The following is a 57671-nucleotide window of genomic DNA, read 5'->3' on the forward strand; positions in this document are numbered from 1 at the left end:
TCCTTATTGGGTTTGGTTCGATTCAGAAACATTTCCTTGGTTAGGTTTACCAGATGCTTCAGATTTACAAACCCCTGCAGAATATCAAATAGAGTATATTAGAGTTTGGCAAAAAAAACCAGATGAAATTACTATAAAAGGAACTGCAGATGCTATAGAAGGAACTAAAGATGGTGTTTTTACAATTGCGTTATCTAATGGAGAAGTTGCAACAGAAAATATTAATGTAACTTATACTGTTGGCGGAACTGCTACTGAAGGTACAGATTATACTACTATACAAAGAACAGCCACAATTGCTAGCGGAACAAATTCTGTGCAAATAACTATTGATGCTACAGAAGACAATGTAGATGAAAACTCAGAAACAGTTATCATTACCTTGCAATCATCTAGCACTAAAACAATAAATACAACTCCAGCAAGCATTAATATATCAGATGTTATTGAATCTACAACTTTAATAGCAGGAGACATTGCCATTCTTGGTTGGAGAGCAAATAGAGGTAAGTTAGCATTTATGTTGTTAAAAGATATTACAGCAGCAACTCAAATTTCAATTTCTAATAGAACCTGGAATAATTCTCTAAATACTTTTACAGGAGATTATACTGTAGATGATATATGGACTTGGACAGCTGGTGCAGCTTTTAGTACTGGAGACATATTAATATTAGATACAGATGGAAAAGTAAAAAAAGTTGAAGGAGATGCAACTGTTGTTGTTGGTACTACTTCTCATGATTATACAGGAAAAGTATCTCAAACAAGTGATGGTGATTTTGATATTTCAACCAATGGAGAAGGTATTTTAATATTTCAATCAACTAGTCCTTTTCAGTTGCCAACAAATGCAAATTCTACCTCTTGGATAACAGGTTTAAATACTGCTTTAGGATGGGGTTCAGGTGGAGGTAATTCTGCATGTGCATTACCAACAGCTTTAACTAATGGTGTAAATGCTAATGATGTTGGTGAAAAACATGATTTTGGAGTTTATAAAGGAGCTTTATCTGGTACACCAGCTCAATTAAGGGCAAGTATTAACAATACTAATAATTGGGTTTTTTCTGAAGATACAGAATATAATTTATGGAGTTTTAATGAAACATATTCAGGTATTTCTGGAGACATTGGTGTTTCTGGTACTTTAAATGTTTCTAATCAAACTTCCTTAAAATTTAACGTTTTTCCAAATCCAGTAAAAGACTACTTTTCGCTTAATTTTGGAGATTTTAAAAACAAAATAGAAATAGATGTTTTTTCTTCTACAGGACAATTAATTAAAACCGTAGAAACCAAAAACACAAACACTAAAATTAATGTATCTAATTTACCATCAGGTATATATGTATTAAAAATAAAATCAGATAAAGATTTTACAATGAAAAAAATTATCAAGTTATAAAACGTAACTTTTTTAAATAAGAATTAAAACTCGCAACAACTGTTGCGAGTTTTTTTGTTAAATAAAATAATCTATATCTAGAGTTAATTTAGAAAAGAATAAAGGTAAAATAGTGTTAATTAGAGGTAAAGTTCTTAAAAATATAAGGCTCTTTTTGCTGAATTTTGAAGTGTGAATTCATTTTTTATCGAATTCATAATTTTTAATAATTAATTAAACCCAATAATTATGAGTAAAAAACTATTTTTTAATAGTAGTTCTTATTTATCCTTAATTAAAAAAAATAGGATTTTAGGACTATTACTAATTTGTTTAATCGCCTTTCCAATGTTTGCAAATGCAAATTCATTAGATAATAGCGATAATAATGAAACTTTATTTCAGCAAACTATTTCTGGAACAGTTTCAGACGAAGGTGGCCCTATACCAGGGGTAAGTGTTCAGGTAAAAGGAAGCACAACAGGAACAGTTACAGATTTTGATGGTAAATATTCTTTATCAACAAAAGATGCTAATGCTATTTTAATATTTTCATATATAGGTTATAAAACTAAAGAAGTTCCAGCTAATGGAAAGACAACTTTAGATGTTACTTTAGTAGCAGATGTTGCAAGTTTAGACGAGGTAGTTATTGTAGGATATACTTCTAAAAAACGTGGTGAAACTACAGGTTCTGTAAGTACTTTAAAAGCAGAAGAAATAGAAAACACTTCTAATAGAGAAGTTGCTAAATCACTTTCAGGAAGAGTTACAGGTTTAATTGTTTCAGATAGAGGTGGTTATCCTGGTTCTAATAACGATGTTACCTTATTAATTAGAGGTCAATCTACTTTAAACAATAATGCTCCTTTAATTTTAATTGATGGAGTACAAACAGGTATTGGTACTTTTAACCAATTAGCGCCACAAGACATTGCAAATTTAAGTATTCTTAAAGATGGAGCTGCTGCTGTTTATGGTAATAGAGCTGCAAATGGTGTAATTATAGTTACAACAAAAAGAGGTAAAACAGGTAAAGCAAAAATTAATGTTTCTTCTTCTTACAGTATTTCTTCATTTTCTGCAACTCCTAAACTTATGAATTCAGAACAATTTTCTATTTACGAAAATGAAATATTGTTAAGAAACGGAGGGTCTACTTCAGATGTAGCTTACCATACTCCAGATGAAATTAGTAAGTATACAACTACAGATTGGTCTGCATTAACATTCGCAAAAACAGCTCCAGAATCTAGAAATTCTATTTCAATTTCTGGTGGAACTGATAAAACAAAATACTTTGTTAGTGGAGATATGATGGACAGAAAAGGAATGTTCGCATCAGGAGATTTAGGTTTTAAACAAAGTCAAATAAGATCTAATTTAGATGTTAAAATTACTGACGATGTAAAATTAAGTATAGATTTATCTGGAAGATTTGCAGAAAACAAAGAACCAGGTGTTAATGCTAATTTTATTTATAAGCACATTTATACAAATTTACCAACAGAAGTAGGTTTACACCCAAATGGTTTACCTGCTTGGGGTGGAGAAAATGGAGCAAATCCTTATATAATGTCTAGTAATGATTCTGGTTTTAATGAAGTTACTACAAATGATTTAAGAGGTAGATTTGCAATAGACTGGAAATTAGATAAAGTTCTTAAAGGATTAAGTTTTAATAGTTATTTAGGTATTAGAAGAATGAATAACAATCAAAAATCTTTTTATACTCCTTGGACTTATTATAATTATGATGAAACTACCAAAGAATATAGTCCTCAAACAGGATTCTCTCAAAGTGGACAAGAAAATATTTTAAGAGAAACTTTTTGGAGATTTGACGAAGCATTAGTAAACGCTTCTTTTAGATATAACAATACATTTAATGATGTACATTCTATTAGTGCTTTAGCTGCTATTGAGCAACAAACAACTACAACAAGTACTTTTTATGCTCAAGCAACTAGTTTACCTTCTACAGATTTACCATATTTATTTGCAGGTGACCCAGAAACAGCTACTAATGCAGGTACAGCAGGAGAAGATGCACTTTTAAGTTATTTTGGTACTTTATCTTATGATTACAATAAAAAATACTTTGTAGATCTTACTTTACGTAGAGATGGATCTAGTAGATTTGGTCCAGGAAAACAGTTTGGTAATTTTTATAGTGTTGGTGGTAACTGGGCAATTGGTAAAGAAAGTTTCTTAGAAGATGTTTCTTGGTTAGATGCTCTTACAATTAGAGGTTCTCATGCAGTTATGGGTAATGATAGAATACCAGGTTTTCAACACTTAGCACAATTTTCTTACGGAAATACAAATCCAAATAATGCTAGACCAAATTATTATGTATTTGGTGAGTCTGGTGCAGTTTTTAACGGTTATAGAACAGGTGTTGCTCCAAACCCTAATGTAACTTGGGAAACAGCTACAATGCAAAACGTTGCAGTAGCTTTTGAAATGTTTGATAGAAGATTTACTGGTGAGGTAAACTTTTACAAACAAAAAAGAGAAGATATCTTAGTAGATAATAGTGGTGTTGTTCCAGATTTTACAGGAGTAGTTTTACCAGATGAAAACTTAGGAAGAGTAGATAGTCATGGTGTAGAAATTACATTAGGATGGGCAGATCAAATTGGTGAAGTTTCTTATAACCTTGGGTTTAACTTAACTCAAGCAAAAAACGAAGTAATATACTTACCACAACCAGCTAATACTCCAGTTGCATTAAGACAAGAAGGTTCACAAATTGGATCAATTGTAGTTGCACCAACAGATGGTATTTTTAGAGATCAAGCACAGGTAGATGCAACTGCTGTTAAATTAGCAGGTACTGTAGAGGGAGAGCCTATTTATAGAGATACAAATGGAGATTTAAAAATAGATGATAAAGATTTTATAAGAATTAATTCTTCTAATATACCAGAAATACAATATGGTTTTACAGGAGGATTAAATTATAAAAACTTCAATTTTAATTTCTTATTACAAGGTCAAGCTAAAGCAGATATGTTAGTGTTTTTTGATCAAAATGGAGCAAAACCAGAACACGTATTTACACAAAGATGGACACCAGAAAATAGAAATTCTAGATACCCAAGAGCATTTGGGTTAAATGATAGTTACAGTGGAATTCAAAACGGAGACCCTGATAATTTTGTAGGAGCAGATTTATGGTTACATGATGCATCTTTCTTAAGATTAAAAGAAATTGAAGTTGGATATACTTTATCTAAAGAGAAAACAACATTTGCAGACATTAAGTTTTTTGCAAGAGGGTTTAACTTGTTAACAATGTTTTCAGATATTCAAAAGTTAGGTTTAGATCCAGAAGCAACTGGTTATAATAACTTTAGAGGAGCAACATATCCATCTTTAAAGATGTATACGTTTGGTTTAAACTTTACTTTTTAATAAAAAAATATAGAAATAATGAAAAAAATAAAACAGATATATTTAATAATAGCCATTGGTTTTTTAACCATGACTAGTTGTGAAGATGTGTTGGATACTACCAATTTAGGTGCATATCCAGAAGATATTGTATTCAGTGATCCTGATCAGTTAGAAAGAGTAGTGTTTTCAGCATATAACAGTACAGAAGGTTGGGCACTTAACAAAACAATATGGTGGGCAAGAAGATTTAACGTAGAAGTAGGTTCTTTTGAAGCTAAATTTAATTTTAGAGACCTAGATAGAATGCGTTTAAGAGGTAATGGTTGGAACGCCTTAAATATGGGAGATTTTAGAAATAAATGGAGAGATTATTTCAGATTTGTTAATGAAATTAACCAATTTTTAGACAAAGTAGATACTAGTGAAGCAATGAATGTAGATGCTGATAAAGTGAATAGCTTAAAAGCAGAAATGAAGTTCTTACGTGCTAATATCTACACAAAGCTAATTAAAATGCATGGAGGTGTACCTATTTTTAATACTGCTTTTGGTTTAGACTCAGAGTTTAATCTTCCAAGAAATTCTTACGAAGAATGTGTTGCTTTTATTGTAAAAGATTTAGATGAAGCTGCTGCTGTATTACCTGTAACAAGACCAGCTGCAGAATTTGGTAGAGCAACAAAATTAGCTGCTTTAGCTGTAAAATCTAGAACATTATTGTTTGCTGCTAGTAAATTACACGATCCTGCAACTGCTCCAAATGGACCAATGTATGATTATAATGTAGCTACAAAGTGGCAAGATGCTGCAGATGCTGCAAAAGCTGTAATAGATTTAGTAGGCGCTAGAGATTTAATTGCTACTCCAGATGCAGAAGCATATCAAAAATTATTTTTATCAGCAAATCAAGATATCCTTTTTGCTAGACCTTATGGAAGTGATTTATATGAATTTGGTTTAGATGTAAATTCATTACCAGATCAAACACAATCACCTAGTGGTTATGGTGGTTGGGCTTTATCATCTCCAACTCATAATTTTGCTTTAGAATTCAATATGGCAGATGGAACAACAACATCAGGAGCAACTTTTGATGCTGCAAATCCAAATGCAAATAGAGAAATGAGATATTATGCAGACTTAAATTTTCAAGGTGCTAATTTTAGAGGTCGTCTTGTAGATTATGCATTAGCTACAGATCCTTCTCAAACAGATGGTTTTGATTCACCAAATGGATCAAAAGTAGGAGGTTCAGGAAATGATTTACACTCTTCTAAAACAGGGTATAATATTAGAAAATTTCAAAATGAAAACCTTGCTACTTTAACAGAAACTACACAAGGGCGTCCATATATTTTATATCGTTTAGCAGAAATTTATTTAAACTATGCAGAAGCTTTATATAACGTTGGTGGTAAAGAAACAGAAGCAAAACTTTACTTAAATAAAGTTTCTACAAGAGCTTTACAACCTGCTATTACTTTAAGTGGTAGTGCGTTATTAGAAGCAATTAAAAGAGAAAGACGTATAGAATTAGCTTTTGAAGGTCATAACTTTTGGGATGAAAGAAGATGGATGAATCCAGCTAATTTAGGATTTGATGTAAAAGGTTTAAAATGGGAAAAAGGTGCTGGTGGAGTATTATCTAATACAGAGTATACAGTTGTAACTAGACCTTGGTTTGATAAACATTATTATTTACCAATTCCTGATCAAGAAATACAAAAAGCTCCAGCATTAATTCAGAATGATGGATATTAAGATATATTTATTTTCAAAGTAAGTTGTTTGTATTTGAATTTTAAAAAATGCTGGAGATATTTCTTCAGCATTTTTGTGTTAAATAATTAAAAGTTAGAAAAAAACTACCCAAATAATGAAAACCACAAAAAAAAGATATAACATACTTGCCTTAATTTTTGGTACAGTAGTTATCAATTATTTAGACAGAACAAACATTTCTGTAGCTGCTGCTGCTATTAGTGAATCTTTAGAATTAACAACAGTACAAATGGGACTCATTTTTTCTGTATTTGGTATTGCTTATGCAGCATTACAAATACCAGGAGGAATTATTGTAGATAAAGTGAGACTTCGTTTTCTATATGCATTTATGTTGTTAATGTGGTCTGTAGCCACATTATTTCAAGGATTTGTAAACTCATTCAAATTATTATTAGGTTTAAGAGCAAGTATTGGTGCTTTTGAAGCGCCTTCTTATCCAGCCAATAACGCAATAGTTACAAAATGGTTTCCAGAAACAGAAAGAGCATCTGCTATTGCAATTTATACTTCAGGGCAGTTTATAGGTTTAGCATTTTTATTTCCAGTATTAACATTAATTCAAGATAGTGTTGGTTGGAGAGGTTTGTTAATCATTTCTGGAGTTATCGGAATAGTTTGGGCTGGAGTTTGGTATATTTTTTATAGAGATCCAGATCAACATAAAACAGTTAGTGAATCTGAATTAAAATTGATTCAAGATGGAGGTGGTTTTTCTAAGAAAACAGAAAAAAAAGCAAAAGAAAAATTTAATTGGAACGATTTCTTTGAAGCTTTTAAACATAAAAAATTATGGGGAATTTACATTGGTCAGTTTTGTATGGGATCAATGTCAATATTCTTTTTAACTTGGTTTCCAACGTATTTGGTAGAATACAGAGGGTTAGATTTTATCAAATCAGGGTTTTTAGCATCCATTCCTTTTTTAGCTGCTTTTTGTGGAGTTTTGTTGGCAGGTTTCTCTTCAGATTATTTTGTAAAAAAAGGGAAATCTCCAGAATTTGCAAGAAAAATCCCAGTTTTGGTAGGTTTATCCTTATCAACTTTAATTATTGGTGCAAACTTTACAGACAGTACTTTTTTCATCATCTTATTTTTAACAATCGCTTTTTTTGGCAATGGATTAGCGTCTATAACTTGGGTATTTGTATCTTTAATTGCACCTAAAAGAATTATAGGTTTGGTAGGTGGTGTGTTTAATTTAATTGGAGGTTTATCTGCAGTAATTGTACCATCAGCAATCGGGTTTTTAGTGCAAGATGGAGATTTTAGTCCAGCTTTATTTTTTATTGGTGGATTAACGTTAGTTGGGTTTTTATCCTTCTTATTTGTTGTAGGAAAAGTAAAAAGAATTGAATTAGACGAACCAGAAATAATTGAATAATGAAAATAACAGCAATCAAAACATATCCTGTAAATATTGCAGGCAGAAGTCAGTTAAATGTAAAAGTAGAAACTGAATCTGGAATTTATGGATGGGGAGCCTCAGGATTAACAGGTAGAGAATTAGCAGTTATTGGTGCTTTAGATCATTTTAGACCTTTGTTAATAGGTAAAGATGCTAGAAATATTGGTGCCATTTGGCAAGATTTGTATAGAGGTCAATATTTTGAAGGTGGTAGAGTGTTAACAGCAGCTATTTCTGCCATAGATATGGCTTTGTATGACATTAAAGGTAAAGCATTAGGCGTTCCAGTTTATGAATTGTTAGGAGGTAAACAACGCGACTATGTTGAGTGTTTTGCATCTTTAAGATTCAGTAGCAAAGAAGAATTAATCAACAGAGCAAAAATCCTAATAAAAGAAGGATGGAAAATGTTACGTTTGGCACCTGCAGAATATGAGGAAGGCAAATATGCATCTACTTTTGAACCAAGAGACTCTATTGCAATTATTGCAGAATGGTTAACAGATTTAAGAAAAGAAGTAGGTACAAAACCAGTAATTGGTATAGACTATCATCATAGATTAACAGTTGCAGAAACCATTTCTTTTTTACAAAGAATGCCTGTGGGAACAATAGATTTTATTGAAGAACCAATTCGTGATGAAACTCCAGAAACCTATGAAACATTGCGTAAAATGACAAACGTTCCGTTTGCAATTGGAGAAGAATTTGCAAGTAAATGGCAATTTTTGCCTTACATAGAAAGAGGAATTACACAATTTGCAAGAATTGATGTTTGTAATGTTGGCGGAATCACAGAAGCAATGAAAGTAGCTTCTATGGCAGAAGCACATTATATAGATTTAATGCCACACAATCCTATAGGGCCCATTTGTACAGCAGCAACTTTGCACGTAGCAGCAGCAAGCCCTAATTTTAGTTGGTTAGAAGAGATGAATACACACGTTGAAAATCCAGGATTAGATGATGCAAATTATTATCCTATTCAACCACAAATTGATGGAACTCGTTACAAATTATCTGATACTCCAGGTTTAGGAGTTGATTTTAATGAGGAATTAGCATTAAAAGAAGGTTTTAAAATGGTTGAAGCACCTCGTTTGAAAAAAGAGGATGGTTCATTTACAAATTGGTAGATGTCTATTAAGAATTCAAAATTTTTGTAGATGTTAAATTCCTTTCAAGTGGCATAGTGATATTTTATTGTAAAAATTGAAGTGAAGTTTACGAAAAATTTCAGACTGTTTGAGCGAAAGCGAGTTTCTGAAATTTAGTTAACGAACAAAAATTTTAAATAAAATATCATAAGCCTAGACTTTTTTGTTTCTTTTTTGGTCAATGCAAAAAAGAAAAGATAAAACATTAAAAACGAGTCATAATGATTAGAAATTTTTTTTTAGTAGTATTTATAACCAGTCTATTTTCTATCAATAAAACCACAGCCCAAAAACAACCAAACATCATTATTATGATGAGTGATGATCAAGGTTATGGAGATATTGGCGCTCATGGAAATCCGTATTTAAAGACCCCAAATATGGAAAAGATTGGTGATCAGGGAATAGAAATGACGCATTTTTTCAGTTATCCAAACTGTTCTGCTTCTAGAGCAGCATTATTAACAGGAAGATATCCTTATAGAACAGGAGTTACAGCAGTTACACAAGTAGATCATTTTATGCATACAGATGAAACTACAATTGCTGAAGTCTTATCAAAAAATGGGTACAAAACAGGAATTTTTGGTAAATGGCATTTAGGTGATAATGCACCTATGAGACCTACAGATCAAGGTTTTCAAGAAGCTCTAGTGCATAAAGGTGGTGGAATTGGGCAGGCTGCAGGACCTGCAGGAAACACTTATTTTGATCCAGTTTTAGAGCACAATAATGTATCAAAAAAATATAAAGGTTACTGTGATGATATCTTTACAGACGCAGCTTTAAACTTTATGAGTAAAAAAGATGGAAAACCATTTTTTACTTATTTAGCTACAAATTTGCCTCACTTTCCTTTACAAGTTCCAGATAAAAGAGCTGAACGTTTTCGTAAAATGGGTTTACACGAAGACAATGCTTTAACTTATGGAATGATTGACAATATAGACTATAATGTGGGTAGAGTTTTAAATAAATTAAAAGAATTAGGGATTGCAGATAATACGATTGTTATCTTTTTATCAGACAATGGACCAAGAACCAGAAGAACCAAAAACGATCATTATCCTGGTAGATGGGTTGCCAATTTAAGGGGAACAAAAACAAGTGTGTATGATGCAGGAATTCGTGTGCCTTTTTATGTAAAATGGCCAAAGAAGATCAAACCCCAAAATGCAACAGCAACCATGGGTACAATTATAGATTTGTTTCCAACTTTGTTGGATGCTGCTAAAGTTCCATCTCCAAAAAATATTAAAATTGATGGCACCTCTTTGTTATCACTTTGGACAAAGAATAAATCAGACAATTTAATAGAACGAGACTATTTTGTGCAAATGCATTATGGGCCAACACCTTTTAAATATATGCATTTTGGTTTAAGAACGCCAAAATATAAATTGGTAAGTCCTCATAATTTTCCTCACGGAATTGTACATCAACCTACAGATTTTGAACTGAAAAATGTAGTTAAAAACTTAGAATTATATGATGTAGTGAATGACCCAAGTGAACGCATCAATATTGCAAAAAAACATCCAGAAATTGTAAATGCAATGTTAGAACGTTATGAAAATTGGTTTGATGAGGTTACAGAAGAACGTGATGCAAGAGGAATACAGCGTATTTATTTAGGTACTAAAATGCAACCTCATGTGAACTTATCGCGATTTGATTGGGGAGGTCCAAGAGTAATTTCTCGTTTCGATTATGGAGGTCCAAGAGTAATTGAAGACAATCAATTAGGATATTGGCAAGTGGTAACAGAAAAAGGAACTTATGATGTTTCTTATGATTTACCAGAATTAGAAAATGGAGGAATTGCACATTTAAAATATGGAGATGTTCATTTGACAATAAATTTAGAGAAAAATCAAAAAAAGGTATTGTTTAAAAATGTAAAATTACCAGCAGGAAAAGGAAATTTTCATGCTTATATTAAAGCAGATAGATTGCCTGTTGGTCCTCATTTTGTAGATGTTTATAGAGTAGATTAAGAAATATCTATTTTTTTATAATATTCTGTAAGGTAAAATAGGTTTAAGAGTTGGTAAATTTAATCAACAGAATAATTCTAAATTACACTTACTTTGTTTGCCAACAAATTTATAGTCTATATTAACTAATAGATAATAAAAGAAAAGGTGTTAATAATTAACTAAAATAGTATAACTAAAATATTATGAGTTCATATAAAAAGAATGCGTTTAAATACTCAATTATTGTTGCTTTAGGTAGTTTTGTATTTGGTTTAGATGCTGTGTTAATTTCTGGAGGTTTTAAATTTATTACTCAAGAATTTAATTTAACAGCTTCACAAGTTGGTCTTATTGGTTCAGCACCAGGTATTGGAGTGTTAATTGCTTTACCGCTAACAGCATTTTCTGCAAATAAATTTGGTAGAAAACTAACTTTACAAATCATAGCTACTTTTTATGTTGTATCTGCAATTGGTTCTGCTTTAGCTCCTTCATTTTTATCGCTATTTTGGTTTCGATTTTTAGGAGGTTTAGCTTTTAGCTCAGTTACTTTAGCATCAATGTATATTGGTGAAATTGCTCCAGTAGAACAAAGAGGTAAATTAGTTTCTATGTTGCAAATAAATATGGGAGTTGGTTTTACAGCTGCTTATTTAATTAATTATTGGATATTACAACAAATGGGATCTGATGCTCAATGGGTTCAAGATATTAATCTTGCAGATACAGGATGGCGTTGGATGTTGGGTATTGAGATAATTCCTGCTTTAATATGGTTATTATTACTATTTATTATTCCTAAAAGTCCTGCTTGGTTAATTTATAAAGGTAGAATTGAGGAAGCTAAAAAATCGTTATCTACAGTATATCCAGAAAATGAAGTTGAAGGTCAAATTCAACAAATGGTAGAAAGTGTAGAGGATGCAGAAGGTACAAGATCTACTTTAGGTCAGTTAAAAGAGATTTTTAGTAGTAAAATGAGAATTGTTTTAATTTTAGCTTTAACATTAGCTGTAGTACAACAATTTACAGGTATGAATGCAGTAATGATATATGCACCAACTATGTTTGAACAACTAGGTTTAGGAACAGATGCTGCATTTTCTAGTACAATTTGGATTGGTGTAATTGGTTTAATATCAACTTTAATATCATTATCTCTAATAGATAAATTTGGACGTAGACCTTTAGTTATTGGAGGTTTAATTTTAATTATTATTAGTATATCAACAGTGTCTTATGGGTTTAAACAAGCTACTTATACAGTAACACAAGATGCTATTGTTAAAATGAATGACATACCTGAGATTGAAAAATTAAATGTAATTGTTGGTAAAGAATTTACAAGTGATATTGAGTTTAAAAATTCTTTAAGTGAAATTCTTGGAGTTGAATCTGCACGTGACAACTCTGGATTAATTTTTAAAGAAACTGCTCATATGAATTCAATATTAATTCTATTAAGTATTTTAACATTTATAGCAGCATTTAACTTTTCAATTGGGCCAATAATGTGGGTGTTACTTTCAGAGATATTTCCAATTTCTAATCGTGGAGTGGCTATACCTTTATTTGCTTTAATTTCAAGTTCAGTAAGTGCATTAGTTCAATATTTATTCCCTCTAGAAATGGAAAGTTTCGGAGCTGCAACTACATTTATAATTTACGCAGGTATTGTTCTTGTAGGTCTTATAATTTTGTATAAATATCTTTTAGAAACTAAAGGACTTTCTTTAGAAGAAATACAAACAAAATTGCAAAGAAAATAATAGAAAATCGATTAAAAATTTTATAAAAAACAAAATGAAAAAAATAATTATTTTACTTGTTTTAAGCTTTTCTTTAACAAGTTGCGCTCAAAAAAAACCTAATATTATTTTCTTGTTTTCTGATGATGCAGGATATGAAGATTTTGGTTTTCAGGGTAGTGATATAATGATTACACCTAATTTAGATAAACTAGCAAAAGACGGAATTAAATTTACACAAGGTTATGTAACAGACGCTACTTGTGGTCCTTCTAGAGCAGGTTTAATTACAGGAAAATATCAACAAAAATTTGGATATCAAGAAATTAATGTTCCTAATTATATGAGTAAAAACTCTAAATTTTTAGGAGATGATATGGGGTTGCCTACAGATCAAAAAACAATTGCAGATTATCTTAAAAAATTAGGATATAAAAGTGCTGTTTATGGAAAATGGCATTTAGGTAATGCAGATCGTTTTCATCCATTAAAAAGAGGTTTTGATGAGTTTTATGGTTTTAGAGGAGGAGCAAGAAGTTATTTCCCTTACAAAAACTTTAAAGGAATACACCATGATAATAAAATGGAAAGAAACTTTGGAAACTTTGAAGAGCCTAATGGATATGTAACTGATGTTTTAGCTGATGAAGCAATTTCTTTTATCGAAAAAAATAAAAAGAATCCTTTCTTTATTTACTTAGCATTTAACGCAGTTCACACTCCTATGCATGCAACTAAAGAAGATTTAGCAAAATTTCCTAATCTTACAGGAAAAAGACAACAAGTTGCTGCTATGACTTTAGCTTTAGATAGAGCTTGTGGTAAAGTTTTAGACAAACTAAAAGAGTTAGGTTTAGATGAAAATACAATAATTGTTTTTTCTAATGATAATGGAGGACCAACAGATAAAAATGCTTCAGTAAATTTACCATTAAGTGGTACAAAATCTAATCACTTAGAAGGAGGAATTAGAGTACCGTATTTAATAAAATGGCCTAAGAAATTTAAAGCAGGTCAAGAATACAATTACCCTGTAAGTACTTTTGATTTGTTGCCAACTTTTTATGCTGCTGGAGGAGGAGATGTAAAAGACTTAGATAAGGTAGATGGTGTAAACTTAATTCCTTTTGTTGATGGATCTAACAAAGCAAGACCACATAAATATTTATTTTGGAAAAAAGAAGCACGTGCAGTTTGTAGAGATAACGATTGGAAATTAATTCGTTTTGCAGATAGACCAGCAGAATTATACGATTTATCTAAAGATATTACAGAACAAAACAATTTAGCATCTAAAGAACCAGAACGTTTAAAAACGATGTTTAAAAAATTGTTTGAATGGGAACTAACTCAAGAACGCCCATTATGGATGTTACAACAACGTTTTGAAAAATATGACATTAATAGAATGGATCGTTATAGAACACCAGAGTTGGTTAAAAAAGAAATGAAAAAATACAATAAAAAGAAGTAATAAATTCTTCATTTTAATTTACCTAAAAATAAACGAACACAACAACAATTAAAAACCAACACATTGAAAATAATTTATAAAATATTAATTGTAATAATTTTCTTCTTAGGATATAGTTGTACAAATTCTACATCACAAAATAAAGAAGAAAGTAAAATTGAAATACCTGTTTCTAAATTTTATCCAGCATCAGACTTAGAAAATAAAGAAGGTTGGGTATTAAATGAAGAGGTTTCTGATGAATTTGAAGGAACAGAAATAGACAAAGAAAAATGGTTTGTAGAAGGTCAAGATGGAGATTATTATATCTGGAAAGGTAGAGCTCCTTCTCAATATGCACCACATAATGTTGTTGTAAAAGATGGTAAATTAATTTTAAAAACCCAATGGGAGCCAGATTTTGCGTTTGCAAAAGAAGCATATGCAGATGGTGCAAATAAAGACACTTATGGTGTTCATGAAGGGAAACCTTTACCTGTTACTACTGCAGCAATTGTTAGTAAAAAACGATTTTTAAATGGATATATGGAAATCAAATCTAAGTCTCCACATGCAGCAATGACAGCAGCTTTTTGGGCAATAGGTTTTGAGCAAGAATTAGACATGTATGAGCAAATGGGGGTTCCAAAAATTGCTAAAGAAGGTTCTATAGATAAATATACAAACAGAACAGCAGTGCACGATTGGAGTCCACCATCTACAAGACCAACTAAAGCATTTGGGTATGATGAAATATTACCATATGTTACTTCAGAAGAATTTCATGTTTATGGTGTAGAATGGGGAGAAGATTATTTAAAAATTTTTAGAGATGGTAAATTTGTACACGGATTTACGCAAGATGAGTTAGGTATAGATTGGGTATTAAACAACCCAATGGAAATTTGGGTAGACTCAGAAATATTTAAATGGATAGGAGTTCCTCATAAGGAAGAATTGCCAGCAACTTTTGAGGCAGAATATGTAAGAGTATGGCAAAAACCTTCTGATAATTTATTGGTAAAAGATAGAGCTTTTTATGGTTTTGAAGGACCAATTTTATTTGAAGAAAACCCTAGACCTTTAAAAATGGTACCAGAAGATGCAGTAGCTAACGATTATCAAAAGTTTTGGTTGTTTAGTGAAGGATCTGAAAAATATTTAAAAATTACTGAAGGTCATTATAATAGTGGTGTAGAAGCTTTACAGTTTTTTGGATATGGCAAAAATGAGCACTTAGAAGTAGATAAAGTACAAGCAAAAACACCAGAAGGTTCTTTAAATCTTCCTGCAGGAGAATATAATTTATCAATGAAACTTTGGTTAGACCAAGGAAGAACTACAGATTCTATACATGTTACTTTAATGAACCCTAAAACAGAATTAGTATTATCTGGATTAAAAAAATTACCTAGAAAAGAATGGGTAACTATTAAAACAAAAGTTTCAAGAAAAGAAGCATCAGCAGTTAATGATGGTATGATTATAGAAATAAGAAAAGAAGATTTACCAGAAACAAAAGCGGTAAAATTGTTTATAGACGATATCGTTATCAAGAAGAATTAAATAAATACAACAGTAAGAAAACTTACTTTTAAAAAAATAGAATATTTTATGAGTACTAATACAAACATTCATAATAAAGCAATTACAAACACTTCAGAAAGTCCGTTTGTAAAGTTAAAAAGCATCAATTTTGGTGACTGTAAATGGAATTCTGGTTTTTGGTCAGAAAAAGTAAAAAATGCAGAAGAAAAAATGCTTCCTTATATGGGAGATGTTTTATGTGGAGATATTGGTCATGGACTTAATAACTTTAAAATTGCTGCAGGTTTAAAAGAAGGTGAACACAAAGGATTTTACTGGCATGATGGTGATTTCTTTAAGTTTATGGAAGCCAAAATGTACATTTATGCCCAAACTAAAGATGAATCTTTACTAAAAGAATTAGATGAATATATAGATATAATTGGGCAAGCTCAAGAAGAAGATGGTTATATTCATACTCATGTACAAATTACAGAAGGTGCAGAACGCTTTTCGAACAGAAAGTACCATGAAATGTATAATTATGGGCATTTATTTATTGCAGCCTCAGTTCACTTTAAACTAACTGGTCAACGTAACTTTTTAGACATTGCAATAAAACAAGCAGACTTATTGTATGTTTATTTTATGCCAGATACAACACACTATCAGCGTTTTGGATTTAATCAAACTCAAATTATGGGATTGGTTGAATTGTATAGAACAGTTGGAGATAAAAAATACTTAAAACTTGCTGAAAAGTTTATAAATAGAAGAGGTACTTTTAAAATAGAACACCATTCTACTACAGAAGGTTATCCTATTGGAGATATGGTGCAAGAAAGAACACCTTTTAGAGAATCTAAAGAAGCAGTTGGTCATGCAGTATTAGCATTATATTATTATGCAGGGGCTGCAGATGTTTATGCAGAAACAGGAGAAAAAGCCTTAATAGATACTTTAGATATCTTATGGGAAAATGTTACAGACAAAAAAATGTATGTAACAGGTGCTGTTGGTCAAGCTCATTATGGTGCTTCTACAAGTTTAGATATGATTGAAGAAGGTTTTATTGATGCTTATATGATGCCAAATATGACAGCATACAATGAAACTTGTGCAAACCTTTGTAATGCTATGTTTAGTAGTAGAATGATGGGTATAAAAGAAGAATCTAGATATGCAGACATTATAGAGTTAGTTTTATACAATAGTGGTTTGTCAGGAATTAGTATAGAAGGAAAAGATTATTTCTATTCTAATCCATTAAGAATGGTAAACAATTCTAGAGATTATGATTCTCATGCAGATGTTACAGAAAGCCCTGTAAGACAACCGTATTTAGAATGTTTCTGTTGTCCTCCAAACTTAGTAAGAACAATTTGTAAAACTTCTGGATGGGCATATAATTTATCAGAAAATGGTGTTGCTGTTGTATTATTTGGAGGTAACAATTTAGACACTACTATGTTAGATGGTTCTCCTTTAAAATTATCTCAAGATTCAGATTATCCTTGGAAAGGTTTAGTAAAAATTACAGTAGATGAATGTAAAGATTCAGCTTTCGATATAAAACTTAGAATTCCAAAATGGGCTGTAGGAAGTACAATTAAAGTTAATGGAGAAGAAGTTGATGTTGCTGTTAATCCTGGAAACTTTGCAACAATAAACAGAAACTGGAAAGCAGGAGATGTTATTGTTTTAGATATGCCAATGGAGGTTACTCTTGTAGAAGGTCATAATAGAATAGAAGAAGTTAGAAACCAAATTGCAGTAAAAAGAGGGCCAATTGTTTATACAATTGAAACTCCAGATTTACCAGAAAACACATCAATATTAGATGTATATATTAAAGGTGATGCACCTTTTAAAGCTGTACATAAACCAGATTTCTTAGGAGGTGTTACTGTTATTGAAACAGAACTTTTATTAAGAGAAGGTAAAACTGATGATATGTACCAAACAGTTACAAAACCAGTATTTAGTACTTATAAAACACAATTAGTACCATATTTTGCATGGAGCAATAGAGGTCAAGCAGAAATGACGGTGTTTTTACCAGTTGTTTGGTAACTAAAAATGTATGTTATTTTAAAAAGTTCAATTATTAGAAATAGTAATTGGACTTTTTTATTTAAAAAAGGTAGCACAATAAAACTTAATAAAAACTCATAAAATTATAGGTTTATAATAACAAAACCAGTAAAAGTGTTAAATTATGAAAAATTAAAATTTAGTTATGGTTGTTAATTTATTTCTACTACTTGTTTTTCTGTTGGTTCTAATTTTATGTATCTCTAAATGGAAAATTCATCCATTTATAGCGTTAATTATAACAGCAATTGCTTTAGGTGTAACTCTAGGTTTAGGTGGAGAAAATACAATTTCAGTTGTTTTAGAAGGATTTAGTAAAACTTTAAAATGGATTGCAGTAATAATTATTATTGGAGCATTTATTGGTGAAGTATTAAGAGAAACTGGAGGTGCTTTTCGTATTTCAGATCGTATTGTAAAGTGGGTGGGTCAAAAGAAATTACCTTGGGCTATGGGTTTTACAGGTTATATAGTTTCTATACCTGTTTTTGTAGACGTTGCTTACATTTTATTACAACCAGTTGTAGAATCTTTGTCATATAAAAGTAAAAAACCAGTCCTATATTTAGGTCTTTCGTTAGCTGCAGGTTTAACAGTTGCACACACATTAATACCACCAACTCCAGGGCCTTTAGCAGTGGCATCATTACTAGGTGTAGAAATGGGTAGGCTTTTAATGATTAATCTTATAGTTGCTTCATTTGCAATGGTTGGCGGTATTTTGTGGGTTGTACTTTTCTTAAAAAAAGCGTGGTTAGAATATGATAAAAAACTTACTAAAACGTACCAAGAAAAATCTACTGAAACAAAAAATAATATTCAAAAAGGGAATTGGATTTTAGATGTTTTACCAATAATTGTACCTATTGTATTAATATCTATAGGTTCTTTTGAGTTTGAAAGTTTAACAGGTTATACTGCCGATATTATCAATTTTATTTCTATTCCTTTAGTTGCTGTATTTATAGGCGCTTTTATAGCAGTTTTTCAGATACCAAAAAAAAATAAAAAAAGAACAATTAATAAATTAGTAGAACAAGCAATTGTAAAATCTGCATTAGTTATTATGATTACTGGAGCAGGAGGCGCTTTAGGTTTTGTAATTAAAGAAACTGGAGTTCAAAATGAAATTGTTCAAATTTTTAGTGATTTTCCTTTTTTAGGTATGTTACTACCATTTTTAGTAGCAGCAATGTTAACAACAGCAACAGGTTCTATAACTGTTTCTTTAGTTGGTACTGCTTCTATGTTGGGGCCTATAATTAATACATTTCCAATGTCTCCAGAAATAGTTGCTGCATTAATTGGTTGTGGATCTTTTTGTGTTTTTCATGTAAATTCTAGCTTTTTTTGGTTGTTAAATAGATTGCATGAAGCACCACCTAAAGTATTGTATAAAACTTTTACAGTTCAATCTTTAATAATGGGATTATCGGGTTTGGTAGGTGTTTTAATTTTACTTGCATTAGGGTTTTAACTAATTTCCCAAAATACTATCTATCTAAGGTAAGATAAGGTAAATAACAGTTAATATTTACACACAAACAAATTTTAAATTTATTTTTCTTTGTATAGTTCTTTTATTGTATTTAATACAATTTGATAACATTTATTATTAAACCTCATAAAATTATTTTAATGAAAAATCATAAGATTAATTTCATATTTACTATTTGTTTTATTTTTTGCATAGCGCCTTCAATCAATTCACAAACAATTTTTAAAGAAGTTTTTAAAGAATTTCCAAGACAAGAAAAAAATCTAAGAAAATGGGATGCTCCTGTTGTGGCAGATTTAGATAAAGATGGTTATCCAGATTTATTAATAAATGATCACGGATTTGGAATTCAAGTTCAGTGGAATAACAAAGGAAAATTTGCAAAACCTTTTGATATTATTATGGGTGATTTACACGGACTTTCTGTGGGAGATTTTGATAATGATGGTCATTTAGAAGTAATAATGTCTAGAGGTGGAGGTTCTGGTAGTAATGCTAGAAATTCTAAAATCTATAAAGTTAAAGGGCGTAAATTTATTCCAATGGCAGATTTTAAAGACCCATTAGCATTAATGCGTGGTAGAACTGTAAAATTTGTAGACTTAGATAATGATGGAGATTTAGATTTATTAAATTTTGCATTTCCTGATGGAGCAAAAAAAGGAGCAAGTGAAAACTACATTTATGAAAATAATGGAGCAGGAGAGTTAATTTTACATGGAACAATTCCTGCAAGTAGAGTTAATGGTCAAAAAGTTTTAAACACAGATATTAATAATGACAATATTATTGATATGATTGTTTATGGTTATGGAAACGTAATTGTTTACAAAGGAAATGGAGATTTAACTTTTACAGATATTACCAAAAAAGTTTTTCCTTATGATATTGATGAAGTAACAGGAATTGCAGAAATAGATTATGATAATGATGGTGATATGGACTTGTTTTTTACAAGAGGTCAAGAATTTAAAAAAGGAGAAACATTCTATAATAAAGAAACTAAAGATTTAGGTTTTTTCTCAAAAAGAGGCGTTTTAGAATTGGATGATTTTGTTTCTGGAGAAATCTTAGAGTTAGAAAACTTCCAATCTCAATGGCCAAATAACGATACCTATTTTATTGGTGAAGCTTCTTATGACTATACTTTTGATGGTGAAACGCATTCTGGAAAAGACATCAGTTTAAATATGAGTGATGCTTTAGGCTTTCCAGATAATCCAGATTATAAAGCTAAAAAAGGATGGTATATTGGTTATGTTGGAAATCAAAAATGGAGAATTTCTGGTTTTCTTTGGGCTCCAGTTACAGGAGTTATTCATAACGTAAAAAATTATAAAGAGTCTGCACATCCAAAAGCTAAAAATGATATCCTATTAGAAAATAAAGGTTCTAAATTTATTGATGTTACTAAAAAAGCTAATGTGTTTTCAGAAGGTCATAATATGGCAGTAACAGTAGCAGATTACGATAATAATGGATACAAAGATTTATTAGTAGTTAGAAGAGGAAAGTTAGTGTATGAAAATGAATCTATTCTGTATTTAAATAATGGTAAATCTTCATTTAAAGCACAAGAAGGTCATAATATTATTACTAAAGATTTAGGCGGAATTGGTATGGCTGTAGAAAGTATCGATTACAATAAAGACGGAAAAGTAGATGTTGTTATTGGTGATGAAAGAGCAAAATGGCATTTGTTTAAAAATGGATTAACAAACAATAACAAGTCTTTAACTGTAGAAGTTAAAAACTCTAAAAAAGGAAATATAAATCCTTTGGGAGCTTTAGTAACTATTAAATATTGTGGTACTACACAAATTCAAAGAGTAGGAACTTCTGCATCACAATACTCCTTAAATCACAATACTTTTGTGCACTTTGGTTTAGGTAATTGCAGTAAAACAATTAAAGTAAAAGTTACGTATTCTAATGGAGAAGTAATTGAAAAATCAGTAAAAAGTACTGCAAAAACAATAACAATAGGTAAGTAGTATTAAAAAAACAATTAACTAAAAATCTTATAAAATGATTCAAAAAAAGAAGTTTAATCTTGTAAAAAGCCTACTTTTTGTTTTTACAATTGTGTTTTTTATGTCTTGTGGTGAAGAAAATCCGCTTACAGCTGAAGCATTAAATAAAATAGACAAACTAGAAAGTTTAATGGATAAAGCTCAGTCTAATTCTATTGATGTAACTAGAGAAGAAACCACACTTTGGTTTGCTAAAGAGTTTTTAAAATTTGCAGATTATGATGAAGCTCACAAAGAAGATGTAGAAAAATTATTTGGTTATTATGCTCCATTATCGGCAGATAAAAAGAAAACCGCAGAAGAATTACCAGATTTTGAAAGAGGAAAAGTCATTGAGATTTTAGATAAATCTATCAACGATTTAGAACAATTAATTGCTGGTAAAAGAACAAGAAGACCTGTTTCTAAAGTAGATTGGGAAAACATCGAAGTTGCAAAAGACATGTTTTTAAGTCATGGTAAACCTGTTTTCTTATACGATTATTTTTCTAAAACTGTAGGTAAACAACTTACAAACAAGAGCGTTTATAACGATCATTTGGGTAATATTTATCATGGAGGTCAAAGACTGTATGATACAAATATGGATAGAGCAATCAATCCATATATTTTAAATGAAGATGGTACTTTTAATGAAAAAATAGACCTTATTACTGAGATTCCAGATACTAATGTTGGTTTTTTAATTCTTTGGAATATGGGTATGCCAGATTGGGTACACAAACAAGATCCAGACATTGCAAAAGGACGTTCTTTGTTTACAGGTTTTGATATTGATAATCCTTTAGCCAGAAAAGTTTGGAGTGATGTTATTCAAAAAGCTGGAGCGCTTACAAAAGGTAAAAAAGTAACACAAATGGGGTATATTCTATCAAACGAACCTCACTGGTATTCAGAAAAAAATCATTGGACAGCTCGTTTTCATGAAATGACACAGCTTTCTTCTCATACCATTAACAAATTAAAAAAATGGTTAGAAGTTAAATATAATGGAAACATTAATAGCCTAAATAAAAACTGGAATACCTCTTTTAAAGATTTTGCTTCGGTAGAAATTGAAGTGCCAATTGATAGAGCAAAAAGAGGAACACCAATTTGGTATGACTGGTGTAGATATAACATGGACAGAAGTATAGATTGGTTTACATATTTACAAGGAGAATTGCATAAAACCAATCCAGATGCAGATACAAGTATCAAAATTATGCCAAATATGTTTACAGAAAATGCACGTTCTCATGGTATAGATACAGAAGCGTTAACGGATTTAACATCTATGATTGGTAATGATGCAAAAATGAGAGAGCGTGATATTAGAAGTAAAAAACCAGAAGAATGGGAAGAAAGATATTCTTATTTCTGGGAAGAAATGAGTGTTGCTTATGATTTTATGGAATCTGTTTCTCCAGAAAAGATTCATTTTAATTCAGAATCACACTTTTTATCTGCTTCTTGGTGGCGTAAATTAGATACCTCTGCAGATTATGTAAGAAGCACAACTTGGTTGGCAACTTTACATGGTATGGATGCACAATTAGCATGGTTTTGGGCTAGAGATCCAGATGGTTCTCCAGAAGATAGATTAGAAGGAGAATTAAATTTTTTCGATCCTGCATTAGCGGGTTCTATAGCTGGTTCTGTAAATCAACAGCCACAAGTTGCTAATGAATATACGCAGGTTATGATGGATTTAAATTCATATTCTGAAGAAATTTTTGCGTTAAGAAAACAAAGAAGACCTATAAGATTATTCCACTCAGAAGCTTCAGCAATTAATAAGAAATTCCATATGAAACAACAATTTCATATGTATGAATCTTTATATTTTGAAGGATTTCCTGTAGGTTATGCAACTGAAAACATCATCAAAAAACAAGACAATTCATCTTGGGATGCTATTGTAGTTTACAAAACACCTTATGTAACTGAAGGAGAGTTTAACGCTTTACAAAGTTATTTAAACCAAGGAGGAACTGTAATTGTAGATAATAAAAACAGTTTGTCTTTAAATGAATATGGTCAAAAAAGAAGAGCATCTTTATCTAAAGGAAAAGGTAACTTAATTATTATTGGAGGAAAAGCATCTGTTGAAGACATTCAAAAAATAGCTTTAGAAAATATTAAAGAACATTTACCTGCAATTGCTTTAAAAGAAGATAATGGAACACATCATAAAGGTTGTGTTTGGAGGGTAGCAAAAAACCCTAAAGGAGGTTACGTTGTAAACATTTTAAATGTTGGAAAAAACAATGCTAAATTAAACCTAACTCTTAAAAATGGTGAAAAAGCAACTGTTACTAATATGATGAATGGTCAGAATTTAGGAAATGATTTTGAGCTGAAATCTAATGGTGTAATTTTAGTGGAAGTAAAATAAGAATAAAAAAATGAAGAATTTAAAAGTATTGAAATATCTGTTAGTATTTATTGCTGTTTTTGTATTTGACTCATGCAAAAAAGTTAATCCTTTAGAAGAGGTTGCTTTAACTAAAATAAGCAAATTAGAGAGTTTAATGGAAACAGCAAAATCTAAATCCATTGACGTAACTAGAGAAGAAACCACACTTTGGTTTGCAAATGAGTTTATAAAATTTGCAAATTGGGATGAAGCGCATAAAGAAGATATTGAAAGGTTATTTAGTTATTATTGGATTTATAAAAAAGACAAAAAAAAGTTAGCTGAAGAACTTCCAGATTTTGAAAGAAACAAAGTCATCGAAATCTTAGATAAATCTATAAACGATTTAGAACAATTAATTGCAGGTAACATAAAAAGAAGACCTGTTAATAAAGTAGATTGGGAAAATATTGAGGTGGTAAAAAACCAGTTTCTTAGCAATGGAAAACCAGTATTTCTTTACGATTATTTTTCTAAAACTGTAGGACAACCGTTAACAAACAAGAGTATTTATAACGATCATTTAGGTGCAATTCATCATGGAGGAAGTACTTTGTATGAAGTAAATCAAGATAGAGCTATAAACCCTTACCTACTTAAAGAAGATGGTACTTTTGATCAAGAAAAATTAAAACTGGTTACAGATATTCCAGATACCAATGTTGGTTTTATGATTCTTTGGAATATGGGAATGCCAGATTGGGTACATAAAAAAGAACCTCAATTAGCAGACGGACGTTCATTATTTACAGGTTTTGATATTGATAACCCTCTAGCAAGAAAAGTTTGGAGTGATGTTATTCAAAAATCAGCTTCGTTACTTAAAGGGAAAAAAGTAACGCAAATGGGTTATATTTTATCAAATGAACCTCACTGGTTTTCTGTAACAAAACATTGGACAGATCGTTATAATGAAATGGCTAAATTATCTACTTATACAATAGATAAACTAAAAAAATGGCTAGATGTTAAGTATAATGGAAACATCAAAAATTTAAATAAAAATTGGAATACTTCATTCAAAGACTTTGCTTCTGTAGAAATTCAAATTCCTATGGATAGAGCATTGCGTGGAACACCAATTTGGTATGATTGGTGCAGATACAATATGGATAGAAGTATAGATTGGTTTACTTTTTTACAAGGAGAACTTCATAAAGCTGATCCAAGTGCAGCTACAAATATTAAATTAATACCAAATCACCTTACTGAAGATTCACGTTCTCATGGTATAGATGTTGAAGCTTTAACAGATTTAACATCAATGATTGGTAGTGATGCAAAAATGAGAGAACGTAGCACAAGGAGTAAAGGTCCTGAAGAATGGGAAGAACGTTATTCGTATTTCTGGGAAGAAATGAGTGTTGCTTATGACTTTATGGAATCAGTATCGCCTAATAAAATTAATTTTAACTCAGAATCTCACTTTTTGTCAGGTTCACATTGGAGAAAATTGGATACTTCAATAGATTTTGTAAGAAGTACTACTTGGTTGGCAACTTTACATGGTATGGATGCACAATTAGCATGGTTTTGGGCAAGAGATCCAGATGGTTCCCCAGAAGATAGGTTAGAAGGTGAGTTGAGCTTTTTTGACCAAGCCTTGGCAGGATCTTATGCGGGTTCTGCAAACATGCAACCTCATGTTGCTAATGAATATGCTCAAATTATGATGGATTTAAATTCTTTTTCAGAAGAAGTATATGCAGTTCGTGATCAAAGAAGACCAATTCGTTTATTTTATTCAGAAACTTCTGCTATTGTTAAAAAGCATCATATGAAACAAATGTTTCCTTTGTATGAATCATTGTATTTTGAAGGATTTCCTGTAGGATATGCAACTGAAAACATCATCAAAAAACAAGATAATAGCAATTGGGATGTAGTTGTGGTTTACAAAACACCTTATGTAACAGATGGAGAGTTTAATGCTTTACAAAGTTATTTAAACCAAGGAGGAACCATAATTGTAGATAATAAAAACAGTTTGTCTTTAAATGAATATGGTCAAAAAAGAAGAAAATTTTTATCTAAAGGAAAAGGGAATATAATTATAGTTGGTGGTGAAGCTTCAGTAGCAGATATTCAAAAAATTGCACTAGAAAATGTTAAAGAAAGTTTACCAGCTGTAACATTACAAGAAGATAATGGAACACACCATAAAGGATGTGTTTGGAGAGTTGCTAAAAATCCAAAAGGAGGATTTATTGTTAATGTATTAAACATTGGTAAAAACAGCGCAAAATTAAATTTTACGCTTAAAAATGGTAAAAAAGCAACAATTACCAATATGATGAATGGTCAAAATATTGGTAGTGATTTTGAATTAAAATCTAATGGAATATTGCTTTTAGAAGTAAAATGATAATTAAATAAAATACATGTAAAATGAACTTATAGAGTAAATTAACTCCATAAGTTCATTTTTTTTTTGCAGTTTAAAATTTAGTATAACTAGTTTAATACAGTCATTACATTATGAGAATTAAAACAACTCTAATCCTATGCTTTTTTACAATTTCATTTTTGCAAGCTCAACATTTAGATTTGCCAAAAAATATAACACCAAAAGATAGAATTGCTTTTGCATTATATACAGTTCATGAAAACACTGTAAAATTAACAGCACAATTTCATCCTATAAAAAACTTTGAACCTTTTGAAGCAACTTTAGAGATTCAAAAAAATGGAAAATGGGTAGAAAAAGCTAAAACAGCAATTCAATATCCAGGTTATACTGCTCATTTCAGGTTAGAAAATTGGGATGACACCAAAGAAGCTAAATATAGGGTAGTGCATAACAACAAAGCTTTTTATGATGGAATTATTCGTAAAAATCCAATTTATAAAGATAATTTTATTTTAGCGGCCTTAACATGTAATTCTATTTACCCAAAACACGGAGGAGATATCCCTAAAACAGATATTGTAGAAAATCTTAAAAAATTACAACCAGATTTATTATTCTTTTCTGGAGACCAGGTTTATGACCATAGTCAGCATTATTTGTATTGGTTAAAATTTGGTAGAGATTTTGGAGAGATTATTAGAAACACTCCTACCATTTGTATTGTTGATGATCATGATGTTGGTCAAGGAAACATTTGGGGAAATGGTGGTATAAAAAGTAAAGATAGAAGAGGTGTTAATGGTGGATATTATATGCCTGTAGAATATGTAAAAGAAGTAGAAAGAGCCCAAACAAGTCACTTGCCAGATCCTTATGATGCAACTCCAATAGCACAAGGAATTGGCGTGTATTATACTGATTTAAATTGGGGAGGAATCAGTTTTGCAATCTTAGAAGATAGGAAATTTAAATCAGGTCCAGGTAGAGTTTTTAAGCACAAAGGAAAAGCAATCGATGCAATTTTTGACCCAACTGTTGATACTAAAAAGTTTGACAATCCAGAAGCGAAACTACTTGGAGACAGACAACTAAAATTTTTAGAAGATTGGACTACAGATTGGGAAAATGCAGAAATGAAAACAGTTTTATCTCAAACCGTTTTTGCTATGGTAAATAATTATACAGGTAAACACGATAGAGAAATTATTGCAGATTTTGATACTAATGGATGGCCTCAAACAGGTAGAAATAAAGCTTTGTCTGTTATTAGAAAAAGTTTTTCACCTATGATAGGCGGGGATCAACATTTGGCAACTTTTGTAAAACACGGTGTAGATGATTGGGGAGATGCTGGTTATTCATTTGTAACTCCTGCAATTGCAAATTATTGGATGCGTTGGTGGGATCCAAAAAAACCTGGAGCAAATAGAGATAAAAAAGCACCTTATTATACGGGTGATTTCTTAGATGGTTTTCAAAATAAAATAACCGTTAAAGCTGTTGCAAACCCTTCATCAGAAGAAATAAAACAAGGAGGAAAATTATCTACTAGAGTTGCTGGTTTTGGAGTGATTACGTATAACAAACCAAACAGAACGATCACTTTTGATTGCTGGGGAAGAAATATTGATATAACAAACCCAAAGAGCAAACAATACAAAGGGTGGCCAATTACAATTTCTCAGTTTGATAATTTTAATCCTAAAAAAGCATTCTTTTTACCAAAACTTGAGGTTTCTAAAGAAAATCAAGTAGTAACTGTTAGAAAAAGTAGTTCAAAAGAAGTGATTTCATCTGTTAGAATTAAAGGGAAAAAATATCAACCTAAAGTATTAGAAGAAGGAATTTATGATATTGAAATTGGAGAAGGAAAGAACCAAAAGCAGTTCTTTAAAATTCTAGCTTCTCAAAAGAATCGAAAAAAGTTAAAAATCAAAATATAAAGTTATGAATATAAACATTTCAAAAGTATGTAAAACTTTAATTTGCATCACTTTTTTTAGCCTAACAAGTTGTAAAGCACAAACAAATAGTCCTAATATTCTTTTAGTTCTATGTGATGATTTAGGGTATGCAGATGTCGGTTTTAATGGTTCTGTAGATATTAACACACCAGAATTAGATAAATTAGCAACTAATGGTGCCAAATTTACATCTGCTTATGTTGCACATCCATTTTGTGGCCCAAGTAGAGCAGCTTTATTAACAGGTAGGTATTCTCAAGAAATAGGCGCACCATTTAATCTGCATAGTAATTCTAGTCAAAATGATGCTGATAATATGGGGGTTCCATTAAAAGAAACCTTTATGTCTAAAGCATTACAAGATGCAGGATATTATACAAGTGCTATTGGAAAATGGCATGTTGGTGCAGCTCCAAAATATCATCCAAATAAAAGAGGATTTGATAATTTTTATGGATTTTTAGGAGGAGGTCATAATTATTTTCCTGAAAAATATAGAAAGCAATATGAAGCACAAAAGAAAGCTGGAGTTAAAGAAATTAGAGATTATATTCTGCCTTTAGAACACAATAATAAAGAAGTTAGAGAAACAGAATATATAACTGATGCTTTGTCTAGAGAAGCAATTAACGATATTAAAAAAGCGGCTTCAAAAAAGGCTCCTTTTTTTATGTATTTAGCTTATAATGCACCTCATGTACCTTTAGAAGCTAAAGAAGAAGATTTAAAGCTATTTTCTCATATTAAAGATAAAGATAGAAGAACTTATGCAGCTATGGTTTATGCTGTTGATAGAGGAATGGGTAATATTGTTAAAGCTTTAAAAGAAACCAATCAATATGAAAATACTTTAATTGTTTTTTTAAGTGATAATGGTGGAAACACAGATAAGGGCGCTAATAATTTTCCGTTAAAAGGAAGAAAAGGAGATGCTTGGGAAGGTGGTTATAGATCGCCAATGTTTTTTCACTGGCCTAATAAAATAGCAAAAGGAATTACATTTAATTATCCGGTTTCTGCACTCGATCTTTACCCAACTTTTGTAGCCTTAGCAAATACTCAAGTTCCAAAAGGAAAGAAATTAAGTGGTAAAAACATACTAAATCATGTTGTAAATAATACAGAACCTTATAAAGATGAAATGATTTATTGTTTACGCTATAGACATGGTTTTGCAGATGTAGGCGCAAGAAAAGGTGATTGGAAAATTACAAGAATGGGTAATGAACCTTGGAGAATAACCAATATTAACAAAGATATTGGTGAAAAGAAAAATTTAAGCGGAAGATATCCTGAAAAACTTAAAGAGATGGTTTTAGAAACTGAAAAATGGACAGAAAATTTTATATATCCCTTATGGTTTTATTCTGCAAAAGATGAAGAATTATGGAGCGATGGAAGAATGCCTCAATTTTCAGAAACATTTGTAATTGATAAGCTAGTACAACCTGCCTCAAAAAAATAAATAAACCTTATTTAAAAAAAGGACTTACTTCCTTTTTAAATAGAATTGATGAACTTAGTCAGATTTTGATTTCTGTCTAAGTTCATTTTTTTTCTAAGTCTATGTCTTGCTACGTGTACACTTCCTAAAGAAATTCCTAATAAATACGCCATTTCTTTTCCTGAAAAATTCAATTTAATCAAAGCACAGAGTTTTCTATCTCCTCTGCTTAAATCTGGCACTTTTATTTGTAAACGTTCGTAAAAACCTTTGTTTAACTGATTAAAACGTCTGTTAAAAGAATCCCATAAACTCACGGAATTTCGTTCAATAGACTTTAATAAAACTTTAGATTTACTATCAGATGATGTTTCCTCAATATAATTTCTTAGTTTTTTTATCAGTTGTTCTTTTTCTATTAACTGTAAAGTATTTGTTGTTAATTCTTTGTTTTTTAAATCTAATAACTCTTTAGAATCTTTTTGTTTTTGTTTAAAACGTAAGTTTTTAATTCGCTGTCTAAAGATTAAAGCAATTATCACAATAAAAAAGATGATAATAAACAAAACAATTCTAAAACGTAAAATGTCTTCCGTCTTTTTTGCCAACTCAAGATTTTTAAGAGTCAGCTGCTCTTTTTTTCTAATGAGCTCTTCTTTATATCTATTTTTAATGGTTAAAAAACCTTTATTTTTCTCGTTTCTCGGATTTAAATAAGCGTTTCCAATAGTGTTCGATTTTTGCTCAAATTCATAGGCTTTGGCATAAGAACCTTCTTCTTTTAACACTTCTGCATAACGTGAGTATAAAAAAGATCTATAAAAAGTAGTTTCTCCTATGACTCCGTCAATTTTAGAAAATTTCTCAAAATAATATTTAGCTTGTTCTAGATTTCCTAGGTTTTTATAAATACTTGCAATCCTTCCATATAAAATCAATAAGAATTTTTGATCTATTTCTACTAAGCCACTATCAGGTTGAATATTTTCTAATTGAATAGTGGCGTCTTTAAGTAGCTTTAAAGCTGTATTTGGTTGGTTGTTCCAGTCATCAAAACTTGCCTTTTTTTCTTTTAAAAAGATTTCATAAATTGGTTTAGGCTTAAACTTTTTAGCTAATATTTCGCAAGTATCTATAGACTTCTCTAGATTAATTTTATCAGAAACTCTTTGATAGTGTAACACTAAATTATAGTGAGATTTAAATAAGTCAGAAATAGAAATCTTCTTTTTATTATATAAATCTTTATAAAGTTGATGGGCTTTAAAAAAGTAACTACCAGATTCTTCATCTTGTTTGTATAGATAAGTGAGCGCACCTAATTCTTCATTTGATTTTGCAATCAGTAACGTGTTATTATATTCTTCAGCAATAAAAAGAGCTTCACCAGCAGCACTAAAAGCTTCATAATATTTTAAGTTAGCTCTATTAAAACGACTCTGCGTTATTAAAGTTTTAATTAACAGAGTAGTATCTTTTCTTAAAAGAGCTTCATTTTTTGTTTTCTTTAAAAAAGAAAGTATAGAATCTTTTGGTAAGTTATAAGGAATTAATTTTTCATCATAATGTGTTTTTAATTGTTGACTATGTAAACTTTCAAAAACAAAAATGTTAAGTATAATTAATGGTAATAAATTTTTAATTAATTTATTTATAGTGTTGAAAACCAAATTATTAATAGTTAAATATTAAGATTTATAAATTTAACAATATTAATACTATAAAACAACAAATTTTCATAATGTTAAGTTTATGTAATGCTATAAAGTGTCTTTTAAAAAGAAAAGTGTTCTATATTTATAGAGATTAAGCACAAATATTAAAATTTAAACAATGAAAAAATTATCAATCTTCCTTTGTAGTTTTTTACTAATACTTTCTTGTAAAAAAAATACAACACCTAAAGAGGAGAACAATTTAGCATATAACAATTCGCAAAAAGTTGTTGTAAACTTAGATCCTAGTAAAGGAGTTGTTAATTACACAAATAGTCCTCATGTAAAACTGAAAAGTCTAAATATTGGAGATTGTAAATGGACAGATGGCTTTTGGGCAGATAAATTAAAAGTTGCTCAAGATGTTATGGTACCATATATGGGAGAAGTGTTAAAAGGAGATGAAGGTCATGCTTTAAATAATTTTAAAATTGCGGCTGGATTAATAGAAGGTAAACACAAAGGAATGCATTGGCATGATGGAGACTTTTATAAATGGATTGAAGCATCAACTTACATTTATGCACTTAATAAGGATAATAAAATCTTAAAAGAACTTGATGATTTAATTGAAATTATAGGTAAAGCACAACAAGAAAATGGGTATCTACAAACTCAAATTACAACCAATAAAAATAGAAAACCTTTTTCTGAAAGACGCTATCATGAAATGTATAATAGTGGGCATTTATATATAGCTGCCTGTATTTATTATAGAGTTACTGGCCATACTAACTTTTTAGATATTGCTATAAAACACGCCAATAATTTATACGATACTTTTCAGCCTCAGCCAAAAGAATTGGCTCGTTTTGGTTTTAATCAAGTGCAAATTATGGGTTTAGTAGAGTTGTATAGAACTACTAAAGACAAAAGATATTTAGAATTAGCAGAGATTTTTATCAATATGAGAGGGAAATCTAAACCAAAACCACACACAACAGTGAGAAATTTTCATATTGGAGATATGACTCAAGAAAGAACTCCTTTAAGAAAAGAAGATGAAGCTGTTGGACATGCAGTATTGGCATTATATTACTATGCAGGTGCTGCTGATGTGTATGCAGAAACTGGAGAAAAAGCTTTAATTGATGCTTTAGACAGAATTTGGGGAAATATTGTTGATAAGAAAATGTTTGTTACTGGTGCTTGTGGACAAAAACATGATGGTGGCTCATCTAATAGAGATTTTGTACACGAAGCTTTTACTATAGATTATGAAATGCACAATGCACACGCTTATAATGAAACTTGTGCCAACCTTTGTAATGCAATGTTTAACTATAGAATGTTGAGTGTTAAGGGAGAGTCTAAACACGCAGATGTTATGGAATTGGTTTTATATAATAGTGCACTTTCAGGAATTAATTTAGAAGGGAATAAATACTTTTATACAAATCCTTTAAGAAGAACTAAAGGCCATAAAATGGGTGTTACAGATTATCCCAATAGAGTAGGTTACATTCCATGTTTTTGTTGTCCTCCAAATTTGGTAAGAACCATTGCTAAATCTTCTGCTTGGGCATATAGTTTGTCTCAAAACGGAATAGCAGTAAATTTATATGGAGGTAATCAATTAGATACAAAGCTTTTAGATGATTCTAACATCAAACTAAAACAAGAAACCAATTATCCTTGGGATGGAAACATAAAAATTACGTTTGAAGAATGTAAAAGTGATGCTTTTGATGTATTATTAAGAATTCCTGATTGGGCAACCAAATACAGTTTAGCTGTAAACGGAAAAACACAAAAAACTACAGCCAAAACAGGAACATTTGCTACCCTAAATCGTCAGTGGAAAAAAGGAGATGTAATTACCTTAAATCTTCCTATGGATATTAAATTGTTAGAGGGAAATCCTTTAATAGAAGAGGTTAGAAATCAAGCTGCAGTTAAAAGAGGACCTGTTGTGTATTGTGTAGAATCACCAGATTTACCAAAAAATACGAGCATTTTAGATGTGTATTTACCTTTAAAATCGAAATTAAAAGCAACGTATAAAAAAGATTTATTAGGTGGTGTAACTGCTATTTCTGGAAATTTTAAACTGCGTGAAAACAAGAAGAAAGGAATGTATACAGAACTTACTGATGTAAAACTTAAAAACACAGAAGTTCAACTTGTACCTTATTTTGCTTGGTCAAACAGAGGAGAATCAGAAATGAGTGTATGGTTGCCAGTTATTCTAGATTAAAAAATAATTTTTCAAACCATGAATTACAAACAATTAACTTTTCTAAGCCTGTTTTTTCTTATAATCCTTTCTTGTGGAAAAGAAAGAAATCAGTATGAAGTTGAAGCACTCAATAAAATAGAAAAACTAGAATCTTTAATGGCAACAGCTAAAGCAAAAAACTTAGATGTAACCAGAGAAGAAACCTTACTTTGGTTTTCTAATGAGTTTATAAAATTTGCCAATTGGGATGAAAATAATAAAGATCAAGTTGAAAAAGCTTTTGGTTACGACCGTTTTTACAAGAAAGATCCTGCAAAATATGCAAATGAATTACCAAATCACGAAAGAAAAAAAGTCATTGAAATTCTTGATAAAGGAATCGCACAATTACAAAAAGTAATAGATGGTTCTATCGTTAGAAGACCAGCACAAAAAGTAGATTGGGGCAATATAGAAGTAACAGACAAAGCTTTAATTAATAAAGGAAAACCAGTGTTTTTACACGATTATTTTTCAAAAACAGTGGGTATTCCTTTAACCAATAAAGATGTCTACAATGATCATTTAGGAAATATGCATCATGGAGGTGAAAACTTATACGATGTGCATCAAGATAGAGCTATAAATCCTTGGTTATTGAATCAAGATGGAACTTTTGATCAAGAAAGATTAAAACTATTAACTAATATTCCAGATACAAACGTTGGTTTTTTGTACTTATGGAATTCTGGACTTCCAGATTGGTTAAAAGAAAAAGATTCTACTGTGCAAGTTGGTCGTTCGCTTTTTATGGGGATGGATATTGATAATCCTAATGTGAGAAAACATTGGGGAAAAATAGCTAATAAAGCAGGTGAATTAACCAAAGGAAAAAAAGTAACGCAATTAGGTTTTGTTCTAGCAAATGAACCTCATTGGTTTGCAGAAAAAGGCTATTGGACGCAAAAGTTTGGTGAAATGAATAGCATCTCTATTCATACTTTAAACAAATTTAGAACTTGGTTGTCAAAACAATATAACAACAATATTAAAGAGTTAAATAAAAATTGGGAAAGCTCTTTTAAAGACTTCAATTCAGTAGAAATAGCAATTCCAATTGATAAGAAATTTAGAGGTAAACCAATGTGGTATGATTGGTGCAGATTTGCTATGGCAAGAAGTTTAGATTGGTTTACATATATTCAAAATGAACTCCGAGTTTCCTATCCAAATGCGCCAACAAGTGTTAAAATGCAGCCTCGTTATTTTGCTACAGATTATCGTTCTCACGGATTAGATTTTGAAGCACTAACTGAACTTACTTCTATTATTGGAGATGATGCAAAAGCGCAAGCAAGTCGTTCTTTTGGAGCAAAAAAACCAGAACCTTGGGAAGAGAAATATGCCTATTCTTGGGAAGAAATTCCATTTTCTTATGATTTTATGGAGTCAGTTGCACCTGACAAAATCCATTTTAATTCTGAAACACATTTTTTATCACTAACCAAATGGAAGGACTTAAACACACCTACAGACTATGTAAGAAGTGTGTTTTGGTTGGCAACACTTCATGGAATGGATGCAAGTACATCTTGGTTTTGGGCACGTGATCCAGATGGTTCTCCAGAAAACAGATTAGAAGGAGATTTAGATTTTTGGGATCCAGGTTTAGGAGGTGCTTATGCAGGTTCTGCAAATATGCAACCGCAAATGGTGAACGAAATTGCGCAGGTTTTTATGGATATGAATAGTTTTTCTGAAGAAATAATCGCTTTAAGAAATCAACGCAAACCCTTACGTTTCTTTTATTCTGAAACCAGTGCCATCAATAAAAAACATCATATGACAGATTTTTTCGATTTGTATGAGTCTTTTTATTTTGAAGGATTACCAATGGCGTTTGCCACAGAAAAAATCATTAAAAAACAAGACAATTCTAATTGGGATGCTATTGTAGTATATCAAACAGAATATGTTACAGATAATGAGTTTAATGCTTTACAAAGTTATATCAATCAAGGAGGAACTGTACTTGTAGACAGTCCAAAAAGTTTGTCTAAAAACGAATATGGTAAAACAAGAAAGCAGCGTTTAAAAAGCACAAAAGGAAAAGTTATTCAGTTAAATACTACTGATATTAAAGAAATTAAAAAAGAATCTTTAGCCATTGTTGCAGGTGATTTACCAAAAATTAAGTTAAAAGAATCTAATGGAACAGAACATAAAGGTTGTACTTGGCGAGTTGTAAAAAATCCAAAAGGGGGTTATTGGGTAAATATTTTAAACATTGGTAAAAATGATGCAAAATTAAATTTGAGTTTTTCAGATAATAAAAAGCCAAACATTACAAATATGCTAACAGGAGAAAAATTGAATGCTGAATTTAATCTAAAACCAAGTGGTGTATTACTAATAGAAATCACAGAATAAAAATGAAATTTATAAAACAAATCTCTTATTCTCTTTTATTATTATTGATGATTAGCTGTCAAAAAGAAGTAAAAGAAGTACAAAAAAAACCAAACATTTTGTTCATTGGTATTGATGATTTACGACCAGAATTAGGGTGTTATGGTTCTGATATTGCAGTAAGTCCTAATTTAGACAAATTAGCAAGTCAAGGTTTATTGTTTGAAAATGCATATTGTCAACAAGCAATTTGTGGGCCTTCAAGAGCAAGTTTACTTACGGGAATTCGCCCAGAAACCAGTGGCGTTTTTCACAATTACATCAAATTTAGAGAAGTAAATCCAGATGTAGTTACATTGCCTCAGCATTTTAAAAATAACGGTTATGAAACTGTGTATACAGGTAAAATTTTTCATCATGGAGATTTAGATGATGAAAAATCTTGGAGTAGGTTACCTGCTTTAGATAGCATGAAACATGTTAAAAAACCTGTGGGTTTTGCTTTAGAAAAAAATTTAAAAGAACGTGCTGCTACTAAAAAATCTATGATTAAAAAATATGGTAAAGTAGCAAAATATGGTTTGGCAATGGGGCAAGCATACGAATCTGCAGATGTTCCAGATAATACTTATAGAGATGGTTATCATACAGAATTAGCTATTGCTACCATGAAAGAAATGAATGCAAAAAGTGACAAACCTTTTTTCTTAGGATTAGGTTTTAACAAACCACATTTAAATTGGGTGGCTCCAAAAAAATATTGGGATTTGTATGATAGAGAAAAAATAAAATTATCAACCCAAACTGAAAGTCCAAAAAATGGTGCAACAATGGGCTTGCATCCTTCTTTTGAATTGCGAGTTAGAAGTAATATTCCTAAAAAGGGAGAAATTGATAAAGAGTTAGCCATTACTTTAAAACACGCATATTTAGCATGTGTAAGTTATGTAGATGCGCAAATTGGTAAAATGATTACAGCTCTTGAAAAAGAAGGGTTAAAAGAAAATACGATTATCATTGTTTGGTCAGATCATGGTTGGCATTTAGGTGATATGGGTATTTGGGGTAAAGCCACAAATTACGAAATTGCTACAAGAGTTCCACTATTAATTTGGACTCCAGATATGCCAAAAGGGAGTCAAGGAAAAACTACAGATGCTTTGGTAGAATTGGTAGATATGTATCCAACTTTGGCAGATTTAGCAGGTTTACAAACTCCAAAACATGTAGAAGGAACAAGTTTTACAAACTTGCTTTCAAATCCTAATGAAAAATGGAAATCAGCCGCTTTTAGTCAATTTCCTTCCCCAGCATTAAGAGAATGGGGTGCTTTTCCAATTAGACCAGCAATGAGAGAAACTTATTTTGGACCTCTATTAAAAGAAGTAGAAGCTAAAATAAAAAAACAACAAGGTGATAAATGGAACAGAGATTTGTTTGAAAATGACTTAATGGGTTATGCAATGCGTACCAAACAATACAGGTTTATTGTCTGGAAAGATAGAACTAACAAAGATGCAAAACCAGTTTTTATAGAGTTGTATGATCACAAAATAGATCCATTAGAAACAAAAAATATTGCCAAGGAAAATCCTGATTTAGTTGGTAAATTAATGACACAATTTAATAAAGGTTGGCAAGGAAATATTCCTAATCCATCAATATAAAATATTTAAAATGAAGAGAAGAGATTTTTTTAGAAAAGGAGCAACTGCAGCAGTAGCAGTTGGAGCAATTCCAATGATAGCAACTTCTTGTGCAACTACTAATGACATGGTTTATGATAGAGAAAATGATAAATGGTATCATTTAGGAACTGGAAAAACCGGAACAAATTCAAGAAAGAAAACATCGGGTTTTGATGTTGCAGTAATTGGTGGTGGAGCAGCAGGAATTTGTGCAGCTGTAGCTGCCGCAAGAAATGGTTCTAAAACAGTTTTAATTCAAGATAGACCAGTTTTGGGTGGAAATGCATCTAGTGAAATGCGAGTTCATTTAAATGGAGTAAATAACATAAAAGGAAAAGCAGAAAGAGAAACAGGTATTATTGAAGAGATTTTATTGCACAATCGTTTTGAAAATGAGCAAGAATCTTTTCCTGTTTTTGATCATGTTTTGTATGATTTTGTTGTGAGAGAACCAAACATCACATTAATGTTAAATACACAAGCTGTAGAAGCAGTTATGGATGGTAATAAAATTAAATCTGCAATGTGTTGGCAAGCTACAACAGAAACAATGTTTACAATAAATGCGCCAATTTTTATTGATTGTTCTGGAGATGGTTTATTAGCAGCAACTTCTGGAGCAGAGTATAGAACAGGTAGAGAAGGAAAAGCAGAATTTAATGAAAAATATGCTCCAGATGTAGCAGATGGTTGGCAAATGGGAGCTACTTTATTAATGTCTTCTAAAGATATGGGTAAACCAATGAAATACAGTCCACCATCATATGCAATTAAATACACACATGAAGGAGGACATAAAAGAAGAAAATTTGCAGGTTTTCAAGATGGTATTTGGTGGATAGAGATTGGTTCTGATGATGATATTATTGCAGATGCTGAAAAAAACAGACATACATTAATGGCTTATTTACATGGAGTTTGGGATTATATAAAAAATTCAGGTAAATTTCCAGAGGCAGAAAACCTAGCTTTAGATTGGGTAGGTTCTTTGCCTGCAAGAAGAGAGTCTAGAAGATTTATTGGAGATTATTTTCTTTCAGAAAGAGACTTAACAGAACACAAACATTTTGATGATGCAGTTGCTTTTGGTGGTTGGTCTTTAGATGAACATAATCCTGGAGGAATTTTAGACATCAAAGAGCGTCCAAGTTTTTTTCATTATCATTTTAAAGAAGTGTATCAATTTCCTTTTAGAAGTTTATACTCTAAAAATGTGTCTAATTTAATGTTTGCAGGTAGAAACGTAAGTCAAACTCATATTGCGCTTTCATCTAGTAGAATAATGGCAACTTGTGCATTGCAAGGACAAGCAGTTGGTACAGCAGCAACTTTGTGTAATAAATACAATATTTTTCCTAGAGATGTTTATAAAAAACATATTAAAGAGTTGCAACAACAGTTAATGAGAGATGATGCTTTTATACCCAAACAAGTTGCAAATGATCCTAAAGATTTGGCTAAAAAAACAAGTACAATTTTTGGGTCTTCTACGTCTTCTGGTGATGCAATGAATTTAATCAACGGAATTTCAAGAGATATTTATGGAGAAATAAATCACTGGAAATCTGATGGACTTTCTGCAGAAATTCAAGCTGAATGGGAATCTCCAGTAAATTTATCAACTATTGAAATTAAATGTGATACCAACGTTAAACGTAACATTATGATGCGTAAAGACAGTAGAAATAATGATTTGTATGGAAATCACGTGCCAAAAGAAATGCTAAAAGCATTAAGTTTTGAAGCAAGAATTAACGGACAATGGAAAAAACTAGGTGAAATTACCGACAATAGAACACGTTTGATAAAAATGAAGTTTAATACTATAAAAACTACAGCAATAAGAGTGAAAATGACGGAAACGTATGGAGCTAAAGATGTAAAACTTTTTGAATTACGTTGTTATTCATAGTTAATTACTGATAACTACTTTTAATTTACAATAAATTACAAAAACATTGTTTTAAGCTTATATTTTAGATTTTTTAAAGTTATATGATTAGTATTTTAAAAACATACTGTTGGTTAATTATTCCACTATTTTTAATTAGTGGTTTAAACAATCATACTGCTTCTTTTAAAACAATTCAGCATAAAGTAGTTGTAAATCATCCTGGAGAAAAAATGCCTTCAACAGTATTTTTAAACCAGGAGATTGATAAAAACGGACTGCCTGTAGAATATTTTATGGATGTGCAATCTGTAATTTGTTTAGAGCAGGTTTGTAAGGTTATTCCTGTTAGAATTTATTGGAATAATTTAGGAGAATATCTAAGGTATGAACTAGAAAAAGGGGCAACTTTAGAAAAATATGAAGATGATTTTTTTGATACTGAAGATTATCCAAAATTACAAACCATTTTAGCAAATACAAATTCACCATTTAAAGATGTTTATATTGATGAAATTTTAACTGTTGTAGATGAGCATGATGAAGAATCTGATGCTGTTTCTGGAGCAACTGCTCTAGAGTTAGATGAAAAAGATACAGTTCCAGGTGCTGCTTTAACTTGTTATACTTTATGGCATTGGGCAAATGGAGAAATTGTTCAGAAAATTAAAGAAATTACTGGTAGGTCTGTTTCTAATCTACAATTACAAGATTTTTTAGTTGATAAAAATAAAGCCTATTACCATGTAGCTTTAAAAGATTTAGAACGAAGAAATAATTATGATAAAATAGTTATTAATACAATTGTAAAAAGAACTTTAGAAGATGAAACATTATTAAAAGCTACGTTTTCTTATTTAGAAAATTCGCCATCAACAATATATTTTTCAACAGTAAAAGAAATTTTTATAAAAGGAAAAACTAAGCAAAAACTTGCAGTAATTAGATCTTTAAAATCAATTAAACATAATATTGATATTACTTATTTAGAAAGTCTTAGTAATGAGGTTTCAAATTTAAGTTCTTACCAAGAAATTTCATTTTTTTTAGATTTACTAGAGCGTAAAAAGGCTATTTCTACAAAAGTAATTGAAAATATTTTTCCGGTTTTAAAATCAGAATTCATAAGAGCAAGAAGAGTGTATTGGTTTTTAAAAAATCAAAAATTATCTCCTTCACAAAAGAAAATTTTAAACGACTTCTATAAAGAAAACAAAAATAAATTATGATTACTTTTTTAGTTAGTATTGCCATTTTAGTTTTAGGATATTTTATTTATGGAAATTATATTGAAAAGAAGTTTGCAATAGATGTAAATAGAAAAACACCAGCAATTACCAAACAAGATGGTGTAGATTATGTGCCACTTCCATTAGGAAAAATATTTTTAATTCAGTTTTTAAACATTGCAGGTTTGGGACCAATTTTTGGAGCAATAGCAGGAGCACTTTGGGGTCCTGTTGCTTTTCTTTGGATTGTTTTTGGGTCTATTTTTGCAGGTGCAGTACACGATTATTTTTCTGGAATGTTATCTATTAGACATGGAGGAGACAGTATTCCTGAAATAGTTGGAGAGTATTTAGGAATAGGCGCAAAGTATTTTATGCGAGTTTTTTCTGTTGTTTTATTAGTTTTAGTTGGTGTTGTTTTTGTAAAAGGGCCAGCAACTATTTTACACGAATTAACAGGTACAAGTGTGCCTATATTAATAGCAATTATTTTTGGATATTACATTTTAGCAACTATGATTCCTATAGATAAATTAATAGGAAAAGTTTATCCATTATTTGGTGCTTCACTTTTAGTAATGGCTATTGGGTTATTCTTTGCATTACTTTTTCAAGATTATACAATTCCAGAATTAACAATAGATAATTTACAAAACCTACATTCTACTCCAGATGAAAACCCAGTTTTTCCATTACTTTTTATAACTATTGCTTGTGGTGCAATTTCTGGTTTTCATTCTACACAATCACCTTTAATGGCACGTTGTATATCTAATGAAAAACAAGGTAAAAAAGTGTTTTTTGGAGCAATGATTACAGAGGGAATTGTGGCGTTAATTTGGGCAGCAATTGCCATGGCTTTTTTTGGAGGTGTAAGGGAACTTGGAGAAACAATGGCACAAGAAGGTCATAATGCAGCTTGGGTTGTTAATATTATTTGTAACACAACTTTAGGAAAAATTGGTGGTGTTTTAGCTATTTTTGGAGTAGTTGCAGCACCCATAACTTCTGGAGATACTGCTTTTAGAAGCACACGTTTAATTATTGCAGATGCATTTGATTTTGATCAAGGAAAATTGTTAAAACGTTTGTTAATTACCATACCAATCTTTGTTATTGCTTTTGCCTTAACAAAAATAGATTTTGCTATTATTTGGCGTTATTTTGGGTGGTCTAATCAAATGTTAGCTACTATAGTTTTATGGACAATAGCAGTTTATGTAAAAATACAAGGTAAAAAATATTGGTTTATATTAATACCTGCTGCTTTTATGACAATAGTTGTAACTACTTATATTTTAGTTGCCCCTGAAGGTTTTAGTTTAGATTATATGCTTTCTTTAATTACGGGTATTGTTGTTGCTGTTGCATTGTCAATTTGGTTTGTTGTATCAAAAACACATCAATAAGATAATTGTTAATCTGTTTGAGTTAATATTGATTTTAAAGTATTATAAAAATCTGTATAATATTGTACACACTCAATTTTTAAAATGAGAAAGTTACTATTATTTACTACGTTATTTATTTTTACATCATTTGTTAATGCTCAAAATCCAAACATAGTTTTTGTTTTGGTAGATGATTTAGGCTATGGAGATTTAGGTTATACAGGAGCTAAAGATATTCCTACACCAAATATAGATCAATTAGCAAATCAAGGTACTAAATTTACATCTGCTTATGCAGTGCATCCTTTTTGTGGTCCAAGTAGAATGGGGTTGATTACAGGTAGATATCCACACGAATTTGGAGCTCAGTTTAATTTAGCAGATAATTCATCAGTCACAAAAGGAATTCCTGCTAATCAAAGAATGATGAGTAACATGTTTCAAGATGCAGGTTATAGAACAGGTTTAGTAGGTAAATGGCATTTGGGAAGTGAATCTCAATATCATCCTAATAACAGGGGTTTTGACGATTTTTATGGGTTTTTATATGGAGGTCATAGGTATTTTCCAGCAGAATATAAAGCAGCTTATAATGGACCAAACAGTTGGGTTTATAATCATCCTTTAGAACATAATGGAACTATTGTTACAGATGATGATGAATACATAACTGATGAATTATCTCATCAGGGAGTTCGTTTTATCAACGAGTCAGTAGCAGCTAATAAACCATTCTTCCTGTTTATGTCTTATAATGCACCACATTCTCCTTTAGAGGCAAAGACAGAAGATATGAATGTTGATGTAATTAAAGATATTGCTAATCTTGATAGAAGAAAATATGCTGCTATGGTCTATGCTGTAGATAGAGGAATGAAAGAAATTGTAGATGCTTTAAAAGCAAAAAATGTATATAACAACACATTAATCATTTTTATGAGTGATAATGGAGGTAGTCTAAAATTTGCAGCAAATAATGGACCTCTTTCTGGTCAAAAAGGAGATACGTTAGAAGGAGGCTTTAGAGTGCCAACATTTTTTCATTGGCCAAACAATGTTCCTGCTGGTGTAAATTACGATTACCCAATAACTGCCTTAGATTTCTATCCAACATTTGCGCATTTAGCAGGTGCTACAATTCAACCTAATAAAGATTTAGACGGATTAAATATTTGGAATCATGTTGTAGCTGGTACAAATGCCAGAAATGATAATGAAATAATTATGTCTGTAAGACATGACAATGCATCTAATAGGGTTGGAATTAGAAGAGGAGATTGGAAAGCATATAGATTAAATAATAACCAAGATTGGAAACTCTATAATTTAAAAAATGATATAGGTGAGACTACTAATTTAAGCGCTACAAATCCAACAATTTTAAGTGAATTAAAATCAGCTGGAGCTTTTATTGTAAAAGATTTTGCAGAGCCTTTATGGTTCCATTCAACAAATGCTGAAAGTGCTTGGAATAATAACAATATGCCAAATTTTGAAGCTACTTTTGGGGAAGCTTTAAGTATTGATGACGAAAATATGTTTGAAAACAGTCGGTTTTCTTTTTATCCAAACCCTGTAAAAAGTAAAATTAATTTCACCATTAATAATGCAAACTCCAATATGTCTGATGTTATTCTCTATGATTTGCAAGGAAGAATAATACAAAGTATACAAAACCTTAAACAAGATAAAAACAATTCATTTACATTACAATTGTTGCCTAATATTCCTAATGGAGTTTATATGGCTAAAGTAAAGAACAGTAAGAGTGTTTTTGCTTATAGAATTGTAGTGTCTAAATAAATACATGATAAATTAGTAACATTCTTAGGTAGTATTTACCCGAGTTTAACTAAATGATTTTTATAATTTGTGATAAATAATTAATGAAACAAAATTTTTTGAGTACAATGAGATTTTTACAACTATTTTTAATGATATCTCTTATGTTTGGGTGTAAAACTAAAACAGAAGAAAAAACAGCCGTAAAGAAAAAACCAAATATTCTTTTTATAGCTATTGATGATTTACGACCAGAAATTGGGGCTTATGGTTCTGATATTGCTGTAACTCCAAATATAGATGCTTTAGCAAAAGATGGTTTGCAATTTAATAGAGCATATTGCCAACAAGCAATATGTAGTCCTTCTAGAGCAAGTTTAATGACAGGTGCAAGACCAGAAACTATTAAAGTAATTGAAAATTTTACATATTTCAGAGATGCAAATCCAGATATAATTACAATTCCACAACATTTTAAACAAAATGGATATGAGGCAACTCATACAGGTAAAATTTATCATAAACCAGGTTTTGCAGATCCAGATTTATCTTGGAGTAGAAGACCTGCTTATGATAAAATGACTATAAAAAGAAGTAAAACTCCTGGTGGTTTTGCTAACCCAGAAAATCAAGCAATGTTTAAAAAGAACAGAGCAGATATGATTGCTAAGTATGGACCAAATGCTCCTAGAAATGGATTAGGAAAAGGACCTGCTTACGAAAATGCAGATGTACCAGATACGTTTTATGAAGATGGTTATAATGCAGAATTAGCAATTGTAACTATGAAAGATATGATTGAGAAAAACCCTGACAAGCCATTTTTCTTAGGAATGGGGATGAAAAAACCTCATTTAGATTGGTTAGCTCCTAAAAAATATTGGGATTTATACAATCCTGCAGATATTAAATTGGCAACACAAACTACTGCTCCAGAAGGAGGTGCAGCAATGGGTTTACATCCATCTTTTGAGCTACGTGCAAGATTTGGAATACCTAAAAAAGGACCAATAAAAGATGATCAGGCAAGAATTTTAAAACATGCTTATTTAGCATCTGTAAGTTATATAGATGCTCAAATTGGTAAAATGATAAAAGCATTAGATGATGCTGGTTTAAGAGAAAATACAATTATTATGCTTTGGTCTGATCATGGTTGGCATTTAGGTGATATGGGTATTTGGGGTAAAGCAACCAACTATGAAATTGGTACAAGAGTTCCATTAATTGTTTGGACTCCAAACATGAAAAAAGAAGTAAGAGGTACTACTTCTGAAGCGTTGGTAGAATTGGTAGATATGTATCCTACTTTATCTGAATTAGCAGGACTAGAAAAACCTTCTCATCTAGAAGGACAAAGTTTTGTGCCATTATTATCAAACCCTAAACAAGAATGGAAAACTGCAGTATTTAGTCAGTTTCCAAATCCTGCTTTAAGAGAATGGGCTGCAAACCCTTTATCTATTGGTATGAGAGAAACTTATTTTGGACCATTAATTAAAGAGCAAGAAGCAAAAATTAAAAAGCAACAAGGTGCTAAATGGGATAGAGAATTATTTGAAAATAGATTAATGGGTTATGGTATGAAAACAGATAATTATAGATTAATTGTTTGGAAAGATTATACAAAACCAGAAAGTGAGCCATTATTTATTGAATTATATGATCATAAAAACGACCCAACAGAAACTAAAAATGTTGCTGATGAGAATCCTGAAGTAGTAAAACAACTTTTAGTACAATTTAATAAAGGTTGGAAAGGTAATTTGGCTAAAATTTAATTTCTTGTAAATGATTTTAAATAAAAAGAGTAATTTATTTTTTTTATTAACTCTAAGTGTTTTTGTTTTAGGTTGTGTTACACAATCAAAAACCACATCTAAATTAATTACTAAAGCAAAAACCAATGTTACTTTTTCTGAAAATTCAGATATAATTCCTCTCGAAGATAGAAACAGAAGAAAGTTTGATAATGCTGTAATTGCAGATTTAGATCAAGATGGTTTTTTAGACTTATTGCTAACAGAGCATTCTAGAAGAGTAGAATTATACTGGAATAACAACGGTGTTTTTGAGTTAGGAAAACCATTTATTTTTGGAGATACTCATGGAATTGCTGTAAGTGATTATGATTTTGATGGAAAGGTAGATGTTATTGTACAACCAGGAGGTGGAGATGGAAAAAATCCTAGAAAACCAAGATATTATCATGTAAATAAAGATAGAACTATAGAAAAAGGTGGTGAGTTTAAACATTTTGAAAAAGGACGTGGACGTGCAGCAAAATTTGTAGACATCAAAAAAGATGGAAAATTAGACTTAGTAACGTCTGCATTTCCAACATTAAAAGCCTTAAATAAAGGAAATATTTTATATACAAACGATAATAAATCAACCTTTAAATTCAACTCTTATATTTCTAATGCAGACAGAATGGGAATGCGTACAACATTGTTAGATTTTAATAATGATGGTATTACTGATATTCTTTTTCATGGAGGAAGAAAATTGGTTTTAGTAGAAGGTTTAATAGATGGGTATAAAGAAGTAACAAAACAAGTTTTAGGAGATTTATCAAAAACAAATTTGGTAAATAGTGTTTCTCAAATAGATTTTGATAATGATGGAGATTTCGATTTATTCTTAACACGCTCTAAACATCCTTTTGATGCAGAGAGTGATTATGATGCTGTAAATAAACGTTTTTATTTTTTTGCTAGAAGAACTAAGTTTGATTACAATAATATTAAGGTAAAAGGAGATTTAAAAATAGAAAACCTTCAAATGGCGTTTCCTAATTTTGATGTTTTTTTAGGAGCAAATAAGAAACTTTGGAAACGTAAAAATGATAAACATGGTCATCACGATTTAACAATTACCAAAGAGGAAGCTAAAGGATATCCAGAAGACACAAAAAAGAAAGCTTTATATATTGGTTATTTAGGAAATGGAATGTGGAGAATTGGAGGGCATACAAATTCGCCAACTTCTGCAGTTTTGCATAATGTTATGACTTCTCCAGAAATTATAAAATTAAAAGATTTACCTGCTAAATTATTAGAAAACAAAGAAGGTAAGTTTATAGAAGTTACCAAAAATTTTGGAATTGATATTGCAGAACAAACTAGTAGTAGTGCAATTGGAGATTTTAATAATGATGGTTGGTCAGATATTTTTGTATTACGTTATGGAGAATCTTCAAAATCTACCAAGCAAATTTTGTATTTAAATCATGAAGGAAAAACTTTTAAACGTGATGAAAATCACGGAGTCATAACTAAAGAATTAGGTGCAACTGGTATGGGTGCAGATGCTTTTGATTATGATAATGATGGAGATTTAGATATTATTTGTTCTAATGAAAGAGGTAAATGGCATTTATTTACAAATAACTTTACATCTTCTTCAAATAAATATGTAACAGTTAAAGTTGGAAATTCTCCTACTGGTAAAGCCACAGCAACAAGTGCTGTATTAACTATCAAATCTTGTGGTAAAATTTATAAAAGAGTTGTAGGAGAAACATCATCTTCTTTTTCTCATTCTTTTAATACCTATTTAAACGTTGGTTTAGGAACTTGTAATAAAATAGAATTTGCTGAGGTTGTTTGGACTAATGGCGAAAAAAAGAAATTAGAAATTAGTACACTAAACAAGATTTACACAGTTGGTAAATTTAATTAATGCTATTAAATTTAATCCTTTATAATATTTAAAAATGCTTCATATTTATGAAGCATTTTTTATATAAATTTAAATTGTTTAAAAGATAAAATAGTGTTGTTAAAAGATAAGTTTCACAATTATTAAAAATAGAACTTGTTGTTATTTTATCGCAAACTACAAATAAAATTTACATACTGTAAAAATGTAATTCCTCTAAACATTGGGGTTGCAAAAAGTAACCAATAAATATAAAAACTATGAAAAAAATAACACCTTATTTATTTTTTCTGATAACATTAGGTATTTGTTCTCAAGAAAAAGAATTAATTTCTATTCAGAAAAATTATAATGATTGGGGTTGGAACGATGTTTTTGTTGCAAAAAATAAATATATAAGTTTAGCAGTTGTACCTGAAGCAGCAGGTAGAATTTTAGAATATAATTTAGGTGATGTACCATCATTATGGATAAACCCAAAATTAATGGGGAAATCTTTTGGTACGTCAGATGAAGTAAAAATGAATGAATGGAGAAATTTTGGTGGGTATAGATTAGTGCCATTACCAATAGAAAATTCATCTGTAAATAGAAACAATCCGTCTAAAAAAAGTAATCGTTGGCCACCACCTGTTGTTATTGGTGATGCTCCTTATAAAGTTTCAATAGGAAAAAATAAAGATGGTAAAAAAACAATTGAGGTTCAATCTGGCGTGCAAGAGTTACCTGTTCCAACATATTTTGGAAAAGAAAAACGTTTTGTATATCCTAATGAAATTGATGAGAAAATTCAATATTCTAGAAGCTTATACATAGAACCAAATTCTAGTATGGTTTTTATTGACCATAAATTAAAAAATGTTGGAAACAAAGTCATAAAAAAAGGTTTAATGATTTCGAGTCAACATGTTTCTTGGAGTGATTCAAAATTGCAAGATGGTCATAACTTTAGTGCTTTTATCCCTTTTTCTAAAGATTTAAAATTACCAAATGGAGAACAACTAGAAATTTCTGCAACTCCAGAACAAAGATGGAGATATATAAATAGAAATCGTTTTAAGTTAGATAAAAACAACCCAGAACATATTAAGAAATATTTTAATAGAGGAAATAACTGGAAAGGAGAAGTTGCACCAGGAATTTATGAAGTAGAATACGATTATAATGCAATGGCAGGTTTACACATAATATCTTCTAAATCTTGGATAGGTTATGTAAATAAAATTACAAATACTGCTTTTGTAAAAATAATGGAACCTTATAACCCTAAATTAGAATATGATCATGGATTAAATATGGCTATTTTTTGTAGTGGTTTAGAAACAGGATATATAGAAACAGAAGTAAAAACACCTTTATATACAATACAACCCAGAGAAAGTTTTAACTATAAAGAAATTCATGGAGCTGCAAAAATTGAAAGCTCACCTATATTAGATGTAAATCATACAGGTGTTATTACAAAAAAGTTATTTTATAAAAACAATAAGATTAATGGGTCTTATGGTGTTTTTTATGAAGGAACAGCAATTTTAAGTTTAAAAAATAAAAAAGGAAAAGTTATAAAAGAAATATCTTTAGAAAATGTAAATCCTTTAAAAGTGTTAAAGTTAGAAACAAAAATTAACCTTTCTAAAAAAGTAAAATCAATAGATTTATTAGTAAGAGATTCTAAATCAGTAGATCATGTTTTAGATTCCTTGCAAACTAAATAAATTAAAATTTTAACACAAAATCAAATTTTACCTTTTTAACATCAAAATAACATATAATGAGGATAAAATACAGTAATAAAGAGATAAATCATAGATATACCTCACTACTATTAAATTGTTCCTTTGTAGATGTAGTTTTATGTTCAAAAAAAATTATAATAAATAATTTAATAAAAATAGATGTTTATTAAGAGTTTATATGTTCAACCAACTTCAAAAAAGTTTAAAAATTAAAATTAAATAAATGAAAATTTTAAATTTATTATTGAAAAAAGCCAAGGTAGGTAGTTTTTTACTTTTACTCTTTGCGCTGTTATGTCAATTTAATTCCAATGCCCAGTCTATAACTGTGTCTGGAACAGTTACAAGTTCTGAAGACAACTCGCCAATTCCAGGTGTAAGTGTTGTTGTTAAAGGAACAAAAAAAGGTGTTTCTACCGATTTTGATGGAGTCTACACTATTAATACTAAAAAAGGAGATGTATTAGAGTTTAGTTACATAGGTATGATTTCAAAATCATTAATGGTAAAAAACGCTAAAATGAATGTAGTACTAGATCCTTCTGTTGAAGCATTAGAAGAGATTGTTGTAATTGGTTATGGTACCGTTAAAAAGAAAGAATTAACAGGTGCAGTAGCAAGAGTTGATGCAGAATCGTTAGAAAAAATAGTTACTTCAGATTTAGGATCTGCTTTACAAGGGCAAGTTTCTGGTGTAAATATTGTTTCTTCTTCTACTCCTGGTGGTGCTCCAGAAATTTTAATTAGAGGTATTACCTCTTTATCTGGAGATAATACACCTTTATATGTTGTAGATGGTATTATTCAAGATGGAGATCCAAGAATTCCACCTAGTGAAATTGAAAGTATTAATATCTTAAAAGATGCTGCTTCTGCTGCAATTTATGGTGCACGTGGGGCAACAGGTGTAATTTTAATTACAACTAAAAAAGGAGAAGTTGGTACTTTAAAAGTTAGAATTAATGGTAGTTCTGCTATTCAGGTTAGAAATGCAGCAGTACCTTTAATGAATTCTACAGAGCAATTATTTAGAGAAATTGTAACGTTAAGAAATACTACAAATACTTTAGATGAAGATTTTAATTCACCATCTTTACGTAACCCGTATTTACTACAAAACAATACAGATTTAAATGACATAATTTTTAATGATTATGCTCAAACACATAACTACAATACAAGCATTTCTGGAGGTACAGAAGATATAGCTTATAATGTAACAATGGGTATGTTTAAACAAGAAGGTCTTCAATTAAATTCTGCTTATGAAAGATTTAATATTAGATCTAACACTACCTATAAAAAAGGGAAATTTAGAGCAAGAACAAGTGTTGGTTTATCATTAGATAGAAGAGATATTCCAAGAAATAATTTATTGTCGCAAGCTATTGTATACAGTCCATTACAAAATGGTTTAATTATAGATGATACAGAGACTATTGCAGACGATGGTAACCAAGCAAATAGATTAACTTGGGTTGTAGAAAGCTTAAAAACTAAAGAATATTTAAAAACTTTAAGAGGAAATGCTTCTCTTAACTTAAATTACGATGTAAATAAAAACATTAGTTTAAGTGCAAACTCAGGTATTACTTATACAACTGCAAGAGGTAAAATAGATGTTCCTTATCAAGAAGTAATTAACTCAAGAACAGGTCGTCCACTAACTCAACCTACAAATAGTTACATAGAAGACAGAAGTAATGAGAGAGTAAATATTTATGGAGAATTTGGTGCTAACTTTAAAAAAGAAATAGAAGACCATTCTTTAAATCTTGGTTTATTTGTTACTGCAGAAAAAACTACTTTCGAGCAATTTAGAGCAAGAAGAACTGAAAACACAAATGCAGATTTAAATGTTTTAGACAGTGCAACAGGAGAACAATTAGTGTATTCAGGTACAGATTATACAACAACAAGATTAAGTCAAATTGGTCGTTTACAATATAGTTATAAAGGTAAATACAATTTAAGTACAAGTATTCGTGCAGACCAAACATCTATTTTTGATGAATCTTTAAACTTAGGAGTTTTTCCATCAATTGCTTTTGCTTGGAACATTTCTGATGAGAACTTTTGGAAACCTTTAAAAGGTACTGTTAATAGTTTTAAATTAAGACTATCTAGAGGTACAGTGGGTAATGATAGAATTACACCTTATTCTTTCTTAGGAACTATTAATTCTAATATTAATTATGTTGGTAACACAGGTAGTGAAGTTCTTTTAAATGGTGCTATACAAACTGCATTTGTTAACCCAGAAATTAAATGGGAAACAAGTAAGCAAGTTAACTTAGGTATAGATGCTGCTTTTTTCAAGAATAAATTTACTTTAAGTGCAGAGTATTATAGAACAGACAAAGAAGATATGTTATTCCCTATTTTCTTACCAACTTCTGCAGGTGGAGGTAACAATGCAAGAATTTTTGCTAACGTAGGTAATATGACTAATGATGGTATAGAGTTAGCTGCAAGATTTAGACATAGAGTTGGTAAATTATGGTTTCAAATGTCAGGTACTTTTTCTACCAACCAAAACAAGATTACTAAAATTAACGGAGATACAGAGTTTTTCTTTACAAACGATATTGGTTTAGTAGGTAGAGCGCAAACACAATCTAGAGTTACAGGTCATCAATTAGGTAGAGAAGCAGGTGCTTTCTTTTTATGGAGAACAAATGGTATAGCAAATACAGAAGCTAAATTAGCAGAATATCAAAAAATTGATAGTAATGCTAAAATGGGAGATGTAATGTTTATAGACCAAAATGGAGATAATGAACTAGATGATGAAGATAGAGTTTATAGTGGTAGTGGTTTACCTAAATTTGAAATAGGATATAACTTTACTTCTAGATATAAAAACTGGGATTTCTCAATGAACTGGTATGCAGCTCTTGGTCATGAAATTATGAATGGATTTAATGCTTGGTCTTATGGTTTTGGAAGACATAAAGATTTAATTCACCAATGGTCAGAAGCTAACCCAGAAACAAATATTCCAGCTTATAGAGATGATATTAGAAATCATCGTAACTTTATAGGTTATAGTGATTTATGGTTAGAAGATGGATCTTATTTAAGATTAAGACAAGTAACTTTAGGTTACAATTTATCTAAAAAAGTAACAAAAAAATTAGGAATAGATAGATTAAGATTTTACGTAAGTAGTCAAAACCCATTAACAATTACAAACTATTCTGGTTATAACCCAGAGGTAGGAGGAAATGTAGCCTCAAGAGGTTTAGATAAAGGAACTGGACCAGTTTCTGTACAATATTTAGCTGGAATCAATTTCAATTTTTAATACCAAACAATTATGAAAAATACACTTTTAAAAATAGCAATCGTATTTATTACACTTGGTGTTACAACCTCTTGTAATAATGATGAATTTTTGGATCAAAGTAATCCAAATGAAATTGATATAAGTAATTTCTGGAGAAATTTAGATGAAACTCAAACTGGGCTTCATGCAACTTATAAAATGTTATATAACCATAACACTTTTAACATTATAGAAGAGTTGTTAAGATCAGATATGGGATACCCAAGTTTAGATAGACCTTTACCTGCTTCTCCTAATACTTTTCATATACACACCTATACATCTACAACAGATGAGGTTAATGAAAAATGGCAAACAAACTATACAGGTATTTTTAGAGCAAATCAAGTTATAGAAGGTTTAGAAAAAATAGAAGCCGAAGGTAAAATTACTGATGAAGATAAAGCAGAATGGACTTCGCAAATGGCGCAAGCAAGATTTTTTAGAGGTTTGTTTCACTACAATTTGTATACAACTTATAACAAAGGTTCTATTATTATAAGAAAAAAAGTGCCTACAAGTTTAGAAGAATACAGTATGCCTTTATCTAAAGCAGAAGATGTAATAAAATTTATTAGAGAAGATTTAGAATTTGCTTACGCTAACCTTTATAAAAATGGAGAATATCCAGATGGAGATGTTTCTAAAATTACAGCAGGTGCTGCTGGAGCAATTTTAGGTGATTCTTATTTAAATGAGTTAAATTATACTAAAGCAGCAACTTATTATAATGATGTAATTGATAATCATGGTTACGTTTTAGAAAGTGATTTAGATAAAATGTTTACTACTGCTGGTGAGTTTAATAGCGAATCTATTTTTGAAGTAAATTACACTGCAGATAATGTAGATTTAAGTTTTGGTCCTTGGGATGGAGATACAGGAACAAATACCTTTGCTTTATACACAAGAGGAAACACTCAAAGAACAGCATCAAGTCCTGTATGGATTGCTTATGCATATAAAAAAGAAGTAAAAGATCCTTTAGATCAAAGAAACTATTACATAGACCCATTAGACAATACTAAAAAGATTAGAAACGTATCTCTTAGAGCTTCTTCTATGTTAGCACTTGTAGAAGATGAGCAAACAATGTATTATGAAGTTCCTACTCACCTAGTGCAAGGACCTCCTTTTAATGGAGTGAAATGGGGTGGTTTTGGATGGTGGAAAAAATACACCAATCATGATATTCAAGAGTTAGAAACAGATACACCTAATGGATTTGCGTATTCAGCTAAAAATGTTACTTTAATTAGATTATCTGGAGTAATGTTAAACTTAGCAGAATGTAAAATTAAAACAGGAGATGTTCAAGGTGCTTTAACTTTAATAAATACTATTAGAAAAAGATGGGGATTAGTTTTATTAGGAAGACCTAATGGAGATATTGCTTATACTTATGATAAATTAGATACAGACCCAGAATATACTGCAGATGAACTAATGCAACATTTTATGAGAGTTGAAAAACCTTTAGAAATGGGTGCAGAAGGGCATGCATCTAGATGGATTGATTTTCAAAGATGGAAAAAATCTGATAATTATGGATTTGCAGAACGTTTAAACGAGTTACAAGCTTTAACGCTTTATGGAGTTAACTATAATTACATAGATGAAAACGGAGTTGCAAGAGTTAAACAAAATGCTCCTTCAGTCTCAGAAGATCCTACAAATGCTGTAGTAACCGTAGATTATGAGTATGACTTAGCATCTGGTAATTATGATGAAGACAAACATGGTTATTACCCTATACCATCAAGAGAAGTTGAATCTAATAATAAAATTGATTAGTAAATCAAACATTTATTCTAAAACAACAACAATGAAAAAATATATAATAAAAACGCTTTTATTAAGCTTGTTAGTATTAGCAGGTTGTAATGAAAAATACGCAGAATATAATGCGCCTGGAGAAATTAGTGATACTTCTTGGATTATAGGGTTTGACCAAAATAAACCAAAAGAAGACGCTTTTTTAATAAATATAGATACCCATATTTCTTTTTTAGATTTATCTCAAGGTACTATTGATCATGAATGGATCATTGAAGATGGTAACTTTTTCTTAAAAGAAGGGTTTAAAAATAACGACTCTTTACCATTATTTATTAAAGGAAATGAAACATCTACAACAGATGCTAAAGCACATGTGCTTTTTAGAAAAAAAGGTTTAAATCCTGTAAGATTATATAACACTTTTTCTAGTCCAGTTTCTAGAGAAACTAGCTTAGGTACTTTTACTTCTAAGCAAGTTGGAGACTTACATGTAGTAGATACCACATTTACATTTGATGTATTTGGTCATATTAAACCAGCATTTAGAATTTTACAAGATGGTGTAGTAGTTTTAGAAGTTTCTGAAGATGATATGCCAAGTCTAGATAATGAAGCAGAATGGCCTGTAGTAGAAGTAAAAGCTGCAACTGCTTTAACTTATGAAGACCTTTCTGTAGAAGGAAGACCAAACTCTAGAAGATGGGATGTGGCAGATGGAAGCCCTGTTTCTGCAAATGGTGTTATTGCTAATTTTAAATTCTTTAGATTAGGAACTTACAATGCAGGTACAATTAAATCTAACAGATCTAATATTGGACGTACTTATCCAGCAGCATCTGTAGAAAAAATTATTCCTTTAAAAGTAAAAGTTATTCAATCAGATTTACCTTTCGAAATTAATGGTCAAATTAAAGAATTAGAAGACGAAGTTTTACGTTTTCAGGTAACAGGAGAAATAGAAGATTTTTCAGGTCAAGAAAGTTTCTTTACAGTAAATGTTAAAAATGATAACTTTGATCAAAACATAGCTGTAACTCAAGCTAAAAAAAGTGATTCAGATGGTACTTATATAGAATTAAAATTGAGTGAACCAATTTATAATTCAGATGTAATTACGGTTAATTATGCAGGAGGTTCTATACAATCTACAGATGAAAGATTATTAGCAGATTTTACAGCTCCTAAAAAAGTTGTTGCTCATTTTGGTAACAATGTATTGCCAGGTAATGGTTGGGCAAGTTTTGAAGGAGAGCATAGTTCTGTTATTAATGCATATACTCAAGATTATTGGTTAGGAGCTAATAATAAAGTAAATGGAAGTAATACTGTAGGTTATTATATGAGAAATACAGATAAATCTTTCTTAGGAGATGCTTCTATGAAATTTGAGTCTACAGATGCTAATCCTTTACCAAATGTAAACCTATGGGGATTTGCATTTTCTAAACCAGATCCAATTAAAGCAGGAACTTATAAAATGACGTATAGAATTTGGTTAGAAACAGGTAATACTTTAAAAGCTATTAGAACTGAAATAAATAAACCTGTATTTATGCAACAAGTTTGGGATATAGAAAATACACCAAGAGGTAGTTGGCAATTAATTACAAATACTCTTACTTTACCTCAAGATGTTACAGCAACAAATACTAGATGGGCATTTAGAGTACACCCTCAGCTTAATGCAGGTGTTACAGGAGCTCAAGTATTGTATATAGATGATTTCTCTTTAGTAGAAATTGAATTAAGACCATAAATGCTAAAAATTAGAAATAATGATGAAAAATTTAATAAAGTATATAGCAATTTTTGCAATCGTTTTTTCATTCACTTCTTGTGATGAAGAAAGTAATTTTAAAGAATCTGATATTTCTTTAACCTCAGTGTATACATTAACTGAAATTACAGGAACTAATGCTGCATTTAAAATAAATATTTACAAACAAAAAAATATTCTTACAGAATATTCTTCTGTAGATAAATTAAAAAGTTATGAAACATCTGGATTTGTAGATTCTTCTACAGATACTAATTATGAAGTAACAGTAAATAAATTAGATGATGGCGTTTCTTCTAGTTATGTTTTATCAGGCGATAAACTTACAGGAACAGGTACTTTAACAGTAGATGGAGTTACAGTTTTTAACGTTGTAATAGCAGAAGATCAAATTTATAATTAAATAAATATTACGTTCTTAAAAAGGAGATTATTTTAAAAAATAATCTCCTTTTTTTTTGAATAAACATATTTAAAAACAAATAGAAAAATACTGTTTCGTTTTAAGTAATCTATAAATTAAACCTATATTTTGTTAAATTGTAATAGAAAAACTAAACACTCTAAGGTAATATTTGCTTTGTTTTAGATAATAATGAAGACAGAAAAATACTGTCTTATTTTTATTTTTAACAATTATAAGAGTCACACTCTTGCAATTTGTAATTGCTAAATAGTCAACTAAATATCATAAAAATGACAATTGAAAAAATAGAAGCTTTCGTACTTAAAGATACTTTATCTAAAAGTTTTTTCTTCTCTCAATGGGAGTATTCAGAACGTTGTATCTGTGTTGTTAAAGTAACAGCATCTAATGGTCAACATGGATGGGGAGAAGCCTATGGTCCTGCTACAATGGTAGAAGCTGGTATAAAATTATTAGAATCAACAGTAATAGGAGAAAACCCTCTAGAAAATGAAGTTATTTGGAACAAAATGTACCGAAAAACTTTAGACTTTTCTAGAAGAGGCGTTTATATGGCATCAGTAAGTGCAATAGATATTGCAATATGGGATTTAAAAGGTAAAATATTAGGATTGCCAATTTCTACTTTATTAGGAGGTGCACATAGAAATCAAATACAACCTTATGCTACAGGTTTGTATTTTACAAATCATAATAATTTTTCAGATGGTTTTGTAGAAGAAGCTAAACATTACGTTTCTCAAGGCTTTAAAGCCATGAAAATGAAAGTTGGTTTAGGTATAAAAGAAGATGTAGCCAATGTTAAATTAATTAGAGAAACTATTGGACCAGATATTGCGTTAATGGTAGATTCTAATCATGCATATACATTTAGAGAAGCTGTAGAACTTTCAAAAAAGATTGAAAAGTATGATATTGGTTGGTTTGAAGAGCCAATTTCTCCTGAATTTTATGAGCAATATAGCGAGTTAAGAGAAAAAACAACAATTCCTATTTCTGGTGGAGAATGTGAATACCTAAGATTTGGTTTTAATGAATTAATAAAAAACAAATCTGTAGATATTTTGCAACCAG

General features: G+C 30.3%; 32 protein-coding genes (2 of these 32 only partly in view). 31 read left to right on the forward strand and 1 reads right to left on the reverse strand.

Features of this window, described 5'->3' with window-relative positions:
• The 16 genes from MPF13_RS02595 to MPF13_RS02670 all read left to right on the forward strand — a co-directional run.
• Window positions 1-1408, forward strand: partial view of a sulfatase-like hydrolase/transferase gene (locus tag MPF13_RS02595; RefSeq protein ID WP_249980752.1) — the end only. It extends 2429 nt beyond the left edge of the window; only the last 1408 of its 3837 coding nucleotides appear in the window; the start codon falls outside the window, past its left edge; its stop codon occupies window positions 1406-1408.
• 228 nt (window positions 1409-1636) lie between these two features.
• Window positions 1637-4807 (forward strand): SusC/RagA family TonB-linked outer membrane protein, encoded by a 3171-nt coding sequence (locus MPF13_RS02600; protein ID WP_249980753.1) that lies wholly within the window; start codon window positions 1637-1639, stop codon window positions 4805-4807.
• Between the two features lie 18 nt (window positions 4808-4825).
• On the forward strand, window positions 4826-6550 hold the full coding sequence (locus MPF13_RS02605; protein ID WP_249980754.1) for a RagB/SusD family nutrient uptake outer membrane protein: 1725 nt from the start codon (window positions 4826-4828) through the stop codon (window positions 6548-6550).
• A gap of 115 nt (window positions 6551-6665) precedes the next feature.
• Window positions 6666-7955 (forward strand): MFS transporter, encoded by a 1290-nt coding sequence (locus MPF13_RS02610; RefSeq protein ID WP_249980755.1) that lies wholly within the window; start codon window positions 6666-6668, stop codon window positions 7953-7955.
• Complete coding sequence (locus tag MPF13_RS02615) at window positions 7955-9115, forward strand: mandelate racemase/muconate lactonizing enzyme family protein (RefSeq protein ID WP_249980756.1); 1161 nt, start codon at window positions 7955-7957, stop codon at window positions 9113-9115. Before MPF13_RS02610 ends, MPF13_RS02615 begins: the two co-directional genes overlap by 1 nt.
• Window positions 9116-9357: 242 nt before the next feature.
• Entirely contained in the window at window positions 9358-11133 is a 1776-nt protein-coding gene (locus MPF13_RS02620) for an arylsulfatase (RefSeq protein ID WP_249980757.1), read from the forward strand.
• A 185-nt stretch (window positions 11134-11318) separates the two neighbouring features.
• Entirely contained in the window at window positions 11319-12884 is a 1566-nt protein-coding gene (locus tag MPF13_RS02625; RefSeq protein ID WP_249980758.1) for an MFS transporter, read from the forward strand.
• Window positions 12885-12918: 34 nt separating this feature from the next.
• The gene (locus MPF13_RS02630) at window positions 12919-14337 is read left to right on the forward strand and encodes a sulfatase-like hydrolase/transferase (RefSeq protein WP_249980759.1); all 1419 of its coding nucleotides are present in this window, start codon (window positions 12919-12921) and stop codon (window positions 14335-14337) included.
• A gap of 63 nt (window positions 14338-14400) precedes the next feature.
• A complete protein-coding gene (locus MPF13_RS02635; protein WP_249980760.1) occupies window positions 14401-15882 on the forward strand; it encodes a family 16 glycosylhydrolase in 1482 nt (493 codons plus the stop codon).
• Window positions 15883-15930: 48 nt separating this feature from the next.
• The gene (locus MPF13_RS02640) at window positions 15931-17916 is read left to right on the forward strand and encodes a glycoside hydrolase family 127 protein (protein WP_249980761.1); all 1986 of its coding nucleotides are present in this window, start codon (window positions 15931-15933) and stop codon (window positions 17914-17916) included.
• 166 nt (window positions 17917-18082) lie between these two features.
• A complete protein-coding gene (locus MPF13_RS02645) occupies window positions 18083-19414 on the forward strand; it encodes a GntP family permease (RefSeq protein ID WP_249980762.1) in 1332 nt (443 codons plus the stop codon).
• A gap of 161 nt (window positions 19415-19575) precedes the next feature.
• Complete coding sequence (locus MPF13_RS02650) at window positions 19576-21429, forward strand: CRTAC1 family protein (RefSeq protein WP_249980763.1); 1854 nt, start codon at window positions 19576-19578, stop codon at window positions 21427-21429.
• 34 nt (window positions 21430-21463) lie between these two features.
• Window positions 21464-23845, forward strand: coding sequence for an alpha-amylase family protein (locus tag MPF13_RS02655; RefSeq protein WP_249980764.1), 2382 nt, complete (start codon window positions 21464-21466; stop codon window positions 23843-23845).
• Between the two features lie 10 nt (window positions 23846-23855).
• Window positions 23856-26231 carry an alpha-amylase family protein gene (locus tag MPF13_RS02660; protein WP_249980765.1) on the forward strand — a complete coding sequence of 792 codons (2376 nt, stop codon included), beginning with the start codon at window positions 23856-23858 and terminating at the stop codon, window positions 26229-26231.
• A gap of 113 nt (window positions 26232-26344) precedes the next feature.
• Window positions 26345-28159: a metallophosphoesterase family protein gene (locus MPF13_RS02665; protein WP_249980766.1), complete on the forward strand. Its 1815-nt coding sequence runs from the start codon at window positions 26345-26347 to the stop codon at window positions 28157-28159.
• A 4-nt stretch (window positions 28160-28163) separates the two neighbouring features.
• Window positions 28164-29645, forward strand: coding sequence for a sulfatase-like hydrolase/transferase (locus MPF13_RS02670; RefSeq protein WP_249980767.1), 1482 nt, complete (start codon window positions 28164-28166; stop codon window positions 29643-29645).
• A 35-nt stretch (window positions 29646-29680) separates the two neighbouring features.
• On the opposite strand, the gene MPF13_RS02675 is transcribed toward MPF13_RS02670, so the two are convergent.
• Window positions 29681-31294, reverse strand: a complete 1614-nt coding sequence (locus MPF13_RS02675) for a helix-turn-helix transcriptional regulator (protein ID WP_249980768.1) — start codon at window positions 31292-31294, stop codon at window positions 29681-29683.
• 163 nt (window positions 31295-31457) lie between these two features.
• Here MPF13_RS02675 and MPF13_RS02680 point away from each other — a divergent pair, with 163 nt between their 5' ends.
• The 15 genes from MPF13_RS02680 to MPF13_RS02750 all read left to right on the forward strand — a co-directional run.
• The gene (locus tag MPF13_RS02680) at window positions 31458-33536 is read left to right on the forward strand and encodes a glycoside hydrolase family 127 protein (RefSeq protein ID WP_249980769.1); all 2079 of its coding nucleotides are present in this window, start codon (window positions 31458-31460) and stop codon (window positions 33534-33536) included.
• A gap of 18 nt (window positions 33537-33554) precedes the next feature.
• Window positions 33555-35927: a type 1 glutamine amidotransferase family protein gene (locus MPF13_RS02685; RefSeq protein WP_249980770.1), complete on the forward strand. Its 2373-nt coding sequence runs from the start codon at window positions 33555-33557 to the stop codon at window positions 35925-35927.
• 2 nt (window positions 35928-35929) lie between these two features.
• On the forward strand, window positions 35930-37573 hold the full coding sequence (locus MPF13_RS02690) for a sulfatase (RefSeq protein WP_249980771.1): 1644 nt from the start codon (window positions 35930-35932) through the stop codon (window positions 37571-37573).
• 10 nt (window positions 37574-37583) lie between these two features.
• A complete protein-coding gene (locus MPF13_RS02695) occupies window positions 37584-39506 on the forward strand; it encodes an FAD-dependent oxidoreductase (RefSeq protein WP_249980772.1) in 1923 nt (640 codons plus the stop codon).
• Window positions 39507-39589: 83 nt separating this feature from the next.
• Window positions 39590-40714 carry a hypothetical protein gene (locus tag MPF13_RS02700; RefSeq protein WP_249980773.1) on the forward strand — a complete coding sequence of 375 codons (1125 nt, stop codon included), beginning with the start codon at window positions 39590-39592 and terminating at the stop codon, window positions 40712-40714.
• Entirely contained in the window at window positions 40711-42123 is a 1413-nt protein-coding gene (locus MPF13_RS02705; protein ID WP_249980774.1) for a carbon starvation CstA family protein, read from the forward strand. The genes MPF13_RS02700 and MPF13_RS02705 overlap by 4 nt, the downstream gene beginning before the upstream one ends.
• 84 nt (window positions 42124-42207) lie before the next feature.
• Entirely contained in the window at window positions 42208-43908 is a 1701-nt protein-coding gene (locus MPF13_RS02710; protein WP_249980775.1) for a sulfatase-like hydrolase/transferase, read from the forward strand.
• Between the two features lie 131 nt (window positions 43909-44039).
• Complete coding sequence (locus MPF13_RS02715; protein ID WP_249980776.1) at window positions 44040-45668, forward strand: sulfatase; 1629 nt, start codon at window positions 44040-44042, stop codon at window positions 45666-45668.
• 10 nt (window positions 45669-45678) lie between these two features.
• Window positions 45679-47571: an FG-GAP repeat domain-containing protein gene (locus MPF13_RS02720; protein WP_249980777.1), complete on the forward strand. Its 1893-nt coding sequence runs from the start codon at window positions 45679-45681 to the stop codon at window positions 47569-47571.
• A gap of 239 nt (window positions 47572-47810) precedes the next feature.
• Window positions 47811-49265, forward strand: a complete 1455-nt coding sequence (locus MPF13_RS02725; protein ID WP_249980778.1) for a hypothetical protein — start codon at window positions 47811-47813, stop codon at window positions 49263-49265.
• A gap of 244 nt (window positions 49266-49509) precedes the next feature.
• Window positions 49510-52593, forward strand: coding sequence for a SusC/RagA family TonB-linked outer membrane protein (locus tag MPF13_RS02730; protein WP_249980779.1), 3084 nt, complete (start codon window positions 49510-49512; stop codon window positions 52591-52593).
• Window positions 52594-52605: 12 nt separating this feature from the next.
• Window positions 52606-54408, forward strand: a complete 1803-nt coding sequence (locus MPF13_RS02735; RefSeq protein ID WP_249980780.1) for a RagB/SusD family nutrient uptake outer membrane protein — start codon at window positions 52606-52608, stop codon at window positions 54406-54408.
• A 31-nt stretch (window positions 54409-54439) separates the two neighbouring features.
• Window positions 54440-56149 carry a hypothetical protein gene (locus MPF13_RS02740; protein WP_249980781.1) on the forward strand — a complete coding sequence of 570 codons (1710 nt, stop codon included), beginning with the start codon at window positions 54440-54442 and terminating at the stop codon, window positions 56147-56149.
• Between the two features lie 19 nt (window positions 56150-56168).
• Window positions 56169-56573, forward strand: a complete 405-nt coding sequence (locus tag MPF13_RS02745) for a hypothetical protein (protein ID WP_249980782.1) — start codon at window positions 56169-56171, stop codon at window positions 56571-56573.
• 293 nt (window positions 56574-56866) lie between these two features.
• Window positions 56867-57671: the 5' portion of a mandelate racemase/muconate lactonizing enzyme family protein gene (locus MPF13_RS02750; protein ID WP_249980783.1), read on the forward strand. 365 nt of this gene lie beyond the right edge of the window; only the first 805 of its 1170 coding nucleotides appear in the window; its start codon is at window positions 56867-56869; its stop codon lies off the right edge, out of view.

It is taken from the genome of Polaribacter sp. Z022, assembly GCF_023555495.1.
In the GTDB taxonomy this organism is placed as follows: Bacteria; Bacteroidota; Bacteroidia; order Flavobacteriales; family Flavobacteriaceae; genus Polaribacter.

Coding starts and splice junctions, on each gene's coding strand:
- MPF13_RS02735 (WP_249980780.1), top strand. CDS start 52,606: ATGAAAAATACACTTTTAAAAATAGCAATCGTATTTATTACACTTGGT.
- MPF13_RS02670 (WP_249980767.1), top strand. CDS start 28,164: ATGAATATAAACATTTCAAAAGTATGTAAAACTTTAATTTGCATCACT.
- MPF13_RS02700 (WP_249980773.1), top strand. CDS start 39,590: ATGATTAGTATTTTAAAAACATACTGTTGGTTAATTATTCCACTATTT.
- MPF13_RS02660 (WP_249980765.1), top strand. CDS start 23,856: ATGAAGAATTTAAAAGTATTGAAATATCTGTTAGTATTTATTGCTGTT.
- MPF13_RS02705 (WP_249980774.1), top strand. CDS start 40,711: ATGATTACTTTTTTAGTTAGTATTGCCATTTTAGTTTTAGGATATTTT.
- MPF13_RS02695 (WP_249980772.1), top strand. CDS start 37,584: ATGAAGAGAAGAGATTTTTTTAGAAAAGGAGCAACTGCAGCAGTAGCA.
- MPF13_RS02605 (WP_249980754.1), top strand. CDS start 4,826: ATGAAAAAAATAAAACAGATATATTTAATAATAGCCATTGGTTTTTTA.
- MPF13_RS02725 (WP_249980778.1), top strand. CDS start 47,811: ATGAAAAAAATAACACCTTATTTATTTTTTCTGATAACATTAGGTATT.
- MPF13_RS02620 (WP_249980757.1), top strand. CDS start 9,358: ATGATTAGAAATTTTTTTTTAGTAGTATTTATAACCAGTCTATTTTCT.
- MPF13_RS02645 (WP_249980762.1), top strand. CDS start 18,083: ATGGTTGTTAATTTATTTCTACTACTTGTTTTTCTGTTGGTTCTAATT.
- MPF13_RS02730 (WP_249980779.1), top strand. CDS start 49,510: ATGAAAATTTTAAATTTATTATTGAAAAAAGCCAAGGTAGGTAGTTTT.
- MPF13_RS02740 (WP_249980781.1), top strand. CDS start 54,440: ATGAAAAAATATATAATAAAAACGCTTTTATTAAGCTTGTTAGTATTA.
- MPF13_RS02745 (WP_249980782.1), top strand. CDS start 56,169: ATGATGAAAAATTTAATAAAGTATATAGCAATTTTTGCAATCGTTTTT.
- MPF13_RS02680 (WP_249980769.1), top strand. CDS start 31,458: ATGAAAAAATTATCAATCTTCCTTTGTAGTTTTTTACTAATACTTTCT.
- MPF13_RS02685 (WP_249980770.1), top strand. CDS start 33,555: ATGAATTACAAACAATTAACTTTTCTAAGCCTGTTTTTTCTTATAATC.
- MPF13_RS02630 (WP_249980759.1), top strand. CDS start 12,919: ATGAAAAAAATAATTATTTTACTTGTTTTAAGCTTTTCTTTAACAAGT.
- MPF13_RS02720 (WP_249980777.1), top strand. CDS start 45,679: ATGATTTTAAATAAAAAGAGTAATTTATTTTTTTTATTAACTCTAAGT.
- MPF13_RS02610 (WP_249980755.1), top strand. CDS start 6,666: ATGAAAACCACAAAAAAAAGATATAACATACTTGCCTTAATTTTTGGT.
- MPF13_RS02710 (WP_249980775.1), top strand. CDS start 42,208: ATGAGAAAGTTACTATTATTTACTACGTTATTTATTTTTACATCATTT.
- MPF13_RS02715 (WP_249980776.1), top strand. CDS start 44,040: ATGATATCTCTTATGTTTGGGTGTAAAACTAAAACAGAAGAAAAAACA.
- MPF13_RS02615 (WP_249980756.1), top strand. CDS start 7,955: ATGAAAATAACAGCAATCAAAACATATCCTGTAAATATTGCAGGCAGA.
- MPF13_RS02640 (WP_249980761.1), top strand. CDS start 15,931: ATGAGTACTAATACAAACATTCATAATAAAGCAATTACAAACACTTCA.
- MPF13_RS02600 (WP_249980753.1), top strand. CDS start 1,637: ATGAGTAAAAAACTATTTTTTAATAGTAGTTCTTATTTATCCTTAATT.
- MPF13_RS02655 (WP_249980764.1), top strand. CDS start 21,464: ATGATTCAAAAAAAGAAGTTTAATCTTGTAAAAAGCCTACTTTTTGTT.
- MPF13_RS02625 (WP_249980758.1), top strand. CDS start 11,319: ATGAGTTCATATAAAAAGAATGCGTTTAAATACTCAATTATTGTTGCT.
- MPF13_RS02690 (WP_249980771.1), top strand. CDS start 35,930: ATGAAATTTATAAAACAAATCTCTTATTCTCTTTTATTATTATTGATG.
- MPF13_RS02650 (WP_249980763.1), top strand. CDS start 19,576: ATGAAAAATCATAAGATTAATTTCATATTTACTATTTGTTTTATTTTT.
- MPF13_RS02665 (WP_249980766.1), top strand. CDS start 26,345: ATGAGAATTAAAACAACTCTAATCCTATGCTTTTTTACAATTTCATTT.